49 protein-coding genes, 6 tRNA genes and 1 pseudogene (2 of these 56 running past the window's edge) are annotated in these 56526 nt (G+C 72.6%); 34 read left to right on the top strand and 22 right to left on the bottom strand.

The features are described 5' to 3' along the window. From HFV08_RS06430 to HFV08_RS06400, 7 genes are all read right to left on the bottom strand, one after another. Positions 1 to 594: the 5' portion of a response regulator gene (locus HFV08_RS06430; RefSeq protein ID WP_168537157.1), read on the bottom strand. It extends 72 nt beyond the left edge of the window; 594 of the gene's 666 nt are visible here — the first part of the coding sequence; its start codon is at positions 592 to 594; its stop codon lies off the left edge, out of view. 56 nt (positions 595 to 650) lie between these two features. Then, on the bottom strand, positions 651 to 2168 hold the full coding sequence (locus tag HFV08_RS06425) for a sensor histidine kinase (RefSeq protein WP_168536730.1): 1518 nt from the start codon (positions 2166 to 2168) through the stop codon (positions 651 to 653). A gap of 56 nt (positions 2169 to 2224) precedes the next feature. After that, a complete protein-coding gene (locus HFV08_RS06420; RefSeq protein ID WP_246341577.1) occupies positions 2225 to 2968 on the bottom strand; it encodes an ABC transporter permease in 744 nt (247 codons plus the stop codon). A gap of 110 nt (positions 2969 to 3078) precedes the next feature. After that, positions 3079 to 4215 (bottom strand): ABC transporter ATP-binding protein, encoded by a 1137-nt coding sequence (locus HFV08_RS06415; RefSeq protein WP_168536726.1) that lies wholly within the window; start codon positions 4213 to 4215, stop codon positions 3079 to 3081. A 243-nt stretch (positions 4216 to 4458) separates the two neighbouring features. Beyond that, positions 4459 to 4531 (bottom strand) — tRNA-Gly (locus tag HFV08_RS06410). Between the two features lie 80 nt (positions 4532 to 4611). After that, positions 4612 to 4683, bottom strand: a tRNA-Gly gene (locus tag HFV08_RS06405). Between the two features lie 134 nt (positions 4684 to 4817). Beyond that, on the bottom strand, positions 4818 to 5135 hold the full coding sequence (locus HFV08_RS06400) for a histone-like nucleoid-structuring protein Lsr2 (RefSeq protein ID WP_168536724.1): 318 nt from the start codon (positions 5133 to 5135) through the stop codon (positions 4818 to 4820). Between the two features lie 394 nt (positions 5136 to 5529). Between HFV08_RS06400 and purS the strand changes: the two genes are divergently transcribed. The 7 genes from purS to HFV08_RS06365 all read left to right on the top strand — a co-directional run bounded on the left by purS (position 5530) and on the right by HFV08_RS06365 (position 13501). Beyond that, complete coding sequence (gene purS, locus HFV08_RS06395) at positions 5530 to 5781, top strand: phosphoribosylformylglycinamidine synthase subunit PurS (protein ID WP_008409760.1); 252 nt, start codon at positions 5530 to 5532, stop codon at positions 5779 to 5781. Further along, positions 5778 to 6497: a phosphoribosylformylglycinamidine synthase subunit PurQ gene (gene purQ, locus HFV08_RS06390; RefSeq protein ID WP_168536722.1), complete on the top strand. Its 720-nt coding sequence runs from the start codon at positions 5778 to 5780 to the stop codon at positions 6495 to 6497. Before purS ends, purQ begins: the two co-directional genes overlap by 4 nt. Beyond that, positions 6494 to 8758, top strand: coding sequence for a phosphoribosylformylglycinamidine synthase subunit PurL (gene purL, locus HFV08_RS06385; RefSeq protein WP_168536720.1), 2265 nt, complete (start codon positions 6494 to 6496; stop codon positions 8756 to 8758). Before purQ ends, purL begins: the two co-directional genes overlap by 4 nt. A 347-nt stretch (positions 8759 to 9105) precedes the next feature. Next, positions 9106 to 10461, top strand: coding sequence for a hypothetical protein (locus HFV08_RS32070; protein WP_168536718.1), 1356 nt, complete (start codon positions 9106 to 9108; stop codon positions 10459 to 10461). Between the two features lie 138 nt (positions 10462 to 10599). Continuing rightward, on the top strand, positions 10600 to 11391 hold the full coding sequence (locus HFV08_RS06375; RefSeq protein ID WP_168536716.1) for a maleylpyruvate isomerase family mycothiol-dependent enzyme: 792 nt from the start codon (positions 10600 to 10602) through the stop codon (positions 11389 to 11391). A 231-nt stretch (positions 11392 to 11622) separates the two neighbouring features. After that, positions 11623 to 12204, top strand: a complete 582-nt coding sequence (locus HFV08_RS06370; RefSeq protein ID WP_168536714.1) for a TetR/AcrR family transcriptional regulator — start codon at positions 11623 to 11625, stop codon at positions 12202 to 12204. Between the two features lie 52 nt (positions 12205 to 12256). Then, complete coding sequence (locus HFV08_RS06365; protein WP_168536712.1) at positions 12257 to 13501, top strand: GDSL-type esterase/lipase family protein; 1245 nt, start codon at positions 12257 to 12259, stop codon at positions 13499 to 13501. Between the two features lie 39 nt (positions 13502 to 13540). On the opposite strand, the gene HFV08_RS06360 is transcribed toward HFV08_RS06365, so the two are convergent. After that, positions 13541 to 14023, bottom strand: a complete 483-nt coding sequence (locus HFV08_RS06360) for an ATP-binding protein (protein WP_168536710.1) — start codon at positions 14021 to 14023, stop codon at positions 13541 to 13543. 245 nt (positions 14024 to 14268) lie between these two features. On the opposite strand from HFV08_RS06360, the gene HFV08_RS06355 reads away from it, so the two are divergent. From HFV08_RS06355 to HFV08_RS06345, 3 genes are read left to right on the top strand one after another with little or no spacing between them, the layout of a single operon-like run. Next, on the top strand, positions 14269 to 15123 hold the full coding sequence (locus HFV08_RS06355) for a DUF5753 domain-containing protein (protein WP_168536708.1): 855 nt from the start codon (positions 14269 to 14271) through the stop codon (positions 15121 to 15123). Further along, the gene (locus HFV08_RS06350) at positions 15120 to 15332 is read left to right on the top strand and encodes a DUF397 domain-containing protein (protein ID WP_168536706.1); all 213 of its coding nucleotides are present in this window, start codon (positions 15120 to 15122) and stop codon (positions 15330 to 15332) included. The genes HFV08_RS06355 and HFV08_RS06350 overlap by 4 nt, the downstream gene beginning before the upstream one ends. A 33-nt stretch (positions 15333 to 15365) precedes the next feature. Further along, positions 15366 to 15575, top strand: a complete 210-nt coding sequence (locus tag HFV08_RS06345) for a DUF397 domain-containing protein (RefSeq protein WP_168536704.1) — start codon at positions 15366 to 15368, stop codon at positions 15573 to 15575. Positions 15576 to 15657: 82 nt separating this feature from the next. Here the strand turns inward: HFV08_RS06345 and HFV08_RS06340 are convergent, their stop codons facing one another. Beyond that, positions 15658 to 17175: a sulfatase family protein gene (locus HFV08_RS06340; RefSeq protein ID WP_168536702.1), complete on the bottom strand. Its 1518-nt coding sequence runs from the start codon at positions 17173 to 17175 to the stop codon at positions 15658 to 15660. A 267-nt stretch (positions 17176 to 17442) separates the two neighbouring features. Next, positions 17443 to 17538 carry a putative leader peptide gene (locus HFV08_RS32295; RefSeq protein WP_312885419.1) on the bottom strand — a complete coding sequence of 32 codons (96 nt, stop codon included), beginning with the start codon at positions 17536 to 17538 and terminating at the stop codon, positions 17443 to 17445. A gap of 188 nt (positions 17539 to 17726) precedes the next feature. Here HFV08_RS32295 and purF point away from each other — a divergent pair, with 188 nt between their 5' ends. Both purF and purM read left to right on the top strand, forming a co-directional pair. Next, positions 17727 to 19256 carry an amidophosphoribosyltransferase gene (purF, locus tag HFV08_RS06335; protein WP_168536700.1) on the top strand — a complete coding sequence of 510 codons (1530 nt, stop codon included), beginning with the start codon at positions 17727 to 17729 and terminating at the stop codon, positions 19254 to 19256. Between the two features lie 33 nt (positions 19257 to 19289). After that, positions 19290 to 20369 carry a phosphoribosylformylglycinamidine cyclo-ligase gene (gene purM, locus HFV08_RS06330; protein ID WP_040251771.1) on the top strand — a complete coding sequence of 360 codons (1080 nt, stop codon included), beginning with the start codon at positions 19290 to 19292 and terminating at the stop codon, positions 20367 to 20369. 115 nt (positions 20370 to 20484) lie between these two features. Here the strand turns inward: purM and HFV08_RS06325 are convergent, their stop codons facing one another. Both HFV08_RS06325 and HFV08_RS06320 read right to left on the bottom strand, forming a co-directional pair. After that, positions 20485 to 20745, bottom strand: coding sequence for a DUF3073 domain-containing protein (locus HFV08_RS06325; protein WP_040251772.1), 261 nt, complete (start codon positions 20743 to 20745; stop codon positions 20485 to 20487). 364 nt (positions 20746 to 21109) lie between these two features. After that, positions 21110 to 22201: a Leu/Phe/Val dehydrogenase gene (locus tag HFV08_RS06320; RefSeq protein ID WP_040251774.1), complete on the bottom strand. Its 1092-nt coding sequence runs from the start codon at positions 22199 to 22201 to the stop codon at positions 21110 to 21112. A 245-nt stretch (positions 22202 to 22446) separates the two neighbouring features. Here HFV08_RS06320 and HFV08_RS06315 point away from each other — a divergent pair, with 245 nt between their 5' ends. Next, complete coding sequence (locus tag HFV08_RS06315) at positions 22447 to 23289, top strand: DUF8083 family protein (RefSeq protein WP_168536698.1); 843 nt, start codon at positions 22447 to 22449, stop codon at positions 23287 to 23289. A gap of 499 nt (positions 23290 to 23788) precedes the next feature. Next, a complete protein-coding gene (gene bldC / locus HFV08_RS06310; protein WP_003949541.1) occupies positions 23789 to 23995 on the top strand; it encodes a developmental transcriptional regulator BldC in 207 nt (68 codons plus the stop codon). A gap of 708 nt (positions 23996 to 24703) precedes the next feature. Here bldC and HFV08_RS06305 read toward each other — a convergent pair. The 3 genes from HFV08_RS06305 to hrpA all read right to left on the bottom strand — a co-directional run bounded on the left by HFV08_RS06305 (position 24704) and on the right by hrpA (position 29995). After that, positions 24704 to 24778, bottom strand: a tRNA-Asp gene (locus HFV08_RS06305). Positions 24779 to 25253: 475 nt separating this feature from the next. Continuing rightward, complete coding sequence (locus tag HFV08_RS06300) at positions 25254 to 25949, bottom strand: ATP-binding protein (protein ID WP_168536696.1); 696 nt, start codon at positions 25947 to 25949, stop codon at positions 25254 to 25256. Further along, positions 25949 to 29995: an ATP-dependent RNA helicase HrpA gene (gene hrpA, locus HFV08_RS06295; protein WP_168536694.1), complete on the bottom strand. Its 4047-nt coding sequence runs from the start codon at positions 29993 to 29995 to the stop codon at positions 25949 to 25951. The genes HFV08_RS06300 and hrpA overlap by 1 nt, the downstream gene beginning before the upstream one ends. A gap of 355 nt (positions 29996 to 30350) precedes the next feature. Between hrpA and HFV08_RS06290 the strand changes: the two genes are divergently transcribed. Together HFV08_RS06290 and HFV08_RS06285 are read left to right on the top strand one after the other, a co-directional pair. Beyond that, positions 30351 to 31406, top strand: coding sequence for an ABC transporter permease (locus HFV08_RS06290; RefSeq protein WP_168536692.1), 1056 nt, complete (start codon positions 30351 to 30353; stop codon positions 31404 to 31406). Between the two features lie 259 nt (positions 31407 to 31665). Beyond that, positions 31666 to 32415, top strand: a complete 750-nt coding sequence (locus HFV08_RS06285; RefSeq protein ID WP_168536690.1) for a calcium-binding protein — start codon at positions 31666 to 31668, stop codon at positions 32413 to 32415. 448 nt (positions 32416 to 32863) lie between these two features. On the opposite strand, the gene HFV08_RS06280 is transcribed toward HFV08_RS06285, so the two are convergent. From HFV08_RS06280 to HFV08_RS06250, 7 genes are all read right to left on the bottom strand, one after another. After that, complete coding sequence (locus HFV08_RS06280) at positions 32864 to 33256, bottom strand: type II toxin-antitoxin system death-on-curing family toxin (RefSeq protein WP_168536688.1); 393 nt, start codon at positions 33254 to 33256, stop codon at positions 32864 to 32866. Further along, positions 33253 to 33447, bottom strand: coding sequence for a YlcI/YnfO family protein (locus HFV08_RS06275; protein WP_168536686.1), 195 nt, complete (start codon positions 33445 to 33447; stop codon positions 33253 to 33255). The genes HFV08_RS06280 and HFV08_RS06275 overlap by 4 nt, the downstream gene beginning before the upstream one ends. Positions 33448 to 33646: 199 nt before the next feature. Further along, positions 33647 to 33720 (bottom strand) — tRNA-Phe (locus HFV08_RS06270). 27 nt (positions 33721 to 33747) lie between these two features. Beyond that, positions 33748 to 33822: transfer RNA gene (locus HFV08_RS06265), tRNA-Asp, on the bottom strand. 45 nt (positions 33823 to 33867) lie between these two features. Then, a tRNA-Glu gene (locus HFV08_RS06260) sits at positions 33868 to 33940 on the bottom strand. Positions 33941 to 34096: 156 nt separating this feature from the next. Beyond that, positions 34097 to 35818, bottom strand: a complete 1722-nt coding sequence (locus HFV08_RS06255) for a metallophosphoesterase family protein (RefSeq protein WP_168536684.1) — start codon at positions 35816 to 35818, stop codon at positions 34097 to 34099. 117 nt (positions 35819 to 35935) lie between these two features. Beyond that, the gene (locus tag HFV08_RS06250; RefSeq protein ID WP_168536682.1) at positions 35936 to 36286 is read right to left on the bottom strand and encodes a metallopeptidase family protein; all 351 of its coding nucleotides are present in this window, start codon (positions 36284 to 36286) and stop codon (positions 35936 to 35938) included. 221 nt (positions 36287 to 36507) lie between these two features. Between HFV08_RS06250 and HFV08_RS31070 the strand changes: the two genes are divergently transcribed. The 18 genes and pseudogenes from HFV08_RS31070 to rfbC form a co-directional block, all read left to right on the top strand. Further along, positions 36508 to 37032, top strand: a complete 525-nt coding sequence (locus HFV08_RS31070) for a hypothetical protein (RefSeq protein ID WP_210429932.1) — start codon at positions 36508 to 36510, stop codon at positions 37030 to 37032. Between the two features lie 345 nt (positions 37033 to 37377). Then, positions 37378 to 39666 (top strand): DEAD/DEAH box helicase, encoded by a 2289-nt coding sequence (locus HFV08_RS06240; RefSeq protein ID WP_168536680.1) that lies wholly within the window; start codon positions 37378 to 37380, stop codon positions 39664 to 39666. 1422 nt (positions 39667 to 41088) lie between these two features. After that, on the top strand, positions 41089 to 42054 hold the full coding sequence (locus tag HFV08_RS06235) for an LLM class flavin-dependent oxidoreductase (RefSeq protein WP_210429931.1): 966 nt from the start codon (positions 41089 to 41091) through the stop codon (positions 42052 to 42054). Further along, positions 42054 to 43019, top strand: coding sequence for a daptide biosynthesis RiPP recognition protein (mpaB, locus tag HFV08_RS06230; protein WP_168536679.1), 966 nt, complete (start codon positions 42054 to 42056; stop codon positions 43017 to 43019). Before HFV08_RS06235 ends, mpaB begins: the two co-directional genes overlap by 1 nt. Beyond that, on the top strand, positions 43016 to 43840 hold the full coding sequence (gene mpaM / locus HFV08_RS06225; RefSeq protein WP_168536678.1) for a daptide-type RiPP biosynthesis methyltransferase: 825 nt from the start codon (positions 43016 to 43018) through the stop codon (positions 43838 to 43840). The genes mpaB and mpaM overlap by 4 nt, the downstream gene beginning before the upstream one ends. Beyond that, a complete protein-coding gene (mpaD, locus tag HFV08_RS06220; RefSeq protein ID WP_168536677.1) occupies positions 43837 to 45096 on the top strand; it encodes a daptide-type RiPP biosynthesis aminotransferase in 1260 nt (419 codons plus the stop codon). The genes mpaM and mpaD overlap by 4 nt, the downstream gene beginning before the upstream one ends. Next, positions 45093 to 46331 carry a daptide-type RiPP biosynthesis dehydogenase gene (gene mpaC / locus HFV08_RS06215; protein WP_168536676.1) on the top strand — a complete coding sequence of 413 codons (1239 nt, stop codon included), beginning with the start codon at positions 45093 to 45095 and terminating at the stop codon, positions 46329 to 46331. Before mpaD ends, mpaC begins: the two co-directional genes overlap by 4 nt. Then, entirely contained in the window at positions 46328 to 46516 is a 189-nt protein-coding gene (locus HFV08_RS06210; protein ID WP_040251805.1) for a daptide-type RiPP, read from the top strand. The genes mpaC and HFV08_RS06210 overlap by 4 nt, the downstream gene beginning before the upstream one ends. Positions 46517 to 46559: 43 nt before the next feature. Beyond that, positions 46560 to 46748, top strand: coding sequence for a hypothetical protein (locus tag HFV08_RS06205; protein ID WP_040251808.1), 189 nt, complete (start codon positions 46560 to 46562; stop codon positions 46746 to 46748). Between the two features lie 75 nt (positions 46749 to 46823). Then, the gene (locus HFV08_RS06200; RefSeq protein ID WP_168536674.1) at positions 46824 to 47024 is read left to right on the top strand and encodes a hypothetical protein; all 201 of its coding nucleotides are present in this window, start codon (positions 46824 to 46826) and stop codon (positions 47022 to 47024) included. Then, positions 47014 to 47757: an ABC transporter ATP-binding protein gene (locus tag HFV08_RS06195; RefSeq protein WP_168536672.1), complete on the top strand. Its 744-nt coding sequence runs from the start codon at positions 47014 to 47016 to the stop codon at positions 47755 to 47757. Before HFV08_RS06200 ends, HFV08_RS06195 begins: the two co-directional genes overlap by 11 nt. Further along, a complete protein-coding gene (locus HFV08_RS06190) occupies positions 47754 to 48500 on the top strand; it encodes an ABC transporter permease (protein ID WP_168536666.1) in 747 nt (248 codons plus the stop codon). The genes HFV08_RS06195 and HFV08_RS06190 overlap by 4 nt, the downstream gene beginning before the upstream one ends. Continuing rightward, positions 48497 to 50167 carry a daptide biosynthesis intramembrane metalloprotease gene (gene mpaP, locus HFV08_RS06185; protein WP_168536664.1) on the top strand — a complete coding sequence of 557 codons (1671 nt, stop codon included), beginning with the start codon at positions 48497 to 48499 and terminating at the stop codon, positions 50165 to 50167. Before HFV08_RS06190 ends, mpaP begins: the two co-directional genes overlap by 4 nt. Positions 50168 to 50179: 12 nt before the next feature. After that, positions 50180 to 53032 carry a class III lanthionine synthetase LanKC N-terminal domain-containing protein gene (locus HFV08_RS06180; protein WP_168536662.1) on the top strand — a complete coding sequence of 951 codons (2853 nt, stop codon included), beginning with the start codon at positions 50180 to 50182 and terminating at the stop codon, positions 53030 to 53032. Beyond that, positions 53029 to 54180: a glycosyltransferase family 2 protein gene (locus HFV08_RS06175; RefSeq protein ID WP_168536660.1), complete on the top strand. Its 1152-nt coding sequence runs from the start codon at positions 53029 to 53031 to the stop codon at positions 54178 to 54180. Before HFV08_RS06180 ends, HFV08_RS06175 begins: the two co-directional genes overlap by 4 nt. Then, entirely contained in the window at positions 54177 to 55238 is a 1062-nt protein-coding gene (locus HFV08_RS06170; protein ID WP_168536658.1) for a glucose-1-phosphate thymidylyltransferase, read from the top strand. Before HFV08_RS06175 ends, HFV08_RS06170 begins: the two co-directional genes overlap by 4 nt. Beyond that, positions 55235 to 56203: pseudogene (gene rfbB / locus HFV08_RS31415) on the top strand (dTDP-glucose 4,6-dehydratase); the annotation flags it as partial. The gene HFV08_RS06170 and the pseudogene rfbB, both read left to right, overlap by 4 nt. 314 nt (positions 56204 to 56517) lie before the next feature. Further along, positions 56518 to 56526 carry the beginning of a dTDP-4-dehydrorhamnose 3,5-epimerase gene (gene rfbC / locus HFV08_RS06160; protein WP_168536654.1) on the top strand. Its footprint extends 552 nt past the window's final position, so 9 of the gene's 561 nt are visible here — the first part of the coding sequence; its start codon is at positions 56518 to 56520; its stop codon lies beyond the right edge, outside the window.

Raw genomic sequence — 56526 nt, 5'->3', positions numbered from 1 at the left:
CGAGGAGAGGTAGTTGCGCACGGTTCCCTGGGAGAGCCCGGCGCGGTCGGCGATCTCGGTGACCGGTGCCCCGTCCGCCGCGAGTTCGAGGACCTCGGCCTCCCGCGCGGTCAGCGGGGAGTCCCCGGCGGAGATCGCGTCGGCCGCCAAGTCCGGGTCGACATAACGGTTTCCGGCGTGCACGGTACGGATGATCTCGGCCAGCCGCTGGGCGCTGACGGTCTTCGGCACGAAGCCGCGCACCCCCGCCGCGAGCGCCCGCTTCAGGTGGCCGGGGCGCCCGTGGCTGGTCACGATCAGCGAACGGCAGCCCGGGAGTTCGTCCCGCAGCCGTGTGGCCACTGTCACACCGTCCGCGCCGGGCATCTGCAGATCGAGTACCGCCACATCCGGCACATGCGCCCGGGCCATCGCCAGCGCCTCGGGCCCGGAGGCCGCCTCGGCGACCACCGTCAGATCCTCCTCCAGCGCGAGCAGCGCGGCGAGCGCACCCCGGATCAGGTGCTCGTCGTCGGCGAGGAGGACTCGGACCTTGCCGGTGCCGGTGCCGGTGCCGCCAGGCCGGGCGCCCGCGCGCTCGACTGGCGTCCCCAGCCCGTCCGGCGTCCCCTGCCCGCCCGGCACCCCATCTCCCGGCACCCCGTCGTCCCTCACGCCGCCGCCCCGTTCTCTCCGCCCCGGACCGCCTTGCCCGGCCCCGCTTCCCTGCCGCTCTGCTGCACGTCGCCCTGCTCCCGCTGCTCCGGCTGCTCCCGCGGTTCCCGCCGCTCCTCGCGCTCCTCCGGCTCCCCGTGCCGACCGGGCGCACCGGGTACCTGCCGTTCCCCACGTACGTCCCCATGTACGCCCGCATACGAGTCCTCGTGCCCGTCCGCACGTACGTCCGCATACGAGCCCTCGTGCACGTCTCCACGCCCGCCCGCATACGAGTCCCCGCGTACCGGCACCTCCGCGACCACCCGGAACCTGCCGTCCCCGACCGGACCGGCGGTCAGCGAGCCCTCCACCGGGGCGAGGCGTTCGCGCAGGCCCGCGAGGCCGGAGCCGCCGGTGCTCCCCGTGCCTCCGAGCGCCCCCGGGAGGCCGCCCGGCTGGGGCTCCGGCACCCCGTCGTTCTCGACCGTGAGGGTGGCCAGGCCCCCGGTGACGGTGAGCGCGATGGTGCAGCGGGTGGCGTCGCCGTGGCGCAGGGCGTTGGTGGCCGCCTCGCGCACCACCCAGCCGAGGGCGCCCTGCACGGTGGTCGGCAGCCGGGTGGAGGCCGCCGCCCCGGTGACCGCGCAGTCGATGCCCGCGGCGGTCAACACGCCCTGGGCACCGGCGAGTTCGGTGTCCACGGCGACTCCGCGGTAGCCCCGTACCACCTCGCGGACCTCGCGCTGGGACTCCTGGGCGATGCGCTGGACCTCGATCATCTGGTCCACCGACTCGGGGCGCTCGCGGCGGGCGAGCTGGACGGCGAGTTCGCTCTTGAGGGCGATGACGGCGAGGTTGCGGCCGAGCACGTCGTGCAGATCGCGGCCGAAGCGCAGCCGCTCCTCGGCGACCGCGAGCCGGGCCCGCGTCTCCCGGGCCTCGTCGAGCGCGTACACCGCCTTGAGCAGCCAGACCGAGAAGCCGGAGGTGAAGGCGAGGAAGCCGCTGCCGATCAGGATGCCGAGGCCGAGCACGGGGGCGCCCAGCGGCGCCATGCCGAGCGGAACGGCGAGCAGCGCCCCGCCCACCGCGCCCCCGGCCACCAGCCAGACCAGGCGCTTCGTGCTGCCCAGGCCGAGCCCGAAGAGGCCGATGCCGAAGACCAGGATCCCGGTGTAGAGGGTGGCGCCCGCGGCGGCGCTGTGCTCGCCGGGCCCGTGCTGGGCCAGGGCGAGGGCCGTGGCGGCGATGAGCACGGTGGCGGCGGCCACCGCGGCGAGGTGGCGGCGCGGCCGGGGCCGCCGGTCGAGCACCCACTCCAGGGTGGGGCCGACGGCCGCCGCGCCCACCGCGGCGTGCACGGCGACCGCGAGGAAGAGCCCCGCGGCGAGGCCGGGGGAGAGCTTCCCGAATCCGGCCACGCCGACCGCGAGGATCTCGCTGGCGGCGATGAACCAGTAGCACCAGCGGGTGTACGCCTCGACCTTCGCCGGTGTGCTCTTGCGCCGCCACCAGTTGCCCGGCCTTCGCATCTCGCTCTCCCTGCCGTCCGCCGTCCCGGCCACCGCGCCGGCCGGCCCGGCCGCGGTCACCGCCGGGGTTCCCAGCGCATCCACCGTCGCACAGCGAAGCAGCCGAGCACGATCCACGCCAGCGCGGTGAGGAGGTGGCCGAGCGTCTCGGCGGCGGACAGCTCGCCGGTCCAGGCGCCGCGGATCAGCGCCATCACCGGGGAGAGCGGCAGCAGCTCGCAGACGGTGCGCAGCCGGTCCGGGAAGACCTCCAGCGGGACCGTGATCCCCGAGGCGATCAGCGAGAGCATCATGAAGGGCATCACGGTCACACCCGCGGACTCCACGGTCCGGGTCACGGCGGAGGTCAGCGTCGCGAACACGGCGCTGAGCACCAGGCCGAGCAGCACCCCGGCCACCGCGAGGTGCGGGGCGCCGGGCAGCTCCACGTCCAGTACGGCCGTGCTGGCGACCGCGACGAGCAGGCACTGCGCCAGGCCGATCGCGACCGCGGGCACCGCGCCCCCGACCAGGATCTCGCCGTCGCCCGCCTCCCCGGTGCGCAGCCGCTTGAGCACCAGCTCCTCGCGCCGCGCGACCAGCGTGCTGACCAGCGCCGTGTACACCGCGAAGAGCAGCGCGAAGCCCATGGCGGCGGGCAGCAGCACCTCGGCGAGGTTCAGCCCGTGCTTCGCCAGGTCCATGTCCTTGACCGTGGTGCGCAGGCTCGCGGGCAGCGCCAGCGGCACGAAGAGCGCCACGAAGAGGGTGCCGGGGCTGCGGCCGAGCAGTGTCAGCTCGGCCCGGGCGAGCGCCCGCATCCGGCCGAGGGGTGTGGTCCGCGGTCCGTCGGCGCCGCCTCCGGTATAGGTCCGGTCGCCGCCGCCCGGCGCGGGCCCGGCGGCGGGCGCGTAGTCCTGGGTGCTGCCGCTCATGCGCTGTGCTCCTTCGCTCCGTCGGCCCGGGGTCCCCGCACCTGCTGGTGGGGGCTCGACTGCTGCTGCGGTACGGAGGCCCGGGGTGCCCGCGCCTTGCGGCCGCGCAGCCCGCCGAGTCCCCGCAGTCCGCCGAGTCCCCGGGGCCCGCCGGGGCCCTTGCCGCCGCGGCCGCCGGTGTCCCGCTCGTCCCGTCCGCTCCCGGCGCCCTCGCCCGCCTCCCGGGCTATCCGCAGGAAGGCCTCCTCCAGCGAGGCGGCGCGTACGTTCAGGCCGCGCAGCTCGACCCCGGTCCGCTCCGCCCAGCCGAGGACCGCGGTCGCCGTGCGCTGGAGCTCCCGGGTGTGCAGCCGCAGGAGCCGGCCCTCGACCTCGTGCCGGGTGACGCCGAGCGGGGCCAGCGGCGGGAGGTCGCCCGGGTGGTAGCCCTCGGGCAGCTGGAAGGACATCTGCGAGGGCTGCTCGGCGACCACCTCGGCGACGGTGCCCGAGGCGGCGATCCGCCCCTCGTGCAGCACCGCGAGCCGGTCGGCGAGTTCCTCGGCCTCCTCCAGGTAGTGCGTGGTCAGCAGCACGGTGGTGCCCTCCGCGCGCAGCCTGCGCACCAACTCCCAGGTGTCGCGGCGCCCTTCGGCGTCCAGGCCGGTGGTCGGCTCGTCGAGGAAGAGCACCTCGGGGCGGCCGAGGAGGGCGAGCGCGAGGTCGAGCCTGCGCCGCTCGCCACCGGAGAGCTGCTTGATCCGCACCCCGGCGCGGTCCGCGAGGCCCACCATCTCCAGCGCCTCGTCCACCGGCCGCGGCCCGCTCGTGCACCCGGCCCACATCCGGACCGTCTCCGCCGTGGTGAGGCCCGAGGGGAAGCCGCCCTCCTGGAGCATCACCCCGGTGCGCGGCCGCACCCGGGACCGTTCGCCGAAGGGGTCGTGCCCCAGCACCCGTACCCGGCCTCCGGCGGGCTCGGCCAGTCCTTCGAGCAGTTCCACCGTGGAGGTCTTGCCCGCGCCGTTGGTGCCCAGCAGCGCGAACAGCTCGCCCCGCCGCACGGCGAAGCTCACCCCGCGTACCGCCTCGAAGCCGCCCTGGTAGACCCGGCGTACCTCGTCCGCCCTGATCACGTACTCCTCGCTGTCCATGTATCGAGCCTCGCCGCGCGTCCGGCGGCCCGGCAGTGCGAGGTGTCATCGGCCCGCATGACAAATGTCAGAAGCGGCCGGAGCGAGAACGGGCGGGACCGGCGGAAAAGGGAACGCCCGGCAGAAATCAGGAAGCGGGCGGCGGGAAGCGCGCCGGGGAGGCGCGAGGGGCGGTAACGCGAGCGGCGGTAAAACGAAAGAAACCCCGTCCACCAGGAACGGGGTTTCTCTCTTCTGCTTCAGAGCGAACGACGAGGTTCGAACTCGCGACCTCAACCTTGGCAAGGTTGCGCTCTACCAACTGAGCTACGTTCGCATTGCCTCCGACCGGCTCTCACAGATCGGCGCGAGCACCAGCCTACCGTATCCACAAGAGTGGCTGGAACGGCGGTGCAGAGCGGGTGACAGGAATTGCACACTGCGCCTCCCCCTTGGAAAGGGGGTGTTCTACTACTGAACTACACCCGCACGACTTCGGGGACTTGCCGTTTCCGGCCTCGCCCCTCGGCGTGCTCCAGACTTTAGCCGACCGGCGGGGGTACTGCGCAAGTCGGCTGCCCCGAGGGGCCGTCGGCCCCGGTCCGGGGCCCGGCGGACGCCGGTCAGCGGGCGGCGTCGAAGGCCTCGTAGACCTTCTTGGGGATGCGGCCGCGCGGGGGCACGTCCATCCGGTGCGAGCGGGCCCAGGCGCGGACGGCGGCCGGGTCCGGGGTGACCGAGGTGTGCGTGAAGGTCTTGCCGGACCTGGCCTTCTTGCGGCCCGCCTCCACGTAGGGTTCGAGCGCCTTGCGCAGCTTCGAGGCGTTCGTCTTGCTGAGGTCGATCTCGTACGACGTGCCGTCCAGGCCGAAGACGATGGTTTCCGTCGCTTCCCCGCCGTCGATGTCGTCAAAGAGTGTGACCACGACACGCTGCGCCACGAATATCGGTCCCTTCGCGCGGCATCCGGTGCTCTTGACGTGCCCGTTTGCCGACTGTCCGGCTGGTTGCGGGGAAAATCCCCGTGAGATATTCCCTTTGTACAGGGCGCGGCATTGCACTGGGAAGCCCTTCGAAATACCTCAGCGTGTCTGCACACAATCTGCGCCTAGCGCTTTTCGCCGCTTCTCGGGTCCGGTTCGGGCTTCCCTGGGGTACTTCCCGGGTGCTTGCGGGGTGCCTCCGGGGTTTCTTGCGGAGTATTTGTGCCCGGAGGCTCTTCGTCCCGTCCGCGAAGTGATCGGTGTCTCGTCGGAACCTACGAATCTACCCGCGTAGAAATTCTGTACGGGTAGTCTGAACGAACCTGCTCAGCACCACACACCGGGAGTGCCAGTGGCACGCGTCGTAGTCGACGTCATGCTCAAGCCGGAGATCCTCGACCCCCAGGGCCAGGCCGTTCAGCGGGCGCTGCCGCGCCTCGGCTTCGAGGGCATCTCCGATGTACGTCAGGGAAAGCGGTTCGAACTCGAAGTGGACGGTCCGGTCGACGACGCCGCGCTCGCCCGAATCCACGAGCTCGCCGAAACCTTCCTCGCCAACACCGTGATCGAAAACTTCACCGTGAAGGTCGAGGAGGAAAAGTGACCTCGCGTATTGGAGTTGTCACCTTCCCCGGCAGTCTCGACGACCGCGACACCCAGCGCGCCATCCGCCTCGCCGGCGCCGAACCGGTCGCCCTGTGGCACAAGGACAAAGACCTGAAGCAGGTCGACGCGGTGGTCCTGCCCGGCGGATTCTCCTACGGCGACTACCTGCGGGCCGGCGCCATCTCGCGTTTCTCGCCCGTGATGGAAACGATCATCGCCGAGGCGAAGTCGGGCCTGCCGGTCCTCGGCATCTGCAATGGATTCCAGGTCCTCACCGAGGCCCACCTGCTGCCCGGCGCCATGCTCGGCAACAACCACCTGCACTTCATCTGCCGCGACCAGAAGCTGCGCGTGGAGAACAGCGCGACCGCCTGGACGGCCGATTTCGCGGCGGGCCAGGAGATCCACATCCCGCTGAAGAACATGGACGGGCGGTACGTCGCCGACGCGCGCACCCTCGACATGCTGGAGGCGGAGGGCCGCGTCGTCTTCCGCTACGTGGCCGGTGCCGACGAGGAGGCCGGCGCCGTCCCCGGGGTGGGCCACAACCCCAACGGCTCGCTGCGCGACATCGCGGGCATCACCAACGAGACCGGCAGCGTCGTCGGCCTCATGCCGCACCCCGAGCACGCCGTCGAATCCCTGGTCGGCAACGGCCGCACCGACGGGCTGCCGTTCTTCACCTCGATCCTCAAGAGGCTGGTCTCCGCATGACTCTCGACACGGTCGACAACGCGACCCGCACCCCCGACGTCGAGCTGCCCTGGGCCGAACTCGGCCTGAAGAAGGACGAGTACGAGCGCGTCGTCGAGATCCTCGGCCGCCGCCCGACCGGCGCCGAACTCGCCATGTACTCCGTGATGTGGTCCGAGCACTGCTCGTACAAGTCCTCCAAGGTGCACCTGCGCCAGTTCGGCGAGAAGGCCCCGCGGTCGGACGCGCTGCTCGTCGGCATCGGCGAGAACGCCGGTGTGGTCGACGTCGGCCAGGGTTACGCGGTCACCTTCAAGGTGGAGAGCCACAACCACCCCTCGTACGTGGAGCCCTACCAGGGCGCCGCGACCGGCGTCGGCGGCATCGTGCGCGACATCATCGCGATGGGCGCCCGCCCGGTGGCCGTGGTCGACCCGCTGCGCTTCGGCGCCGCGGACCACCCCGACACCAAGCGCGTGCTGCCCGGAGTGGTCGCCGGAATCGGCGGCTACGGCAACTGCCTCGGCCTGCCCAACATCGGCGGCGAGGTCGTCTTCGACGCCTGCTACCAGGGAAACCCGCTGGTCAACGCCGGGGCGATCGGCGTGATGCGGCACGAGGACATCCACCTCGCCAAGGCCTCCGGCGCGGGCAACAAGGTCATCCTCTACGGGGCCCGCACCGGCGGCGACGGCATCGGCGGCGCCTCCATCCTGGCCTCCGAGACCTTCGACGACGCGAAGCCCTCGAAGCGCCCCGCCGTCCAGGTCGGCGACCCCTTCCAGGAGAAGCTGCTCATCGAGTGCACCCTGGAGGCCTTCGCCGAGAAGCTGGTGGTCGGCATCCAGGACCTCGGCGCGGCCGGACTCTCCTGCGCCACCAGCGAGTTGGCCTCCAACGGCTCCGGCGGCATGCACGTCGTCCTGGACGACGTCCCGCTGCGCGACTCCACGCTCTCGCCCGAGGAGATCCTCATGAGCGAGTCGCAGGAGCGCATGTGCGCGGTGGTCGAGCCGGAGAAGGTCGAGCGCTTCCTCGCGATCTGCGAGAAGTGGGACGTCATCGCCACCGTCATCGGCGAGGTGACCGACGGCGACCGCCTGGAGATCTACTGGCACGGCGAGAAGATCGTCGACGTCGACCCGCGCACCGTCGCCCACGACGGCCCGGTCTACGAGCGCCCCTACGCCCGCCCCGACTGGCAGGACGCCCTCCAGGCCGACGACGCGAACAAGCTCCCGCGCCCGGCCGGCGGCGACCAACTCCGTGACCAGGTACTGCGGTTGGTCGGCTCCCCGAACCAGGCCTCCAAGGCGTGGATCACCAGCCAGTACGACCACCTGGTGCAGGGCAACACGGTGCTCGCCCAGCCGCAGGACTCCGGCATGATCCGTATCGACGAGGAGTCCGGCCTCGGCGTCGCCCTCGCCACCGACGGCAACGGCCGCTACGCCAAGCTCGACCCGTACCACGGCGCCCAGTTGGCGCTGGCGGAGGCGTACCGCAATGTCGCCACCACCGGTGCCAGGCCGCTCGCCGTCTCCGACTGCCTGAACTTCGGCTCGCCCGAGGACCCGGCCGTCATGTGGCAGTTCGCCGAGGCCGTCCGCGGACTCGCCGACGCCTGCCAGGAGTTGGGCACCCCGGTCACCGGCGGCAATGTCTCCCTCTACAACCAGACCGGCGAGGCGGCGATCCACCCGACGCCCGTCGTCGCGGTGCTCGGCGTCATCGACGACGTGGCCCGCCGCACCCCGGTCGCCTTCCAGGAGGAGGGCCAGCTGCTCTACCTCCTCGGCGACACCCGCGAGGAGTTCGGCGGCTCGGCCTGGTCGCAGGTGGTGCACGACCACCTCGGCGGGCTGCCGCCCCAAGTCGACCTGGAGCGCGAGCGGTTGCTCGCCGAGATCCTCATCGCGGCCTCCCGCGACGGCATGGCCGACTCCGCGCACGACCTCTCCGACGGCGGTCTCGTGCAGGCCGTCACCGAGTCGGCCCTGCTCGGCGGCAAGGGCGCCCGCCTGGTCGTCCCCGACGGCCTGGACGCCTTCACCTTCCTCTTCTCGGAGTCGGCGGGCCGCGCCCTCGTCGCCGTCCCCCGCTCGGAGGAGCTCCGCTTCACCGACATGTGCGGCGCCCGCGGCCTGCCCGCCACCCGTATCGGCGTGGTCGACGGCCGCGAGGAGGACGGCGCGGTCGTCGAGGTCCAGGGCGAGTTCAGCCTCCCGCTGACCGAACTCCGTACGGCCCACGAGACGACGATCCCGGCGGTGCTGGCCTAGTCGACCGTCGCGGAACGGCAGGTACGAGCGGAACGGCAGGCACGAGACGCGGGTCCTGTCTTTCGGCGGGGCCCGCGTTCCGCTGCCGCGCTCCCGCACCCGTCCCGTGCTCGCGTCCCGTGCTCGCTGTTCCGCGCTCGCGCCGCTTGGCGGGGGCCGTCGCCGGACGGGCAGACTGGCACGCGTCCGGCGGTACGTACGGGCCGGGACATGGGCGGCCGCGGGGCAGGGGAGTGCGTACCGCAGGCGGCCGACCGGACGGGTCGTGTCGGGGCGCGGGGGGCCACGGGAGGGGAGTCGTGTCGATCCGGGGTGGCGGAGAACGGCCGGGCGAGGAGAGCCGGGGCGTGGCGGCAGAGGCCGGGGCGCGGGGGACGGGCTCGGGCGCCGGTGGCGGTTTCTCCGGGGAGCAGCTGGACGCGATCGGAAGTTATACGGCGCGCTACCGGGAGGGAATCGGGGAGCCGCTCCGACTGGGCCCGCGCGGGGGCCTGTTCAGGCCGGGCCTCCGCTCGCGCCGGCTGAGCCTGGTCAACGCGTTCTGCGTGCTCGTCGCCGCGTTCGGCGCGGTCGGCGGCGGCTGGCTTCTGGCCACCAACCTCCTGGGCCGCTACGAGATCGACGCGGCCTGCGACGGGCTCGTGCCCGCCGGGCTGGTGCTCGCCCTGCCCGAATCGGAGGGGCGGATCAGCGCGCCCGGGGACACGCTCGAAGTCGACGGATCGGGCTGCGGCCTCTTCTCCGATCTGGCCGGAGACGGATCGGGCCGCCGGTACTTCTTCCGCGCCGCGGCGGGCACCGCGCGCACCGCGCGGCCGAGTCCCGAGGATCCCGAGGCCTACCTCGTCGCCCGGGATCTCAGCTCCGGCCGCCCCGGCGAGGCGGACACCCCGGGGCCCCAGCCCCTCGGCGGTCCCGTGGACGGCGTGGTCACCGACGCCGCGGTGACGGTCCGTCTCCCCTGCCGCGAGGGCCGTTTGAAGGGTTCGCCGGTCAAGTCGCTCTGGGCCAAGGCCGAAATCCCGCGCCTCAGGAGCGACGGCCCGCTGACCGCCCGCGATCGGCATCTGCTGGCCCGGACAGCGGTCGGCACGGTCAACAACCTGGCCGAGCGGGCGCATTGCGGGCGAGGCTGGGAGGAACCCGCCGAGGGGCTGCCCGCCGATCCGCCCCGCAGCCCCCAGCCGGCCGCCCGGGCCGAGGGCACCTGCGCCTTCGCCCGCCCCTTCGCCCGCCGCGCGGACTTCCCCGAACGCGCCTTCCCCGCCCACGCCGACAAAGCGGTCAGCGAGGAGCGGTGCCTGCTCGGCATGGGCCCGGAACGCGCCGGAGACCTCCGCTACGAGGCCGTCCACAGGGGGGACTACGACAGGGACTTCCCCGCGGGGCCGTTCTGGGCGGCGCTGCACACCTACTACGGCGACTTGGCGGACAGCGTCGAATTCTGGGACGGCGACGGGTCGGCAAGCGCCCCCCGCGGCACGGCGGGGCGCGGCAGGACCGCTGTCTGGTGGGCCTCCTCCGAGTGCCGTGACGGCGGCCACGCCGTGCACACCCTCTCCCTGGACCACCTGTACGCGAAGTCCGTGACGCCCGCCTGGGCCCGCTATTTCCGCGCCTACGTCAAGGACGTGGCGCAGCGGCGGGGCTGCGACCACCTCGTCTTTCCCGGAGCCGAGGACTTCCGGCCCCCGAAGCGGTGAGGCCGGGCCCGGCGGCCGGGCGGCTCCCCCGTCCTGCGGCCCGCGGTCCCAAGGCACCTGTGTGGCAGGGCTGTTGTGCACAGATGGCCGCATCCCGAACCCCGCCCGGCCCCTTCCGCCCCGTCATAAGCTGACCCCATGCCGCCCCGGAAGCGCCTCCGCAGCTACGACTCCGCCAAGATCCGCAGCGCCGTCCTCGGCCAGTACGCGCAGGTGCGAGAGGCGGTGGCCGGGCTCAGCGAGGAGCAGCTCGACGCGCCGACGCACCTCGACGGCTGGGCAGTTCGCGATCTCGCGGCCCATGTGTCCATCGCGGTACGGGCGGTGAGCGCCGCGATCGACCTCCCCGAACCGCCGAAGGCCGAACTCGCCCTGCTGGACGCCCCGTTCGTCACGGCGAGCCTGGCCGAGGCGGTCGCCGAGGGCAGCCGGGCGCTGGCCGCCGCCGAGCGCGATCTGGCCTCCTTCGGGGCGAAGGTCGCCGCGAAGCTCGCCGAGGACCTCGCCGCCACCCCGGACGACCGCCGCCTCACCACCCGCCTCGGCACCATCGAACTCCTCCCCTTCCTGGTGACCCGTACGGTCGAACTCACCGTCCACACCGACGACTTGAACCGCGCCACCGGACTCGACATCCCGGTCGACCGGGAGGCCCTGGCCGCCTGCACCCGGATGCTCGCCGACGCCCTCGCGGTCAAGGCGCCCGGCGGCTCCACCGAGGTGCGGGTGCCGCCCTTCGCCGTGGTGCAGTGCGTGGAGGGGCCCCGGCACACCCGCGGCACCCCGCCCAATGTCGTCGAGACCGACCCGCTGACCTGGGTCCGCCTGGCGACCGGCCGCACGACCTGGGCCGAGGCGCACTCCGCCGCGAAGATCAGCGCGAGCGGCGAACGCTCCGACCTCTCCGCCCTCCTCCCGCTGATGTCCTGACCGGACGAGACCTGCCGGATCACCCTCCTCAGTCCCACTCTCCTGCCTAATCTCACCCCACATTTGCCTAAACCCTTTAGGCAAATGCATACTCGAAGCTGCCCACCTGGGCGTTCGCGGCCTCGCCGGCTCACGCTGCCGCCGAAGCGCGAAGGCGGACGCAGGCGCGGACGCATAAGAAGAGGCACCCGAGGCAGAGGAACCGGAAGGCAGCGGAACGGAGGGCGGCGCATGCCACGCGCGGGACTGACCACGGAACGCCTGATCCAGGCGGGGGCGGAGCTGGCCGACGAGGAGGGCTTCGACCAGGTCACCGTCTCGGCGCTGGCCCGGCGCTTCGACGTCCGCGTCGCGAGCCTGTACTCGCACGTCAAGAACTCCGGGGCGCTCAGGACCGGCATCGCCCTGCTCGCCCTCAGGGAACTCGCCGACCGGGGCAGCGCCGCCCTGGCCGGCCGCTCGGGCAAGGACGCCCTGACCGCCCTCGGCGACGTCTACCGCGACTACGCCCGGCAGCACCCGGGCCGGTACGCCGCCGCCCAGTTGCGGCTGGCCCCCGAGGACGCGGCGGCCAGCGCCGGGCCCCGGCACTCCCGGATGATCCGCGCCATCTTGCGCGGCTACGACCTGACCGAACCGGACCAGACGCACGCCGTCCGGCTTCTGGGCAGCGTCTTCCACGGCTTCGTGACCATGGAGGGCGGCGGGTCCTTCGACCACAGCAGCCCCGCCGCCGCGGAGACCTGGCCCCGGATCCTGGACGCCCTCGACGCCCTGCTGCGGAACTGGCCCGCCGCCCCCACCACCCCCTGAGCCGGGCCCGGCGCGCCCCGGCCCCTCCCCTCCGACCCGACAGGCGGACCCCATGCAGCACCCCGAGCCCGTACCGCACCCCGAGCCCGTACCGCGTCCCGAGTCGGCACCGCGCCCGGGGCCGCGCTGGACCACCACCCCTCTCACCCCCGAACTGCTGCGCGGCGCCCTCGACTTGGAGACCACCGAGCGCGGCGGCCTCCAGCCGCACCGGCTGCCCGCCCGGGCCCGCGCCCAGTACACCGACAGCCAGCTCTCGGTGGCGGAGACCCAGCCCTCCGGCGTACGGCTCGTCTTCCGCACCCGGGCCACCGCCGTCGAACTGGACACCCTGCGCACCAAGCGCGCGTACGTGGGCGCCCCGCCCCGCCCGGATGGGGTGTACGACCTCCTCGTGGACGGGCGCCTGGTCCGGCAGGCCTCCGTCTCCGGCGGCAACACCCTCACCATCGACATGACCACCGGCACCACCACCACCGAGTCGGGCCCGCCCGGCACCGTCCGCTTCACCGAACTGCCGCGCGAGGCGAAGGACGTGGAGATCTGGCTGCCGCACAACGAGGCCACCGAACTCCTCGCCCTGCGCACCGACGCCCCCGTCGAACCCCTCCCCGACCGGGGCCGCAAGGTCTGGCTGCACCACGGCAGTTCGATCAGCCACGGCTCGGACGCGGCGAGCCCCACCACGACCTGGCCGGCGCTCGCCGCCTCCCTCGCCGGGGTGGAGCTGATCAACCTGGGCCTGAGCGGCAGCGCCCTGCTCGACCCCTTCCTCGCCCGCGCCCTGCGGGACACCCCGGCCGAGCTGATCAGCCTCAAGCTCGGCATCAACGTGGTCAACGCCGATCTGATGCGGCTGCGCGCCTTCGCCCCCGCCGTGCACGGCTTCCTCGACACGATCCGCGAGGGGCACCCGGAGACTCCGCTCCTGGTCGTCTCGCCGATCCTGTGCCCGATCCACGAGGACACCCCGGGCCCCTGCGCCCCGGACCTCGGCAATCTGGTCAACGGCCAGATCCAGTTCAAGGCGCTGGGCGACCCCGCGGAGAAGGCGGCCGGGAAGCTGACCCTGGGCATCATCCGCGAGGAACTCTCCCGGATCGTGACCCAGCGTGCCGCCGAGGACCCGCACCTGCACTACCTCGACGGCCGCGAACTCTACGGCGCCGCCGACCTCACCGAACTCCCGCTGCCCGACGCCCTCCACCCCGACGCCGCCACCCACCGCCGCATCGGCGAACGCTTCGCCAAGCTGGCCTTCACCGGGGGCGGCGCCTTCGCGGCGGGCGGGGCTTGAGAGGGCAGGGCCTGAGAGGGGGGGCCGCGGGGGAGCGGTTCACTCCCGCCGGGCCTCCCGCGGCCAGGCCAGCTCCGCCCACACGTACTTCCCGAACGGCCGTTCCCCGACGCCCCAGTCGGCGGCCAGCTCCGCCACGATGAACAGCCCGCGCCCGCGCTGCTCGGTGGCGGAGTCCGCCGCCGAGTGCCGCAGCCGCGGGCGCCGCCGCCCGGCGTCGTGCACCTCGATGCGCAGGTAACTCGCCTTCAGCACAAGGGAGACGAGGACGAAGTCCTCCCGCGCCGAGCCGTACCGCACCGCGTTGGTGACCAGCTCCGACAGCACGAGAACCGCCTCGTCGACGCGTTCCTCCGGCACCTCCGGCGCATACGACCCGGCGAACTTCCGTACGTATTCCCGGGCTTGACGTACGGACTCGGGAGCGCTCGGGAGTTTCAGTTCGGCGGGCGACCGGCCGGAGGGCGGGCGCTCCGCTGTCGCATTTGCCGGAGATAAGCGATTCGGTCGCCTACACGTCATGCAAGCCTCCTCAGCAGCATCTGCCAGGTGAGCAGGGTCAGTTGCCACACCCGTAGCGATGCGGTAGCTCTTCGTCACATCAGAGTGCCTGCTGATCCCTCTCCTGTGCAAGCTATCGGAAGAGTGAATGCAAAATTGCATGCACGTCTGTGAGTGTCAGGATGGCGGAGCGGAAGGCGAGGTGGCATCCGGTGCACGAGCGCGGCAGACTGTCGGCTACTGGATCACTACGGGGAGGGAAGTACGTGAGCGCACCCACCGTGCGCAGGCGCCGCCTCGGGGTGAAGCTGCGCGGCCTGCGGGGAAGCAGCACCCTCGACGAGGTGGCCGCCAAGTCTGCCGGCGCGATCAACCCCGCCAAGCTCTCCCGCATCGAAACGGCCCGAACCGCCGCCAAGGCCAAGGACGTCGAACTCCTCCTCGATCTCTACGGGATCAAGGACAAGGAACTGCGCCGAGCTCTGCTCTCCCTCACGCGGGAAGGTGCGCGGCGGGGGTGGTGGCAGTCGTATCGGGGGATCCTGTCTCCGGTCTACGAGGACTTGATCAGCCTGGAGGCCGAGGCGACCAGCGTGCGGACATGGCAGATGGGCGTGATCCCCGGGCTGTTACAGACCGGTGAGTACGCGCGCGAGATCGTCACCGCAACAGCGATGTCGGAGGCACTGGAAGCCAAGGTGGACGCCTTGGCGGAGATCCGGCTGGCTCGGCAGGCGGTGCTGACCCGTGAAAAGCCCCTCAACCTCTGGGCGATCGTCTCGGAGACCGCCTTGCGTACCCAGTGCGTGGGCGAAGGTGTGATGCGGGAACAACTCGGTCGGCTTCAGTCCTTGGGACGGCGGCCCAACATCACCATCCAGGTGCTGCCTGCCGACTCCCCACCCCACGCAGGGAAGATGGGTTCGTACGCGGTTCTCGGCTTCGATGAGCACGCCGATCTCGACGTGGTGCACGTGGAGAGCCTCACTTCCGCCCTGTACGTCGAAGAACGTGACCAGGTCGCTGTCTACCGTGACGCGTTCGAGCGGCTACGCGCTGCGGCGCTCCCGGTCGAACGGTCAGCCGAACTGATCGCAGAGATAAGGAAAAAGCACTCATGAGCCACGTTGAAGACTCCGCCACCCTGCCCGTCACCTGGTGGAAGTCGTCGGCCTCCGGCGCCCAGTCGGACTGCGTCGAGTTCGGCCTCGTCGACGCGGGGACGGTCGCGGTCCGCGACAGCAAGGCGCCGCATGGTCCGGCGCTGCTTTTTGGCCGTGGTTCGGTGAGCGGCCTCGTAGCAGCGCTCAAGGACGGCACACTCGGCTAGACAGTGCTTGTCTTCACCCGTAAAGGAGTGCGCATGAGCCACGTTGAAGACGCCGCCACCCTGCCCGTCACCTGGTGGAAGTCCTCTGCTTCCGGCGCGCAGGGCGACTGCGTCGAGTTCGGCCTCGTCGACCCGGAGATGGTCGCCGTCCGCGACAGCAAGTCCCCGCACGGCCCGGCCCTTCTGCTCCCCCGTGGCCCGGTGACCGAGCTGATCACCGCCCTGAAGGAGGGCGTGCTCTAGCAGCGCGCCATCCAGCTCCGTACGCTCGCGGCCCGCCCCCGGAAGCTCAAGGGGCGGGCCGCAGGCGTCCGTTGACGGCCAATCAGCTCTTCTTCGCGTCCGGGTACGGCAGCAGCCTCTTGTCGATGCGCTCCCAGGCCTGCCGCAGCTCCTTCACCAACTCAGGTTCCGCCGCGGCCCGGTCGGCCTGTTCGCGGGCGTCCGCGTGGAGGTCGTACAGGTGGTCCTTGCCGTCCTGGCCCCGGTAGTACTTCCACTTGCCGCGGCGCAGGGCGCGTTCGCCGCGGACCCGCCAGAAGAGTTCGCGCTCCGCCAACTCCTCGCCGCGCAGCAGGTATCCGGCGAGGCTGCTGCCGTCCAGGGGGTACGCGGGGTGCGGGCGGGCGCCGCCGAGTTCGAGGAGGGTGGCGGTCCAGTCGGGGGTGAAGACCGGCTCCTCGCTGACCTGGCCGCCGTCGAGGCGGGCGGGCCAGCGGACGACGGACGGGACCCGGATGCCGCCCTCCTGGAGGCCGAACTTGCCGCCGGTCAGCGGCCAGTTGTAGGAGAAGCGCTCGCCGCCGTTGTCGCTGCCGAAGAAGACCAGGGTGTTCTCCTCCTGGCCGGAGCGGTGCAGGGCGGCGAGCACCTTGCCGACGGAGCGGTCCAGGTCCTCGACCATCTCGCGGTACTTCTCGACCGAGCCGCCGTCCCGGTGGTTGAGCGCGCCCTTGACCCCCGCGCGTATCCGGCGGGTGATCTCGGCGCTCTCCTCCTCGTCACCCTCGGCGATCCAAGGCCAGTGCGGGGTGGTGAAGTTGAGGTTCAGCAGCCAGGGCCGCTCGTGCTCGCGGGAGACGTACTCGCTCGCCCGCTCGGTCAGTACCCGGGTGTAGTAGCGCAGGTCCTTGTACTCGGCGTCGCCCTCGTAGAGGTCGTACTCGCCGAGCAGGCCGAGCTTGGAGTAGTACTCCAGGGCGCCGCCGAGGTTGCCGAAGAACTCGTCGTAGCCGGACTTGGTGGGGGAGTAGTCCGGGAGGTAGCCGCAGTGCCACTTGCCGATGAGGGCGGTGGCGTAGCCGGCGTCCCGCAGCAGCGAGGCCAGCGTGGGGTGGGTGGGTTCGAGGCCGACCGTGCGGTCCGCGATGGGCTCGGCGAGACCGCCCTTCGTACGGCCCGGGTAGCGGCCGGTGTAGAGGCTGAAGCGGGTGGGGGAGCAGGTGGCGGAGCCGGAGTAGGCGTCGGTGAAGCGGACGCCCTGGCGGGCCAGGCGGTCAAGGTTCGGGGTGTGGATGTGCGGGGCGCCGTAGCTGGAAAGGTCGGCCCAGCCGAGGTCGTCGCCGAGGATGAAGAGGATGTTCGGGCGCCGGGAGTGGCGGCCGGGGGCGGCCCGGAAGGGGCGCTCGCGGTGCTCGGCGGCGGCCCCGGCCGAGTCGGCGGTGGCGGCGGCCGCGGGCAGGCCCACGGCGGCGGCCGCGGTTCCGGCGCCGACGGCGGTGTGGAAGGCGCGCCGGGAGAGGGAGCGGCGCGAGCCGCCCTCGGCCTCCCCGGCGGGGGAGGCGGCCGGTTCGGTGCGGGAGGCGGGCGTACGGGAGGCGGGCGTACGGGAGGAAGAGGGCACAGGAAGGCTCCGGGTAGGGCGCGCACGGGGCCGGCGCGGGCGGCGGCGGTGGCATGAGCACGGCCGGGCCCGCGCGGGAGGGACCGGCGCGGTGGGAGAGGTGGTGACAGAGGGTGAGGAGGGGCGCCTGTGGCGGTGGTGGCGAACCCCGGGCGGAGGCCCGTGCGGCTGGGTACGGCCTCTGCGGGCAGGCGGCCCGTCAGGGTCCGGGAGCTGTCGGCGCCGAGGGGCGAATTCGAGACAGCGGGAGTGGGCCCGAGGCCGCGCTCAGCGGATGCGGCGACAGATCGCGCTCGCCACCCGGACCAGGTCGACGTGGCGGCGCTCCACGAGAACGGCGCCGGGGCCGCTGGGCAGCTGCATGGCCGGAAGCGTGACCGAAGACACCTTTGGCTGTCAACGGGCATCCGGTAATCGGACATCCGCGTCTCATTGCCGCCCTGCGCTGGGCTTTCCCGGGACCGCCGGTCCCTGGGAGCGCGGGTCCCGGGGACCAGGAGTCCCCCCACCCCAATTCGGACCAGTGGTCGATCTCGCCTACACTCGGTGGCGTGCCACGTGGTGACGGTCGACTCAATCACGATCTGCTCCCCGGCGAGAAAGGCCCCCAGGACGCTTGTGGCGTCTTCGGAGTCTGGGCTCCGGGCGAAGAGGTCGCAAAGCTCACGTACTTCGGGCTCTACGCCCTCCAGCATCGAGGTCAGGAATCCGCGGGAATCGCGGTGAGCAACGGCTCCCAGATCCTCGTCTTCAAGGACATGGGCCTGGTCTCCCAGGTCTTCGACGAAACCTCCCTCGGCTCCCTCCAGGGCCACATCGCCGTGGGCCATGCCCGCTACTCCACGACCGGTGCCTCGGTCTGGGAGAACGCGCAGCCCACCTTCCGTGCCACCGCGGAGGGCTCCGTCGCCCTCGGGCACAACGGCAACCTGGTCAACACGGCCCAGCTCGCCGAGCTGGTCGCCGAGCTCCCCCGGGAGAACGGCAGCCGCAACGCCAAGGTCGCCGCGACCAACGACACCGACCTCGTCACCGCGCTGCTCGCCGGGCAGAAGGACGAGGACGGCAAGCCGCTCAGCCTCGAAGAGGCCGCGATGACGGTGCTGCCCGAGGTCAAGGGCGCCTTCTCGCTGGTCTTCATGGACGAGCACACGCTGTACGCGGCCCGCGACCCGCAGGGCATCCGCCCGCTGGTCCTCGGCCGCCTCGAACGCGGCTGGGTGGTCGCCTCGGAGAGCGCCGCCCTCGACATCTGCGGGGCGGCCTTCGTCCGCGAGATAGAGCCGGGCGAGTTCGTCGCGGTCGACGAGAACGGCTTCCGCAGCACCCGCTTCGCCGAGGCCCGCCCCAAGGGCTGCGTCTTCGAGTACGTCTACCTGGCCCGCCCCGACACCGACATCGCGGGCCGCAACGTCTACCTCTCCCGCGTGGAGATGGGCCGCAAGCTCGCCAAGGAAGCCCCGGTCGAGGCCGACCTGGTGATAGCCACCCCGGAGTCCGGCACCCCCGCCGCCATCGGGTACGCCGAGGCCTCCGGGATCCCCTTCGGTGCCGGTCTGGTGAAGAACGCCTACGTGGGCCGCACCTTCATCCAGCCCTCGCAGACCATCCGCCAGCTCGGCATCCGCCTCAAGCTGAACCCGCTGAAGGAAGTCATCGCGGGCAAGCGCCTGGTCGTCGTCGACGACTCCATCGTGCGCGGCAACACCCAGCGCGCCCTGGTGCGCATGCTCCGCGAGGCGGGCGCCGCCGAGGTGCACATCCGGATCTCCTCGCCGCCGGTGAAGTGGCCCTGCTTCTTCGGCATCGACTTCGCCACCCGCGCCGAGCTGATCGCCAACGGCATGACGGTCGAGGAGATCGGCAAGTCGATGGGCGCCGACTCCCTCTCGTACATCTCCATCGACGGCATGATCGAGGCGACCACCATCGCCAAGCCGAACCTCTGCCGCGCCTGCTTCGACGGCGAGTACCCGATGGACCTGCCCGACCCCGAGCTGCTCGGCAAGCAGCTCCTGGAGACCGAGCTGGCCGCAGGACCGGCCTCCACGGCCGCGGCCGAAGCGCTCCGTCGCCCGTAACTCCCTCTCGCCTCCCAAGGAGACGTGTCACTTATGTCTGATTCCTCCGGCGCGCCCGCCGGCGCCTCGTACGCCGCCGCAGGTGTCGACATCGAAGCGGGCGACCGTGCCGTCGAGCTGATGAAGGAGTGGGTGAAGAAGACCCGCCGCCCCGAGGTCCTCGGCGGCATCGGCGGCTTCGCCGGACTCTTCGACGCCTCCGCCCTCAAGCGGTACGAGCGCCCGCTGCTCGCCTCGGCCACCGACGGCGTCGGCACCAAGGTCGACCTGGCCCGGCAGCTCGGCGTCTACGACAGCATCGGGCACGACCTGGTCGCCATGGTCATGGACGACATCGTGGTCTGCGGCGCGGAACCGCTGTTCATGACGGACTACATCTGCGTCGGCAAGGTCCACCCGGAGCGGGTCGCCGCGATCGTCAAGGGCATCGCCGAGGGCTGTGTGCTCGCCGGGTGCGCGCTGATCGGCGGCGAGACCGCGGAGCACCCGGGACTGCTCGGGCCCGACGACTTCGATGTGGCCGGTGCCGGTACGGGCGTGGTCGAGGCGGACCGGGTGCTCGGCGCCGACCGCATCCAGGAGGGCGACGCGGTGATCGCGATGGCCTCCTCCGGACTGCACTCCAACGGCTACTCGCTGGTGCGGCACGTGGTCTTCGAGCGGGCGAAACTCCGGCTCGACCAGGAGATCGCGGAGTTCGGCCGCAGCCTCGGCGAGGAACTCCTCGAACCCACCAAGATCTACTCGCTGGACTGCCTCGCCCTGATGCGGACCACCGAGGTGCACGCCTTCTCGCACATCACCGGCGGCGGCCTCGCGGCCAACCTCGCCCGGGTGATCCCGGACGGACTGCACGCCACTCTCGACCGCGGGACCTGGACGCCGGCCCCGGTCTTCGACCTGGTCGGCCGCGAGGGCCGGGTCGAGCGGCTCGAACTGGAGAAGACCCTCAACATGGGCGTCGGCATGATCGCGATCGTCCCCGGCGACTCGGCGGACGCGGCCCTGACCACCCTCGCCGACCGCGGGGTCGAGGCCTGGGTGGCCGGTGAGATCACCGCCCGCGGCGAGCACTCCACGGGCGCGGCACTCCATGGCGACTACGCCGCCTGACGCAGGCCCCGGGTGGCAGCACGAAACCCGGTCCGGTGCTGAAGCCCCGGACCGGGTGACATGCGATTGTCGCGAGAGCGGTAGCCGGAGCTACGAAACCACCGGTGTCGCGTGGTCAAGCGCCGCGGCGGCGCGACGAGGGGCCGGACTCGTCCGAGTCCTCCGCATCGTCGTCGTCGCCGTTGTAGCGATCCGCGTACTGGGCGTACGGGTCGTCTTCCTCCTCGTCGTCCTCGAACGGCTCGCCGTTCGGAGGCTGACTCGAAGTGGAAGCGCCCAGCTCATTGGCCAGACGCGACAGGTCAGTCCCGCCGCTGTTGTACTTCAGCTGGCGGGCGACCTTTGTCTGCTTGGCCTTGGCCCGGCCGCGCCCCATGGCTCGACCCCCTCGATATCGGGGCTCGACGGCCCCAGAGTCTTGACACGCGTTCATGTTCGGGAACGGGCCCTCCGTGGAGAGTCCGGTCCGTAGGGCTTCCACGGTACCTGCTGTTGCGGCCATACGGTACGCCGCCCGCAGGACGCGCCTGTCAGCAGAACCCGCGAGGAGCCCTGTCCTCGCTGGTCAGCCGCCATATTAACCTCTTCGGGGCGGCCGACCCGCCGACGGGGGTGAGTCTTGTCTCTCACCCCCGCCGAGCGCTCTGGTCCTGCTGGTCAAGCACTTTCCGGCCAGATCCCGCACGGGCGGGGCCGGGGGTCGCCCGGCCGCCGACCGGCCGCGGCCGGTGGTACGGCGCTCAGGCGCGGCGGGCCTGGGCCATCAGTCCCTCCGCGATCCGGTCCGCCGCCGCGGCCGGGGGGATCCCGTCGTCGTTCGCACGCGCGAATATCGTCAGGGTGGTGTCGTAGATCTCCGAGGCCTTCGCCTTGCAGCGCTCGAAGTCGAAGCCGTGCAGCTCGTCGGCGACCTGGATCACCCCGCCCGCGTTCACCACGTAGTCGGGGGCGTAGAGGATGCCGCGGTCGGCGAGGTCCTTCTCGACGCCGGGGTGGGCGAGCTGGTTGTTGGCCGCGCCGCAGACCACCGAGGCGGTCAGGGCGGGCACGCTCTCGTCGTTGAGGGCGCCGCCGAGCGCGCACGGGGCGTAGATGTCCAGGCCCTCGGTGCGGATCAGCTCGCTGGTGTGGGCGGCGACCCGTACCTCCGGGTGCTGCTCGGTGATCTGCCGCACCGACTCGGCGCGCACATCGGTGATCACGACCTCGGCGCCCTCCTCCAGGAGGTGCCCCACCAGGTGGCGCCCGACCTTGCCGACCCCGGCGATGCCGACCTTGCGACCGCGAAGGGCCGGGCTGTCCCACAGGTGCTGGGCGCTGGCCCGCATGCCCTGGTACACACCGAAGGCGGTGAGCACCGAGGAGTCGCCGGCGCCGCCGTTCTCGGGCGAACGCCCCGTGGTCCATTGGCACTCGCGCGCCACCACGTCCATGTCGGCGACATAGGTGCCGACATCGCAGGCGGTGATGTAGCGCCCGCCGAGCGAGGCCACGAACCGGCCGTAGGCGCGCAGCAGTTCGTCGCTCTTGAGGTAGTCCGGGTCGCCGATGATGACGGCCTTGCCGCCGCCGTGGCCGATTCCGGCCATCGCGTTCTTGTAGGACATCCCGCGGGAGAGGTTCAGCGCGTCGGCGACGGCCTCCTGCTCGCTCGCGTACGGGTAGAAGCGGGTGCCTCCGAGGGCGGGGCCGAGCGCGGAGTTGTGGATGGCGATGACGGCCTTGAGGCCACTGGCGCGGTCCTGGCAGAGCACGACTTGCTCATGGCCGCCCTGGTCCGAGTGGAACAGGGTGTGCAGAACCTCGGCAGGAGCGCCGGTTACGTCGGTCACTGTGGTGACTCCTGGGTAAGAAGCGGCGGAGGGTTGGGTGCTCCGCGTCCTGGGTGCCGCTTGTGGCGGGCTGCCCGGTCAGCGGCTTCATGCGGACGGCCTTGCGGGCCGATGGGCATGAGATTAGGGCCTGCGGGGCAGTGTGTGCGCACAGTCGGACCGATCACCTTCTGACGGCGCGGGAGCATGGCACGATTTGCAGTGTTTTCCCGGGTCTCCGGGCTGTGGACGGGTGAGGAGTCGCTGTGCCCAAGGTGCCCTCGGTGATCGTGCCGTACGCCGCGTATCTGCGCGTCTACGAGCCGCTGGCCGCCTTCCCCGAGCCGGAGCGCGGACACTGGGAGCGGTACGCCAAACGCCCCGAGCACCCCTCCCACCAGGACGAACTGCGCCGTTCGCTGGCCGATCTGCTGCCGGTGCCGCCGGTGGTGGTGCCGGTGCACGAGAGCGACGACGCCTTCGTGGCCGAGCTGGACGGCGTGCTGTGCGTCTGCCCCTGGCGGACCCGGCTGCGCGGCTGGCAGTCGCTCGGCAGGCTGGGCGGGCAGTGGCCGGCGCCGGTCCTGGACGCGGTGCTGCCGAAGGTGGTGCGCGAGCAGGCCGCCGCCGACTACGAGGCCTGGCTGGCCGAGCACCCGGACGCCCGCCCCTGGATCCGCACCTCGACCTGGCAGGTCCCGCTCAGCTGGTTCGTGCTCTTCGCCGACGAGGAGCGGGAGTACGAGAAGGCGGACGGCGGGCATCCGGCGCGGCTGCGGTACCGCACGCCGATGGTGCAGGCCCGGCGGCGGGTGGCCCGCGGCTTCAAGACGATGAAGGACACCCTCGACGAGGGTCCGCTGCTCGACGGGCTTGTAGAAGTGGGCCGATGGCTGGAAGAGTTCCATCCGCGTTCACTCGTGGAGCTGGACTACGGCGGCCTGGCGCACGCCCTGTCCGCGGACGATCTGGACGGCGACCACTCGGCGGCCGATGTGGCGCAGGGCATCAAGTCCCTGCGCGAGGGCGACGGGGTGGCCGCGGGCGAGGCGTACCGGAAGCTGGTGGAGCGCTGGCGGGCGGTACGGGCGCTGCAGTCCGCGAACTGATCGCGGCGGGCTCGCGGGGTGAGCGCGAACTGCTCGCGCGGTGCGCGCGGTTACGGGGACGTAGGTCCCGATCCGGGGCCAAACTCCCAAGCGTGACGGACCGCACTTACGGCCCTCTTGCGCCCATCACCCCTCCTCGTGCCAAAATAGGACAAGGAGTCCGGTGAGGCCTCCTTCTGCTCAACTATGGGTGGAATGCTCGACATTGCACGTTATCGGGGGTCCCCGCGACGCCTGAGCGCCGCCGTAACTGATCGTTACTGGGGTGTAACTGTCCGCTATGGCATGGTCCATCGGCTTCCGTCGCCGATGGATACCTGAAGGGGCAATTCCATCGGTTTGGCCGACGCGGCTGGACAGATGGTGTAGTTGTAGTGCCGAGGACAAGCCGTTCGTCCTATAACCGACTCGACCCGCGTCGACCATTTCGGGCAACGCGGGTCAAGGTGCAGAATTTAGAGGAAAGAACCGAAGGTTCGGTTCTCCGAGGAGGCCGCTCATGACCGCTCGCACCCCTGATGCAGAGCCGTTGCTGACCCCTGCTGAGGTTGCCACCATGTTCCGCGTCGACCCTAAGACGGTCACACGCTGGGCAAAGGCGGGCAAGCTCACATCGATCCGCACGCTCGGCGGGCATCGCCGCTACCGCGAGGCGGAGGTCCGCGCACTGCTCGCGGGCATTCCGCAGCAGCGCAGCGAGGCCTGAGAAACCGCAGATAGCCGGACGTTGAGTACCAGCCGGACCCCCATCCGGCGAAACGTCCGCTGACAGCTCCAACGACGCGGGCCCTGCCCCAACAGGCCCTGTTCCCTCGCGACTTCACATGGGTGCGTCGTCGATCGCGCTGGACTCCGCCGGGTCCAGCGCGATCTTTTTATGCCCTGGTCCCGGGCCTGCCAGTCCGGGGAGCCGGTGTACAGGCGGCGCGCCGGGGCGCCTGGGCGCGCGCTGGAGCGCGCCAAAAGCCCTCGGGTGGCGAAGTCCCGTACGGGTCACCCGCGGTGCCGCGTGCGCCCCACTGTGGGGTTCCTCCAAGAGGCCGTACGGAGGGTGAGGCTGACGCCCGGGCTCCCTCCTCGTACGTGCAATTGCACATATTAAATTGATCAGTTGTAGGCGAGGGGTAAGTAACGGTCCCACCAAAAGATATTGAGTGACACCTGTCACATGTCAAAGGTCTTGTTGTGCGACGGTGCCTGCACTAGGGAAAGGGCCCTCTCGCAGGGGGAGATGGCCGAGGGGGTCCTGAGGTTGCCCGGCGGGAGGTGTCAGTTGTGACATCCGCCGGCCACGGGAGGCGGCGCGGGAGTACGGGTGCGGGGCGCGCCAAACGGGGCGCCCGGTTCGTTCGCGTACCGCCGGGCATGCAGAAGGCCCCGCAACCACGGGTGGGTTGCGGGGCCTTCGGGAAAGCGGTCCTGACGGGATTTGAACCCGCGGCCTCCACCTTGACAGGGTGGCGAGCACTCCAAACTGCTCCACAGGACCTTGCTTCGCAGCGGAACTTTCCTTCGCTGCGGAAGAGACTGTACCCCAGGTCAGGGGCGCCGGTCGAACTGGCGGCGGACCGTGGCCCCGGGGCCTCCCCTTCCCGCTCCCGGCGGCGCTCCGGAGCCTCATCGGGCCAGGCCGGGAGGGGTCAGCCCGGGTGCGGGGCGAGGAAGCGGAATCCGTGCGCGGCGCGCATGCCGGGGTGCGGCGCCCCGGCGCGAGGAAGTGCGAGCGGGAGTGAGAAGGGCGGTCAACTCGCCCTCCGCTCCGGCCCGTTGATGTTTCAGCCAGGGCCGCAGAGCAGGCACGGACCCCGGAGAGGTCCGGGGCCCGTCCGGAGTCCGTCCGGGTGCGGACCAGGTAAGGAGCCGCCCGTGCGAGATCCCCGGCACCCGCCGCCCACAGCGCGGGTGCTGCTCCGCGGAAGTTCGTGGAGGGGGTGCGAAAGGCAGGTCTGGGCACCTCGGATGTGTCAGACGAAGGAGAAGTACGCGGCGGCTTCGGCAGGCGTGGTCGCTTGGCGGCGCCCGGGGACGTCGTGCACGGCGGTCGCGCCCTCGGAGCGGAGCTGGTCGGCAGTGGCGTCTCGGGCCATGGCCGCGGCGTAGGCGTGGACGTCCGCGGCGGTGAGGTCGGTGCGGCCCCGCTCGGTGTACTGCCGGAGGAGGTCGGTGACCTCCGGGTCGAACCGCAGCATGGTCACCGGGGCGTCGAAGCGGCCGGCGATGGCGATGAGTCGTTCGCGTGCCCGCGGGGTGACATTGGTCGACTCGGCGACTGCGCCGCGTCCGGTGGCGAGCCTGGCGACGATCCTGCGGTCACGTTCCTCGAAGATCCGTGCGTCCGCCGCGTCGGACTCCGCTTGCGCGGGTGAGGTGCCGTAGAGCTCCGCGCGGATCCCGTCGCTGGACACCACGGCTTCCGCGTCGATCTGCCCGCTCTCGATCAGCGCCCGGACGAAGCTGGTCTTGCCGGAGGCCGGCGGGCCGACGAGGACGACAAGTCCGGCCGGCACCCGGATGGCCGACGCGGGAGCGTGGGGACAGCGGCCGCCCGCGCAGTCGTGGGCTTCCTCCGGGGAGCCGGCCGGCGGTCCGCTGGGCAGGACGTCGTCCCGGTGGCTGTCGCCGCCGGCCGGACAGCGGGCGAAGCTCCAGGTGTGCGGCACTAGGCGTACTTGTCGATCACCTTGAGGATGCGCTTGTCGGAGACCGGATAGGCCGTGCCGAGGGCGTGTGCGAAGTAGCTGACCCGCAGCTCCTCCAGCATCCAGCGGATGTCGAGGACCTCCCGCGGCACCGGCCGCCCCTGCGGCAGCTGCTCGCGCAACCAGGCGTACTCGTCCTGGAGTTCGTGGACCTTCTCCATCCGCGCGGTGTCCCGCTGGGCGTTCGCGGGCATCTGCGTCAGGCGCCGGTCGGCGGCGACCAGGTAGCGCATCAGGTGCCCGAGCCGCCCGACCCCGGCCTCGGTGACGAAGCCCGGCCTGATCAGCGCGTCCAACTGGGCCCGTACGTCCGCGAGGTTGGCGAGCAGTGCCGGGCTGCGGACGGACTTCAGGCGCCGCTCGCAGGAACCCCAGGCGGCGAGGACCTGCTGGACCTGGCCGACGGTGGCCACCGTGGCGTCGACGATCTCGGCGCGGACCTTCTCGTACAGCTTCCGGTAGGACTCCTCGTCCCAGGCCGGGCCGCCGAAGTCGGTGATCAGCTTGTCCGCGGCGGCCTGCGCGCAGTCCGAGAAGAGCGCCGGGATCGAGCCGTGCGGATTGGCCGAAAGGGCCAGCTTCTGGGCGTTGTTGAGCTTGTCGGAGGCGAACTTGGCCGGGTTGACCGGGATGTTGCGCAGGATCAGCCGCCGGGTGCCGCGCCACATCGCCTGCTGCTGCTCGGCCTCGGTGTCGAAGAGCCGCACCGAGACGGTGTCCCCGTCGTCCACCAGGGCGGGGTAGGCCTTCACCGGCTGCCCGGCCCGCCGGGTCTCGAAGACGCGGCTGAGGGTGCCGAGACTCCAGTCGGTCAGGCCCCTGCGCTCCACGGACTCGCCGCCGGTGCGCTCCGCGGTGGCCGCGGCCGCCTGGGAGATCGCCTTCTGCGCCTTGGGCTTCAGGCGCAGCCTCAGCGCCTGGAGGTCCTTGTCCTCGGCGAGCTTGCGGCGCCGCTCGTCCACGATCCGGAAAGTGATCTTGAGGTGCTCGGGCACCCGCCCCAGGTCGAAGTCCTCGGCGGTGACCGGCACTCCGACCCGCCGCTTCAACTCCCGGGCCAGAGTGACCGGCAGGGCTTCCTGGAGCGGCTCGGCGTGCTCCAAAAAGGCCCGGGCGAAGTTGGGCGCCGGGACGTAGTGCCGCCGGATGGGCTTGGGCAGCGAGCGGATCAGCTCGGTGACGACCTCCTCGCGCAGGCCCGGGATCTGCCAGTCGAAGCCCTCCTCCGAGACCTGGTTGAGCACCTGGAGCGGGATGTGCACGGTCACCCCGTCGGCGTCCGCGCCCGGCTCGAACTGGTACGTCACGCGGAACTTCAGTCCGCCCTGCCGCCAGGAGTCCGGGTAGTCGGCCTTGGTGACCGCCTGCGCCCGCTCGTTGATGAGCATCGAGCGCTCGAAGTCGAGGAGTTCGGGGTCCTCCTTCGCCTTGTGCTTCCACCAGGAGTCGAAGTGGGCGCCGGAGACGACGTGTTCGGGCACCCGCTGGTCGTAGAAGTCGAAGAGGGTCTCGTCGTCCACCAGGATGTCGCGGCGCCGGGCCCGGTGCTCCAGCTCCTCCACCTCGGTGAGCAGCCGGCGGTTGGCGGCGAAGAACTTGTGGTGGGTGCGCCAGTCGCCCTCGACCAGGGCGTGCCGCAGGAAGAGCTCGCGGCTCACCTCCGGGTCGATACGCCCGTAGTTGACCTTGCGCTGCGCCACGATCGGCACGCCGTACAGCGTCACCTTCTCGTAGGCCATCACCGCGGACTGGTCCTTCTCCCAGTGCGGTTCGGAGTACGTCCGCTTGAGCAGATGCTCGGCGAGCGGCTCGATCCACTCCGGCTCGATACGGGCGTTGACCCGCGCCCACAGCCGCGAGGTCTCCACCAGCTCTGCCGACATCACGAACCGCGGCGGCTTCTTGAACAGCGCCGACCCCGGGAAGACCGCGAACTTCGCGCCGCGCGCGCCGAGATACTCGTTGCGCCCGCCGCGCTCGCGTTCGCTGGTCTGGGTGCCGCTGCCGTTGGTCTTCACGTCCTTCATGCCGACGTGCGAGAGCAGACCGGCCAGCAGCGAGATGTGGATCTGCTGGTCGGGCGCCTGGTCCGCGCCCTCGGAGCCGCCGGTCTTCAGGCCCATCTGCTTGGCCACGGTGCGCAGTTGGGAGTAGATGTCCTGCCACTCGCGGATCCGCAGGTAGTTCAGGTACTCGCCCTTGCACATCCGGCGGAACGCCGAGGAGGACAGCGCCTTCTGCTGCTCGCGCAGATACCGCCACAGGTTCAGATAGGCGAGGAAGTCGCTGGTCTCGTCCTTGAAGCGGGCGTGCTGCTGGTCGGCCTGCGCCTGCTTCTCCACCGGGCGTTCGCGCGGGTCCTGGATGGAGAGCGCCGCGGCGACCACCATCACCTCACGGACGCAGCCGTTGCGGTCGGCCTCCAGGACCATCCGGGCCAGTCGCGGGTCCACCGGCAACTGGGCCAGTTTGCGCCCGACTTGGGTGAGCCGCTTACGGGACTCCTTCTGCTCGGGGTCCAAGGCGCCCAGTTCCTGGAGGAGTTGGACGCCGTCGCGGATGTTGCGGTGGTCCGGCGGGTCGATGAAGGGAAACTTCTCGATGTCGCCGAGACCGGCCGCGGTCATCTGCAGGATGACGGAGGCGAGGTTGGTGCGCAGGATCTCCGCGTCGGTGAACTCGGGCCGCGCGAGGAAGTCGTCCTCGGAGTAGAGCCGGATGCAGATACCGTCCGAGGTACGGCCGCAACGCCCCTTGCGCTGATTGGCACTTGCCTGGCTGACCGCCTCGATCGGCAGCCGCTGCACCTTGGTGCGGTGGCTGTAGCGCGAGATGCGCGCGGTGCCCGGGTCGATCACGTACTTGATGCCCGGCACCGTCAGCGAGGTCTCGGCGACATTGGTGGCGAGCACGATCCGCCTGCCCTGGTGCGGCTGGAAGACCCGGTGCTGCTCGGCGTGCGAGAGCCGCGCGTACAGCGGCAGGACCTCGGTCGCCCCCGGCATGCCCTGGGTGTGCCGGTACTTCTTCTCCAGCGCGTCCGCGGTGTCGCGGATCTCCCGCTCCCCGGAGAGGAAGACCAGGATGTCCCCGCGCGGCTCCCGGCTCAACTCGTCCACCGCGTCCACGATCGCGGTGATCTGGTCCCGGTCCGCCTCCTCGGAGTCCTCTTCGAGCAGCGGGCGGTAGCGGACCTCCACCGGATACGTACGCCCGCTGACCTCGACGATCGGGGCGTCGCCGAAGTGCCGCGAGAACCGCTCGGGGTCGATGGTCGCGGAGGTGATGACCACCTTCAAGTCGGGTCGCTTGGGCAGCAGTTGGGCGAGATAGCCGAGCAGGAAGTCGATGTTGAGGGAGCGCTCGTGCGCCTCGTCGATGATCAGGGTGTCGTAGGCGCGCAGCTCGCGGTCGGTCTGGATCTCGGCGAGCAGGATGCCGTCCGTCATCAGCTTCACGAAGGTGTCCGCGCCCACCTGGTCGGTGAAGCGGACCTTCCAGCCGACCGCCTCGCCCAGCGGCGTGTCCAGCTCCTGTGCCACCCGCTCCGCGACGGTACGGGCGGCGAGCCGGCGCGGCTGGGTGTGGCCGATCATGCCGCGCACCCCGCGCCCCAGCTCCATGCAGATCTTCGGGATCTGGGTGGTCTTGCCGGACCCGGTCTCACCCGCGACGATCACGACCTGGTGGTCCCGGATCGCCGCCAGGATCGCGTCCTTCTTCTGGCTGACCGGAAGCTGCTCGGGATAGCTGACGGCCGGAACCCGTGCCGCCCGCTCCGCGAGCCGCGCCTCACCCGACGCGATCTCGGCCTCGATCTCCCCGAGCACGGCGGTGCGCGCCTCGGGTTTGCGTATCCGCCGGGCGCCCTCCAGCCTGCGGCCGAGCCGGTGCGCGTCGCGCAGCGAGAGGCCGGAGAGGCGGTCGCCGAGCGGACCGAGGGGGCTGGGGCGGGGGCCCTGCGGGGCGGTGCCCGAGGCGGAGGCGGGGGCGGGCTGCGTAGACATACGGACTCCAGGATCTCATCCCGGGGAAATCCGTGGCGAACCCTTTTGCTGCGGCGCCCGTCACGACAGCCGTGGGGCGGTGTCCTAGCGTGACCTTATGTCTGAAATGCCGGAGGGGCGGGAGTCGGAGGACGAAGGCCCGGAGAGTGAAGGGCCGAGGAGCGAAGGCCCGGAGAGCAAAGGGCCGAGCAGCGAAGGGTCGAAGGGCGGAGGCCCGGGGAGCGAGGGGCCTGGCGGCGAGAGGCCGGACGTCGAGGGGTCCGACGACGAGGGGCCGGGCGTCGCGAGGCCGGACGGAGAGGGACCGGACGGAGGGGGACCGGACGAGACCGGTGGCGGCTCCTCCGCGCACCCCGTGTCCCGGGCGCACGCCCGCGCCCCGGAGCGCGGCGCGGGCTGGGACTGGTTCCGGGGCACGCCCTTCTGGCCGGCGACCGTCATCGTGCTGATCCTCGCCGCGGCGGCCGGAGTCTTCGCGGGCTCGTACACGTACTCCATGGCGAAGCCCACCCCGCACCGCATCCCCATCGGCATCACCGGCGACTACGAGGCGCTGCGCGGCGAGGCCTACGTCGACCGCCTGGAGAAGGAACTCGGCACCTCGCTGCGGCTGCACCCCTACGACCGCCCGGCCGAGGCGCGGCACCAGGTGCAGGAGCAGAACATCTTCGCCGTCGTGGACGTCCGCCCCGGTGGCCGCGAGGTCGCGCTCGCGGTCTCCAGCGCCTCCGGGGCCTCGGTCGCGGACGTGATCGCCGAGGCCGCCCCGAAGGTCGCCAAGGAGGCCGGGGTCCGGGTGCGCGTCAGCGACCTCAACCCGCTCCAGGAGGGCGACCCGCGCGGACTCGCGATCTTCTACATCACCCTCGCCTCGGTGATCATCGGCTTCGTCGGCTCGATCCAGTTGTCCGTGCACGGCAAGGACCTCGGCCCGGTGGCCCGGATCGTCTTCACCGCCGCGTACGCGATGCTCGGCGCGCTGGCCATCGTGGCGGTGGTCGACTGGTGGATCGGCGCCCTCGACCTGCCGGAGGGGGAGTCCTGGGCGATCCTCGCGCTCACCATGTTCACCGCGGGCATGGTCAGCACGATGTTCACCACCCTCTTCGGCCGCTGGGCGATGCTGCCCACCTGGGGCCTGATGATCATCCTCGGCAACCCCTCCTCCGGCGGCGCCGTCTCCGGCCCCCTGCTGCCCCCCGTCCTGCGCGCCATCGGCCGCTGGCTGCCGCCGGGCGCCTCGGTCAACGCCCAGCACACCGCCGTCTACTTCCAGGGCCACCAGCACCCCCTGCCCTTCCTCGTCCTCGGCGGCTGGGCCCTGCTCGGCACGACCGTCTTCTGGCTCTGGCGCCACCGCCACCCGGGCGCCTCGGTCTCCCTGCCGAAGGGGGAGCACGCGGCGGGGTGAGGGGCGGCGCGAGTACGGGAGGGGTGGGGTGAACGGTGGGTTGAGGGGAGCTGGACACCTGGCGGCCAGGGGCTTTCGGGGAGATTTCGGCCCTTTTTCACCCCGGAAGGGCGCAACCCTTCGGCGATTCGGCGGGTCAATGACTGCGGCAGGGCGAGAGCGACCGTGCACTCCCTCTCCTCCTCTTCCTCTCCTTTCTCTCCTTCTCTTCTTTCTCTCCTTCTCTTCGCGACTCTTCGCTCTGGACCCTGGGGGACTCATGTCTCGTACGACCCGTTCCGCTCACTCCGCCCGTACGTTGCGTTCACTGGCCGCCGCCGCGCTGATCGCCGCTCCGGCCGGGCTGGCCCTCGGCACCGCTCCGGCGGGTGCCGCCGCGCCGACCGAGGCAAGCGCGGTCGCCGACGACGGCGGCCATGCGATCACGTACACCGCGGGCTCCGCGCAGGAGAACCGGGTGGTGATCACCGAGGCCAAGGGCACGGAGTTCACCATCGACGACGTGGTGCCGATCAAGGCCGGTACCGACTGCGTGCACCCCGACGCGGCCGACCGGACCAAGGTGGTCTGCACCCTCACCGAGTTCGGCGACTACTGGGTACGCATCCGGGTCGAGCTGGGCGACGGTGACGACACCCTCTCCATGCACGCGGGCAACGAGAACTCCCTGCACGGCGGCTCCGGCAACGACGAGATCACCGGCGGCGGCAACAACTTCATCTTCGGCGAGGACGGCGACGACACCCTCACCGGCGGCACCCAGGACGGCGGCAACGGCGCCGACCTGCTCAGCGCCCCGGACTACGGCGCCGTCGGCGGCGCGGGCAACGACACCCTGGTCGGCACCGACGGCCCCGACGACCTCCGCGGCGGCGCCGACCACGACATGATCATCGGCCGCGCCGGCGACGACACCCTCTACGGCAACAGCGGCAACGACACCATCCACGGGGGCGGCGGCAACGACTTCATCTCGGGCGGCACCGGCAAGAACACGATCTATCAGTAGGACTGGCGACCGAGAGGACTGGCGACCGAGCTGTCCGTACCGACCTGTCAGTAGGACCGCGACGCCCGGGGGCGCTCCGGCTCCCCGGGCGCGGTCTGCGCGTGGGTACGGGGGCGACCGCCCGGCCGGCGACATCGAGTACCGGGCGGTCGGTACGTATCGCGGGGTCGCCGTCGCCTTGCCGCCGGGTGTTGACGCAGGGGCGAGGCGACGGCGCAGGCGCGTGGCCGACGCGTCCACGCGACCCGGCCAGGGGAGGGTCACGCGCTGGGTCATGGCGCGCGTCGCCGTCCACGGCACCCACGCCCGGTATCCCGGCACACTGCGTGAGGTGCTCGTCCGCCTGGCACAGCTCGGTCTGGTATAGGCCAAAGGAAGTGAACCGGACCCTCGGCGAGACGTCCCGCCGTGCGCGGCTGCGCCTTGCGCGGGTCTTGCCCCGGGGCGGCTAAGGGACCGGGAACCACTCCGCGAGTCGCTTGGCGATGACGGGTACGTCGAGATGGTCCTGGGCGACGGCCTCGACGAAGGGGCCCGCCTCCTCGACCGGCGGGACCGGCCGTCCGGTGGGCAGGCCGTTGACGCGCAGGAAGAAGCGCATGGCGAGCCAGGCGGTGCGCTTGTTGCCGTCGATCAGCGCGTGGTTGCGGGCGAGGGCATGCAGCAGCGCTGCCGCCTTCTCGTGGAGCGTGGGGTACAGCACGGCGCCGAACACGTTGGTGCGTGGCCGCTCGGTGGCCGAGACGAGCAGGCCGAGGTCGCGCACGCTGTGTTCGGTGCCGTTGACCTTGGCCGCGATGGCCAGGATCTCGTCGAGCTGGACGTAGCGGACTTCGCTCACTTCAGGTAGTCCAGGATTTCCGCGTCGGTGTCCGTCAGCTCGGCCAGAATGTCGTGCACATTGAGTTCGGCGCGGGCCTCGGCTTCGCGGATCGCTTCGATGGCGAGCGTCTGCTTACTGCGGCCGGTGCGTTCGGCGCGTGCGGTGAGCTTCGCGTCGAGATCGTCGGGGAGTCGGAGTGTCATCGCCATAAGTGAACGATACCGCGCTGGTATCAGATGCCGCCATGATGCCGGGCTCGGATCGGTGCGGCTGCGAGTAGTGGCACCGAGGACGTCGAGGATGTGGGCTGCGGGCGTGTAGGGAGGTTGCTCTCAGGAGACTGTCGCCGCCCGGGCGGGCAACGAGAACGTCCCGTACGGGATGCCGTACGGGACGTTCTCCTACAGGTGGCTGGGGCCGGGATCGAACCGGCGACCTATCGCTTTTCAGGCGATCGCTCGTACCAACTGAGCTACCCAGCCACGCAGTTCACCGAGGTGAGCTGCAAGCGGTCCTGACGGGATTTGAACCCGCGGCCTCCACCTTGACAGGGTGGCGAGCACTCCAAACTGCTCCACAGGACCAGGCATTGTGTGAGGTGCGGGACAAGTCTCGCACATCGAACTGCGTGCCCCCAACGGGATTCGAACCCGTGCTACCGCCTTGAAAGGGCGGCGTCCTAGGCCGCTAGACGATGAGGGCTATCGGCCCGCCTGGGCGCCGCGGTGAGGCGGCGCGTCGGGGACGTGAGAAGCATATGGGATGCGGCGAGGTATCGCCAAAACGATTGTCGGAGGCCCGAGCGGGTACGCGAAGGCGCCGCTCCGCCCGCTCGGCCGCCCGGCTGCCGGAGCCCGCTCAGCCCCTGTCCGGCCCGGCCTCGGGATCCCCGTCCGCGCCCGAGCGCGTGGCAGGCGGCGGTGGCGGAACCAGAGGGGTGGACAAGGACGGGGACGAAGAGGGGGAGGCAGAGGCAGAAGGGGAGGAAGAGGGGGGCGGGGTCGGGGGGAGGAGGCCGGCGCCGGGCTGGTTCTCCTTGGGGAGGTGGCGGCTGACCTCGGCGGTGGAGAGGCCGAGGCCGCCGAGTTTGATGGCGTCCCAGGCCTGGAGGCGTTTGGTGGAGCGGTCCAGGTAGAGGATCGAGGCCTCGATCGGGTCGGGGTAGGTGCCCTCGACGGCGCGCAGGCCGCTGCCGCCGGTGGAGCCCTCGATGCGCAGCCGGGTGCCGTCCCGCAGCACCTCCATCTCGTTGTGGTGGATGTGCCCGGCGAGGACGAGCGGGACGTGGCCGTCGGTCTGGCGGGCGGCCTCCGGGTTGTGCGCGACCGCGATGTCGACGGGCTTGCCGTCGTCCGCGAGCCGGGCGAGGGCCGCGGCGAGCTGCCTGCCCGCGGTGACCTCCGAGGCGAGGGCCGCGGGGGAGTCGCCCTCGCCCCCGGCGGAGCGGTCCGGGGTGAACTGGGGGTCCCCGATGCCCGCGAAGCGCAGCCCCGCCACCGTCACCGGCCGGCCCTCGTCGAGGATCCGGACGTTCTTCATCTGGCGCAGGTACTCCTGGGTGAGCCGGGAGTCGTGGTTGCCGCGCACCCAGACGTACGGGGCGCCCAGGTCGCGTACCGGGTCGAGGAAGCCGTTCTCCGCCGCGCTGCCGTGGTCCATGGTGTCGCCGGAGTCGACGATCACATCGATGTCGTACTGCTTCACCAGCGAGCCCACGATGTGCCAGGAGGCCGGGTTCAGATGGATGTCGGAGACGTGCAGGACGCGCAGGGTGGTGGGGTCGGGCTGGTAGGCGGGGAGGGTGGAGGTGACGTCGTAGAGCTTGGTGACATTGGTGACCAGGCGCGCCAACTCCTTCTGGTAGACGTCGAATTCGCTGACGATGCTGCGGGCGTCGCCGACCACGTTCGGCGCGGAGGAGAGCAGGCCCGAATACTTCGGTTCCAGTACGGAGTTGGGGTTCCAGGTGGTGGCGGCGAGGGCGCCGGAGCCCGCCAGGAGCACCAGGGAGAGGCCGCCCGCGGCGAGGGCGGGGCGCGGGCGGCGGTAGACGACGAGGGCGAGCACGCCCGCGCCCAGGACGACGGCGGCGCCGGAGCGCACGGCCAGCTCGCGGGTGCCGTCCTCGACGTCGCGGGAGACCTCCTCCTGGAGGCCGGAGAGCCGTTCGGGGTGGTTCACCAGGGCCTCGGAGCGCACCGGGTCGAGGCGGTCCACGTCGACGTCGAGACGGAGCGGGGCCGTGTGGGAGCGCAGGTCGAGGGCGCCGAGCGGGGAGACGTTGATACGGGTGCCGCCGCTGAGCGAGGGCCGCAGGGCCATCCGGGTGTCCATCGGGCCGACCGGCACCGAGGCGCTGCCCGCCGCGAGCAGCCCGAGCCAGGCGCCGAGGACGACGACGGCGCACAGGCCGAGGGCGCGCAGATAGGTGGGGGGTTCGCGCCGGTCGGGCGGGCGCAGTTCCAGGGCGGGGGCGCGGTGGCGGGTGCGGAGCCGTCCGGGGAGTGCGCCGCCGGGGCCGCGAGCGGCGTCCCGCAGACGCCGCGCGAGGTGCTGCAGGCGGGCCGGGGCGCGGACCATTCATCCGATATGCCCGTACGGGGGCCGGGGTATGCGGGGCCAAGGGGGTGCGCCGGAGCGCGCGGCGGCGCACGGGTGTGTGCGGGGGTGTGTGCCGCCGCCCAGGCGCGGGAGCGGTCAGCCCCAGCCGAGTTCGTGCAGGCGGTCGTCCTCGATGCCGAAGTGGTGGGCGATCTCGTGGACGACGGTCACGGCGACCTCCTCCACGACCTCCTCGGCGGTCGCGCAGTAGCGCAGCGTCGGGCCCATGTAGAGGGAGATGCGGTCGGGCAGGACCCCGGCGTACCACTCGCCGCGCTCGGTCAGCGGGGTGCCCTCGTAGAGGCCGAGGAGTTCGGGGTCCTCGGCGGCGGGTTCGTCCTCCACGAAGACGGCCACGTTGTCCATGACCCGGGTCAGCTCGGGCGGGATCCGGTCCAGGGCCTGGGCCACCAGCTCTTCGAAGGCGTCGCGTGTCATCTCCAGCACACCGCCATTGTCCGGGACGCCGAGCGGTACGGGGCCGTCCGGGCGCGGGAATCCGCGCGGCGGGCCGCCGTCCTCGCGCCCCGTGGCGCTCCGGCGGGTGCTACGGGGCGGGCGCGGGGGCGTGTGCGCCGGTGTGTGCGCGGTGCGTGTCCTCTTGTGCGCCAAGTGAGTTGGGCAGGGCCGGAACCTTCCCGTGTCCCCGTCTCCCGGAGGTGGCCGCCGTGCGCCCCTTGCCCCTGACCTTCCGGTTGCCCCACCCCGTACGGCTGACCGCGGCCGCGCTGACCGTGCTCGCCGCCGCGGGCTGCGTGAAAGTCGGCGGGGGCGGCGAGGACCGCCCCGCGGTGCCGGACGGACAGGGCGGCGCCGTCGCCGGGGTGGACGCGGGGGACACGGTCGGGGGCGAGGGCGACCGGGACCGGCGGGGCGGGGACGGCCGCCACGGCGGGCTCGGCAGGCCGAGCCCCGGCGCCTCCGGGGACGCGGCGGAGGACGGGGCCTCGCCGACCGCCGCCGAGCCGGACGGCGACGGGGCCACGGACCGCCCGGGCGGGGGCTCCGGCGGCTCCGCGGGCCGGCCCGGCGGCGGCAACGGCGGTGGCCAGGGCGGGAGTTCGGGCGGGCAGGCGCCCGGACCGGGGCCGGGACCCGAGTCGCCGGGCGGTACGACACCGCCGCCCACCGAGCCCTCGCCGGACCCGAGCGGGGAGCCGCCGGGTACGGAGTCGCCGGTGCCGGCGGGGTGAGCCGGGTCACGGATTCCGCTCGGGTCGGGGAACGTCCCGGGGGCCTCGTTCCGCCCCGGCCAAGGGGCGCTCCGGGAGGCCTCTTTCCGTTGCGGTCGGAGGGTGTCCAGGGCCCTCGTCGCGGCGCTCACCAGCCGGTTTGCTCCTCGGGGGAGGGGGTGCGTATGGTGGTAGATCGTTTGATCCCCTGTGCCCGGCGCACTCCTCACCGTACGAGGACACGAAGCGCGCCGCGTGTGGCGCGTACTCCCCCTAGCCGTGGCTGGACCGCATTGAGGCGGTCGATTGCGAGAACACGGAGTTTTGGGCGCGCGTGCCGAGACTCCGGAAGGTTTCGCATTTCGCATGTCTGTTTCCAGTACTGACCACATCGTCGTGCCCGAGTCCGTCGAGGCCGAAGCGGTCGAGGCGCTCGAGACGGTGGAGGCCGCCGAGGCCGCCGCGCCCGAGACCACCTTCGCCGACCTCGGTCTTCCCGAGGGCGTGGTGCGCAAGCTCGCGCAGAACGGTGTGACCGTCCCGTTCCCGATCCAGGCCGCCACCATCCCGGACGCCCTGGCCGGCAAGGACATCCTCGGCCGCGGCCGCACCGGCTCCGGCAAGACCCTCTCCTTCGGCCTGCCGCTGCTCGCCACCCTGTCCGGCGGCTACACCGAGAAGAAGCGCCCGCGCGGACTGATCCTCACCCCGACCCGCGAGCTGGCCATGCAGGTCGCCGACGCCCTCCAGCCCTACGGCGACGTACTGGGCCTGAAGATGAAGGTCGTCTGCGGCGGCACCTCGATGGGCAACCAGATCTACGCCCTGGAGCGCGGCGTCGACATCCTGGTCGCCACCCCGGGCCGGCTGCGCGACATCATCAACCGCGGCGCCTGCTCCCTGGAGCAGGTCCAGGTCGCCGTCCTCGACGAGGCCGACCAGATGTCCGACCTGGGCTTCCTGCCCGAGGTCACCGAGCTGCTCGACCAGATCCCCGGCGGCGGCCAGCGCATGCTGTTCTCCGCGACCATGGAGAACGAGATCTCCACCCTGGTCAAGCGCTACCTGAACAGCCCGGTCACGCACGAGGTGGACGCCGCCCAGGGCGCCGTCACCACGATGACCCACCACATCCTGGTGGTGAAGCCGCGCGACAAGGCGCCGGTGACCGCCGCGATCGCCGCCCGCAAGGGCCGCACCATCATCTTCGTCCGCACCCAGCTGGGCGCCGACCGCATCGCCGAGCAGCTGCGCGACGCCGGGGTGAAGGCCGACGCGCTGCACGGCGGCATGACCCAGGGCGCGCGCACCCGCACCCTCGCCGACTTCAAGGACGGCTACGTCAACGCGCTCGTCGCGACCGACGTCGCCGCCCGCGGCATCCACGTCGACGGCATCGACCTGGTGCTCAACGTCGACCCCGCCGGTGACCACAAGGACTATCTGCACCGCTCCGGCCGTACGGCCCGCGCGGGGCGCTCGGGCACCGTCGTCTCGCTCTCGCTGCCGCACCAGCGCCGCCAGATCTTCCGGCTGATGGAGGACGCGGGCGTGGACGCCTCGCGCCACATCGTCGGCGGCGGCGGGGTCTTCGACCCGGAGGTCGCCGAGATCACCGGCGCCCGTTCGATGACCGAGGTGCAGGCCGAGGCCGCGGGCAACTCCGCCAAGCAGGCCGAGCGCGAGGTCGCCGAGCTGACCCGTGAGCTGGAGCGCGCCCAGCGCCGCGCCGCCGAACTCCGCGAGGAGGCCGACCGGTTGACCGTCCGGGCGGCCCGCGAGCGCGGCGAGGACCCGGCCGAGGCCGTGGCCGTCGCGGCGCGGCCGGAGGGTGCCGAGAGCACCGAGGGCGCGGTGGCCGAGGCCGCCGTGTCGGTGCCGGAGCAGCCCGCCGCCGAGGCCGTGGACCGTTCCGCGGAGGCCGAGCGGCCCGCCGCGCGCACGGTCCGCGAGGAGCGCTCCTCCTACGACCGCCGGGACGACCGTCGCGACGACCGCGGCGGCTTCCGCCGGGACGACCGCCGGGACGGTGACCGTGGTGGCTTCAACCGCGACCGCGGTGGCGACCGTGGTGGCTTCCGCCGCGATGACCGTCGTGACGGTGACCGTGGCGGGTTCCGCCGGGACAACGACCGGGGTGGCTTCAACCGTGACCGCGGCAACGACCGCGGCAACGACCGTGGCGGCTTCCGTCGCGACGACCGCCGGGACGACCGCGGTGGCTTCCGCCGGGACGACCGCCGTGACGACCGGGGCGGCCGCTCCTTCGACCGCCGCGAGGACCGCGACCGCGGTGACCGGGGCGGCTTCAACCGCGACCGCGGCAACGACCGCGGCGGCTTCCGCCGGGACGACCGTCGTGACGGTGACCGTGGCGGGTTCCGCCGGGACGACGAGCGGGGTGGCTTCAACCGTGACCGCGGTGGCGACCGTGGCGGCTTCCGCCGGGACGACCGCGGCGGCCACCGCGCCGGGGACCGCCCGTACAACCGCGACCGCCGCGACGACCGCCCCGCGGGCGGCCACCGCTCCGGCGGCCACGACCGCCCCTTCGGCCGCCGTGACGACCACCGGGGCGGCAACGCCCCCTCCTCCTCGACGTCCTCCTTCGGCCGCCGCGAGGACAAGCCGCGCTGGAAGCGCAACGGCAGCTGAGGACGTGAGCCGCGGCGACGGCCGCAGCCGCAGCCGCCGCTGAGACCCTCCGGGGTCCTCAGGGGCGGGGCGGCGCACAGCACAGCACCGCAGCAGCGCGGAGCACACAGCAGAGCAGCACAGCACGGGCGGGGCCCGGTGCCAGGACCAACCTCCTGGCACCGGGCCCCGCCCGTTCGCGTCCCCGTCCGGTCCCGCCTTGCCGCGTCCTCGTCCGGTCCCGCCTTGCCGCGTCCTCGCGCGCCCGCGTCCGTACGTCCGTCTGCACCATCTGTACGCGCGGTTCTACGGGACACGACGCGGCGCGGCAGGACGTGACGCGGCAGGACGTGACGCGGCAGGACGTGACGCGGCGGGAAGCGACGCGGCGGGAAGCGAGGCGACGACGGCGGGACAGGACGGCATGTGCCCCGTCCCCGAGGCCCCAACTCCCGTGCCAGGCCGCCACGGTCACTGACCGTACTCGCCGGAAGCATCACCTTCGGTGAGAGATGCCGGTGGTAGGGGACCGCGAGAAGAATTCCGAAACCGAAATCCGCGCCGCGGAACCGGAATGAGTTGAGGGCCCTCTTCCCTCGAAGTCCGTCTCCCTGGCGGGGACTTGGCGATCGTCACGCGGGTAAAGCGTGAGTAATGCACTACGCAGTGCAATCGATCCGACCTGCTGTTCCGTGTGGGTTGAGCGAGAACGAGTGACCTGCGTCACTCTCTCTCCGGAAAATTGAATCCTGCGTTCCCGTGTGAGAAGTTTTGTGCGTCGCGCCGGATCCCCGCGGAGGGGGCGGCGTGGGATCGCCGATTTTTTCCGGTGATCGTGCTCGACTTCCGAATGACCGCGGAAAGTCGGAGCTTCGGATGGTGCGCCGTGTGCGCAGGGGGAATTCCTGCCCGTGGCCGCGCTGCCGATCGGATGCTCCCTCGGGAGCCTGGCAAGTCGTGTGTGGGGGATCTCGTGAGTGCTGGTGACCGATGCCGTCGTCGTCGATGTATGCCCTGGCAGAGCCGCACCTGGGCCTAGTGCCGCAAGGTGGGGCCAGTGGGCCGGCCCACCGGGCGGACCACGGCTGATGCCGGGTCCTCGCGGTGCCAAGTCCGCTGTGGGGTACGGGAGTTGAGGGTGGACCGCAGGGCGGTTCGGCCGTCCGCCGGGGGCTTTCCCCGGTGTTCGGGAATACCGGTCTCCCCGGTGGACCGCTGACGCTGCGCCCTCTCCGTGCCGCCCTTTGCCGCGGTGGTTTTCTCTGTGGTGGTTTCCCTGAGGGGAGTTCCTTCGGCATGCCGGGGAGCTGCCTTTTCCGGTGCTGCCTTTCCGCGCTGTTTCTCCGTGGGTGCTGTTGTGCTCCGCATGCTTCAACAGCCTTCTGTGCAAAGGGAATTGGTGTCCGTCGAGCCCTTTCGGGCCTGCTCCAGGAAATCGGGTTCATGAAGACTTCGGTGATGCTGCCGTTCGTTCCGAAACGGCCCGAACAGGCGCTGCCCTTCGCCGGGTTGGTGTCCTGGTCCTCCGCCGCCCGGCTGTGGCAGGGGCAGGGACTGCTCACCGAGGGTCACCATGTCTACAGCTACCTCGCGGGCGCGGGCTTCCGCTTCCCGGTCGGCTTCGGCGTCTCCCTGATGCCCTTCCGGCACCCCTACGACGCCGCCGTGCAGGCCCGGTCCCTCGCGCTGACCACCGGGCAGCCGGTCGTCGCCGGGTTCGGGCCGGGGGCGCTGCAACTCCAGCGCTCGGTGCTCGGCAGGGAGTACGCCAGCCAGCTGGGCGCCTGCCGCGAGTACCTCGGTGCCGTACGCAGGCTGCTGGACGGCGAGGTGCTCGACTTCTCGGGGGACCACTTCGAGGTGCACGGGCAGCTCCAGCCCTACCCCTCGCCGCCGGTGGAGGTCGGCCTCGGGGTGCTGCGCAAGGGCGCCGCGAAGGTCGCCGGGGAGGTCGCCGACGCGGCGATCACCTGGCTGACCCCGGCGCCCTACCTCGCCGGGACGCTGGCCCCCGCGCTCGCGGAGGGCGCGGCCCGGGCCGAGCGCCCCGCGCCCCGGGTCGTGGCGATCGTCCCGGTGGCGCTGGCCGCCGGGGACCGCGACCCGGTGCGGCTCGCGCTCGCCAGCAACAAGCCGCACCTCTCGCTGCCGCACTACCAGAGCATGCTGCGCGCCGGCGGCCTGGAGATCACCGGCGACCCGGCGCTCGACGCCCGGGAGCTGGTCGCCCACGACGGCTTCCTCTACGGCGGCGAGGAGGAGCTGACCGAGAAGCTCCTCGCCTACCGGGACGCCGGAGCCGACGAGGTGGTCCTCAACGTCACCGGCGTCTCCGCGGTGTACGGCCCGGAGGTCGCCGTACGCGAACTCGCCGCGATCCTGCGGCACTTCGAGAAGGCGAGCGCCTGATGAACCCCTATAAGCAGCATCTGATGTCCTGGGTCACGGGCCGCGCCTTCGGGCTGCGTCCCGGCGGGCAGGGTGCGGCCACCGTGGTCGCCGAGGACGCGGCCGCGCTCCACCGGGCCCTGGGCGAGGGCCTGGTGGGCGCCGGGAGCCTGGTGTTCGCGCCGCCGGGGGCCGAGGCGCCGGGTGCCGCCGCCGTGGTGCCCTACCGGGGTTCCCTCGTGGAGGCGGGCGCCGAGGCGCAGTTCGGGGAGGACTTCTTCCTCCAGGTGCAGGCGTACAGCATCGCGGGCTTCCTCGCCCTGCTGGGCCCGACCGCGCTGCGGATCACCGAGGACGAGGACGCCGAGGCCTTCCTCGCGGACGCCGACTCCGCGCTGAACGAGGGCAGTTGGCCCGAGGTGCTCACCAACCCGGCGGTGCAGCTCGCGGAGGTGCGCACCCTCGGCGGCGCCGCGCCCCTGGACGGCCCCGGCCTCCGGCTCTACCTGGACCGGGCGGGGGAGGCCCGAACCGGCGCCCTGGGCACGCCACTCGGGCACGCCGGGGAGACCGGCGCCTTGGGCCCCGAGCAGCTGCCGGTCGCCGCCGAGCTGCGGCGCGAGGTGGCCGGGCGCCCCTGGCTCGGCCGCTTCCACGCGGCGGTGCAGGCGCTCCAGTCGCTGCGCGCCCGCGGCCACGAGGGCGCCGAGGTCTCCGGCTTCGGACTGCGCTTCAACAGCCACCTGGACACCGGCCCCGAGGCCCCGGACCTGGCGCTGCCGGGAGCGCCCGTACTGCTGCGCTCCGGTGCGGAGTTCTTCGTCTACGAGCCGGACGGCGGGCGGACCTTCCAGGCGGGCGCCGAGGCCGCGCTGACCCTCGAACGCGCCCTGGTGCGGCCCGAGGAGGCCGAGGACGGCACGGCCTGGGCGCAGGCCCGCAGCTTCCTGGACCGCGGATCCGCCCCCGCCGGGGCCGCCGTATGAGCGCCCCCGCCGAGGCGCTGCCCGCCCAGCTCGCCGGCAGTGCCGCCGCCCGGGCGGTGGCCGCGCTGCCCGCCGACACCCTGGTCTGCGACATGTACGAGCCGCGCGGGGCGGAGATCTACCACGACTTCACCCTGGGGGACACCTCCGAGGTGCGGGACATCCTGCGCGAGGTGCGGGCCTCCACCGGCACCGTCCTCGAACTCGCCGCGGGCTCCGGCCGGTTGACCTTCCCGCTGCTCGGCCTGCGCCGCGAACTGCTCGCCGTGGACCTGTCCGAGTCCATGCTCGCCCTGCTGCGCGAGCGCCTGGCCCTGCTGCCCGCCGCCGCGGCCGCCCGGTGCACCGCCGTGCGGGGCGACATCACCACCTACGCGGCACCCGAGCCGGTCGGCGCCGCCGTGCTCGGCACCACCTCGGTCTCACTGCTCGGCCGCGCGCGGCGGCAGGCGATGCTGCGGCGCACCTGGCAGAACCTCGCCCCCGGCGGCATCTTCGTCCTGACGACCGCTCAGATCAGCGCGGACGCGGGCGACCTGGCCGAGCGGGCGCTCCAGGTGCGGGGCGCCTCCGGCAGCTCCTACCAGGTGCACGATCTCGTCGCCCCCGACCGCGCCGGGCGCTACACCGTGGTGCTCGGCCCCGACGGCGGGCCCGGGGTGCCGCGCACCGTCTGTCACTCGTACATCCGGGTCGTCCCGCTCGCCGAACTCACCGCGGACCTCACCGCCGCCGGGTTCACCGTCGAGCACACCGCCACCCTGCCCGGCGAGCGCTACGCCGCCGCGCTGGTCCGCGCACGGAAGGAGGGAGCACGATGACCGGCAGCCTGTGGCCGATGATGATGCCGCTCGCCGAGGCGGACGACGACAGCATCTGCGTGGTCGGCGCCGAGGGCCACCGGGTCCGCTACGCCGACGGCAACGAGGTGCTCTGCGGCACCAGCGGACTGTGGAACGCCAACCTCGGCTACGGCAACGAGGCGATCGCCCGGGCGGTCGCACAGGCGCTGCGCACCCACTCGTACGCGGGCGTCTTCCGCTACGAGAACGGGCCCGCCCGGAAGGCCGCCGGTGAACTGCTCGCCGCGCACCCGCACGACTTCGCCCGGGTGGTCTTCTCGGTCTCCGGCGGCAGCGCCAACGACCTGGTGATGAAGCTGGCCCGGCAGTACCACGAACTCGGCGGCGAGGGCGGCCGCAAGCTGGTGGTCGGCCTGAAGGACGGCTACCACGGGCTGACCTTCGGGGCGCACGCCCTCACCGGCGAGGACCTCGGCCAGCGCGCCTACGGGGTGGACACCCGCCTGGTGCGCCATCTGCCCGCCAACGACGAGGCCGCCCTCGACAAGCTCTTCGCCGCCCTCGGCCGCCAGATCGCCGCGGTGGTGGTGGAGCCGGTGCTCGGCAACGGCGCCGTCGAACTCTCCGCGTCCTTCCTGGCCCGGCTCGGCGCCCTCGCCGAGGAGAGCGGCGCCCTGCTCGTCGCCGACGAGGTCGCCACCGGCTTCGGCCGCACCGGCGAGATGTTCGCCTCCGGCACCTGGGGCCGCCCGCCGGACGTGGTGCTCGCCTCCAAGGGCCTGACCAACGGCACCATGGCGGCCTCCGCGCTGCTGGTCAACTCCCGTGTCGCGGACCGCTTCTCGTCCACCGGGGCGCTGCTCCTGCACGGCGAGACCCAGGGCGGCACCGCGGTCACCGCCGCCGCGGTGAGCGCCACCCTCGCCGAGTTCGAGCGGCTGAAGGCGGTGGAGTCGGGGCGCGCGGTCGCCGCCGCCCTGGACACCGCGCTCGCCGACTGGCAGCGCACCGACGCCCGGGTACGGGGCTTCCGCGGCCGGGGCTGCTTCCGCGCCGTCGAGCTCGCCGACCCGCGCGAGCCCGGCGCCCCCCTCGACCCGCGGCAGGTGCCCGCGCTGATCCGGCACATCCGGCGGGCGGGCGCCGCGGTGCACGGCGGACCGCACGGCATCCAGCTGATCCCGGCGCTCACCTACAGCGCCGCCGAGGTCGGGGAGCTGCTCGCCGCCGTTCGCGCCGGGCTGGACGCGCACAGCGGGGCAGCGGCGGCATGACCCTCGTCAACAGGTGCCGGGTGCACCGGGGACTCGACGCGCTGCCGCGGCTCGCGGCAGGCGGCACCGGACCCGTGCTCCTCGTGCACGACGCGGCCCTGGACGGCAACCCGGGCCTGGCCGCCTGCCACCGGCTGCTCGCACAGAGCGGGGCGCCGGTGCGGGTGGTGCCGGTGCCGGGCGCCTGTTCGCTGGACGACGCGCGGGCGCTGGCGCCGCGGCTCACCGGCGGCCGCCTGGTGGTGGCCGTCGGCGGCGGCTCGCTGCTCGACACCGCCAAGCTCGCCCTCGCGGTGGCCGATCCGCTGGTGGCCCGGATCCTCGCGGCGCCGCAGCGCAGCGGCTGGGTGCTCGGCCCGGACCGCCCGCGCCCGGTGCCGCTGGCCGCCGTCCCCACCACGCTGGGCACCGCCGCCGAGGTCAGCGGCATCGTCAGCTACGTACACCAAGAGCAGAAACGTGCCTTCACCAGTCTCGCCCTGCAACCCGAGGCGGCGCTGCTCGACGCCCGCTGCACCGAGGGCCTGCCCGGGCACCTGCTGGTCGAGGGCGCCCTGGAGCTGATCCTGCGCGGCGTCGGCCCGGTCGCCGGGAGCACCGGGCCCTGGACGGCGGCCGACGAGGCGGCGCTCGGGCTCGGCGCCGAGGCCGCCGCCCTGCTGACCGGCATCGGCGCCACCGGGGCGGCCACGGCGGCCGAGCGCACCGCGCTCGCCGAGCTGAGCGTGGCCACCCAGGAGGCCCAACTCCTCCAGGACCGGCTGCCGTTCACGGTGAAGGTCTGGTTCCTGGCCAACAACCTCGCGCACCGCCTCGGCCTGCGGAAGATGACCGCCCTCGCCAACCTGGTCCCCGGCTACTGGCGCCACCTCGCCGCCCGGGACGCGGCCGGGGCCGACCGCGTCGCCCGGACCTGGGCCGCCCTGCGCGGCGCGGTCCTCGCGGCCTCGCCCACCGCGCCCGCCCCGCTGCCCGCCGACCCCGCCGAGGGCTTCGCCGCCTGGCTCGCGCTGCTCGGCGTCACCCCGGCGCCCGCGCCCGCCCCCGCCGACACCGAGGCGGTCGTCGCCTCCTGCCTGCGGATGTGGGGCGGCGGACTGCCGATGCTCGCCGGGCTCGGCGCCGCCGAACTGCGCCTGCTCCTCGGCGACTTGCGCGTACTGCGCCCACCGACTCCCGCGTACCGCGCGGGTGCACTGATCACATCTCACCGCGGGGGGAGGAAAACACCATGAACGACATCCTCGAACTGGACAAGGCCGCGCACGAGAGCGCCGCCCTGGAGCTGGGTCTGCAGGAGCTGGAGACCCTGGAGGCTCCGGGTCTGTGGACGAACGTCGGCATCTCGGTCGGCGTCGTCTCGGCGAGCGCCGCCGCGTACGGCAGCTACGCGCTGACCGCCGCCACGATCGCCACCTGAGCCCGCTGACCGACAGTCCGCCTTGTACAGCAAGGAGAACAACATGAAGAGCACCGAAGGGGCCTTCCAGGAGTCCGGCCTCGAGCTGGCGCTCCAGGAGCTGGAGACCCTGGAGGCCCCCGGCTTCTGGACCGGCGTCTCCACCGGCTTCAAGGCGACCGCCGCCGTGGTCTCGGTGGCGGGCGCCAGCGCCGCCGCCTACACGGCGATCAGCGCGGTCGTCACCACCTGATCATCAGGTCGTAGCGGCTGGGGCAACGCGCGGTGCCCCAGCCGGCACGGCCCTCGTACGACAGCTTGGAGAATCATGAACGAGCAAGGCACGGCGACGCCCCGGGCGGCCGGACCGGCTCTGCTCGCCCTCGTCGCGGCAGTCGGCGTCATCGCCGTACTCCTGCTCGGGGACGCGTGGAGCGGCTGGGCCGTCTACCCGTTGCTGACGGTCGGCGTCCTCGTCGTCGCGGGCTCCCTGGGAGCCCTGGTGAAGGTGTTGCGCCATGACGGCTGACCGGGGATCCGCACCGGCCGGGCCGCCGGTCATCAGCGTGCGCGGCCTGTCGAAGTCCTACGGCGACCGGCAGGTGCTCGGCGACGTCTCCTTCGACGTGCCGCGGGGCCGCGTGGTCGGACTGCTCGGCCGCAACGGCGCCGGCAAGACCACGCTGATGAAGTCGCTGCTCGGCACCGCCACCGTGGACAGCGGCAGCGTCGAGATCTTCGGTGCCGCCCCGGGACCCGGCCACGCCCAGCGGGTCGGCGTCGCCATGGACGGCATCGGCTTCTACCCGGCGGCCACCGTCCGCAGGGAACTCGCCCTCTGGGCAACGGCCCTGGGCGTGCCCAAGCGCCGCATCCGCGACGTGATCGACCTGGTCGAGCTGACCGGCCACGAGCGCCAGCGCTGCGCCAAGCTGTCCACCGGGCAGCGCCAGCGGCTGCGCCTGGCCACCGCCCTGCTCGTCCCGGGCGTCGAGCTGCTCATGCTCGACGAGCCCGCCAACGGCCTGGACCCGGACGGCATCCGCTGGGTCCGCCGCTTCATCAAGGACATGGCCGCCTCCGGCAAGACCGTCCTGGTCTCCAGCCACCAGCTCTCCGAGATGGAGAACACCGTGGACGACGTCCTGCTGCTCGACAAGGGCCGCCTGGTGCACACCGGTTCACTGCACGAGTTCACCGCGGGCGGCCGATTCGCCCTGGAGGACCGCTTCTTCGAGGTCGTGGGAGGGATACGGGCATGAGCGGACCGGCACAGCACTTCCGCGCCGAACTGATGAAGACCGGCACCGGCCGGGCCACCCTCGGCTCGCTGCTCGGCGGCGCCCTGTGGTGCGCCCTGACCGGCTACGGCTACTACGCGCAGGGCCGCGACGACGCCGCCGCCCTCGCCTCCGGCGCCGTCACCGGCGACATCATCCGCGGCTGGATGATGATGCTGCTCTTCTCGGCGATCACCTGCGCCCTGATCGTCACCCGCGACGTCTCCGGCGGCACCCTCGCCCGCGCCGTGCTCAGCTACGGCGGCCGGGGCCGGGTCTTCCTCGCCAAGCTGCTCGCCGCGCTCGCCACCTCGGCGCTCTTCGCGGTGGTCGCGGTCGGCGGCGCGCTCGCCAACTGGGCGCTCGCGGCCCGCTCCACCGAGACCGACCTGGTCTGGAACGCCGAGTCCACCAAGACCCTGCTCGGCGTCGCCGCCTGCGTCCTGCTCTCCGGGCTCTGGGGCCTGATGACGGGCTGGCTGGTGCGCAACCAGACCCTCGCCGTGCTCAGCGTCCTGGTCCTGATGGTCGGCATCGAACCGGCGGTGCAGCGCTTCGCGCCCGAGGCCGCGCAGTTCCTCTTCACCATCGCGCTGAGCAGCCTGTACCGCGACCCCAAGCCGGACCTGCTGCCGGTCGCCGCGGCCGCGCTCGTCTCGGTGGTCTGGGTGGCCGCGCTCACCGCCGCCGCCCGCGTCTCGCTGCTGCGCAGGGACATCGGATGAGCCTCACCCAGGTGCTCCGCCGCCGCCCCGGGCCCCCGCGGCAGGAGCCGGGCACCGCCCACCTGCGGCGCCCGCGCCTGACCACGGGCGTACGGGTGCACCCGCCGGTGGCGGACGGCGAGCCCTGGGTGATGCAGCGCGGCGAGCACCAGTACTTCCGGATCGGCGCCGACCTCGCGCGGCTGGCCCGCGCCCTCGACGGCACCGGCGACGCGGAGTCCCTCGCCGCCCGCCTCGGCCCGCCCTGGAGCGCGGCCGCCGTCCGGCAGGCGGTCACCACCCTGGACCGGGCGCAGCTGCTCGCCCCCACCGTCCGCGCGCCCGGGCGGCACCGCAGGATCCGCCGCTGGAAGTACGTGCCGCCGCTCACCTTCCAGCTGGCCGTGGTCCGCTCCGGGGACGCCGCCGCCCGCCGGATCAACTCGCTGCGGCTCGCCCCGCCCCGGGTGCTCGGCTGGCTGGTGGCCGCCCTCGCGGCGCTCGGCACCGCGGTGCTCCTGGCCCGGCACGCGCAGGTGGCGCACGTCCTCGGCAGCCCGGTGTCGATGGGCACCCTCGGCACCGTCCTCGCCGGGGTCTTCGTGACCACCGTCGCCCACGAGTTCGGCCACGCCTGCCTGCTCGCCCACTACGGCGGCAGGCCGGGCCGGATGGGCGTCATGCTCTTCTACTTCTCGCCCGCGATGTTCTGCGACGTCTCCGACTCCTGGCGGCTCAACCACCTCCGGCGCGCCAAGGTCTCCCTCGCGGGCATCGCCGTCCAGGCCGGGGTCAGCGGCGCCGCGGCCTCGGCGGCCGGCCTGGTCGGGCACGGCACCGCCGGGGACACCCTGCTGCTGTTCTCCCTGGTCAACGCGGCGGCCGCGGTCGTCAACCTGGTGCCCTTCGTCAAGCTCGACGGCTATATCGCCCTGATGAGCTACCTCAACCGCCCCAACCTCCGGGACGCCGCGCTCGGTTCACTGCGCGAGGGCTTCGTGGCGCTGCTCGCCGCCAAGCCGTACCGGGTCAAGGGCCCCGGCTGGCTGCCGCTGTTCGGCCTCGGCTGCCTGCTCACCCCGATGGTGCTCGTGGTGCGCGGACTCGGGCAGTGGCTGGACGCGCTGATGTCGCTCGGCACCTTCGGCGCGATGCTCTCCAGCTGCGTCGCGGGCATGCTGCTCCTGGTCGCGGTCAAGACCGTCCGCGGACTCCTGAAGTCCTTCCGCGGCAACCGCCCGCGCCCGCTGCGCCTCGCCCTGCTCGCCGTGCTGCTCGCCGCCCTCGCCCTCGGCAGCACCCAACTGCGCCTGTCCAGCAGCCAGGTGGCCTCCTACGAAGTCACCCGCGACGGCGCCGTCCACCTCTACGTACCCTCCGGCGCCGAACTCCAGCCGGTGCGGCCCGGCGACCGGGTCGAGCTGCAGCGGGCCGGGATGATGCTGCGCCGCACCCTCGGCACCGGCACCGTCGGCACCGCCGCCGCCCGCGAGGCCTCCGTACCGCTCGGCGGTCTGATCCCGGTCACCGCCGACAACCTCCGCATCCGGGGCAAGCGCTACCCGCTGCGGCTCGACCACCCGCTGCCCCCCGGACGCGGCAGCGCCCGGCTGCACGCCCGCTCGATGCCGCTCCCGCGCTGGGCCTACGAGCGCCTCCTGGTGCCGTTCGCGGCGCCGTTCCACTGACAGGGCCAGGACATGTACCTCACCTATCTCCAGTTCTGCCACCCCGGTTCGCCGTTCTACGAGCAGCGCGACACCGAGGGCCCCGACGTCCTCTTCCCGCTGCACCGCGCCGAGCTCCCCGAGGGCTGGGCCCGGGAGATCCGCTCGGAGTGGATCATGTACTCCCGGGCGGACGTGCTGCTGCCCTGGCAGGGCTGGAAGATCCACGTCAGCGCCACCACCGCCAACGCCGAGGAACTCCTCACCGCGGTCTCCGCCCACTGCTTCGCCGCGCGCCTGCCCTTCAAGGCGCTGTCCGGCATGCCGACGCTGCGCCAGCGCAACAGCAAGTACGCGGACCGCGGCGGCAGCGGCAAGTTCCTCACCCTCTACCCGCCCACCGAGGAGGCCCTCGCCACCGCGCTGGACGCCCTCGACGCGCTCATCGGCGGCCACCAGGGCCCGACCATCCTCTCCGACCTGCGCTTTCGCGAGGGTCCGCTCTATGTCCGCTACGGCGCCTTCGTCTCCCGCCACCGCACCGACGAGAGCGGCCGCCGGATCGAGTGCATCGAGGACCCGGACGGCAACCTGGTCCCCGACGAGCGCCGCCCCGGCTTCCACCCGCCGAGCTGGGCGGCCGTCCCCGAGGTGCTCCAGGAGTCCCTGCGGGCCCGCTCCGAGCGCCGCCTCGGCGACTTCCCGTACCGCGTCTCGCGCGCCCTGCACTTCTCCAACGGCGGCGGCGTCTACCTCGCCACCCGCCCCGAGGCCCCCGGGCGCACCCTGCTGCTCAAGGAGGCCCGCCCGCACTGCGGCCTCGACGAGAGCGGCCGGGACGCCCTCGTCCGCCTGGAGACCGAGCGCGCCGCCCTCACCGACCTGGCCGGCCTCCCCGGGGTGCCCGCCGTCGACGCCTACGTGGACGGCGTCGAGCACAAGTTCCTCGGCCGCGCCTACGTCGAGGGCCGCTCCCTGATGGACCTCGCCCTGGAGCGCAACCCCTTCGTCAGCCCCGGCAGCCCGCTGACCCCCGGCGCCTACGCCGAGTGGGCCCGGGCCCTGGTCGACCAGGTCGCCGACACCGTCAGGCGGATGCACGCCCGCGGCTGGGTCTTCGGCGACCTGCACCCCGGCAACGTCATCGTGGACGAGGAGGACCGCGTCCACCTCATCGACTTCGAGTCCGCCTCCCGCGACCTGGACGGCTACGCCCAGACCATGGGCGTCTTCGGCTACCGCGCCCCGCACGGCCACCTCGGCCGCGCGGTCGACCACTACGCCCTGGCCTGCATGCGCATCGGCCTCCTCCTCCCCATGACCCGCCTCCTGGCCCTCGGCCCCGACCGCGCGGAGGACCTGTGCCGGGTGGCGGGGGAGCGGTTCGGGGTGGGGGCGGAGTATTTCGCGGGAGTACGGGGCCAGTTGGCGCCGCCGGAGACGGGCGCGGCTTCGACTCCGGGGGCTGAGGGCGCAGTTGGGGTTGAGGAGAGGACGGCCCGCTCCGAAGCCTTCGCTGCTGCTTCAACTTCCGTACCTGAGCGGGTAGTCGGGGCCGAGGAGGTGGAGGCTCGTCCCGAGGTCTCTGCCGCTGCTTCGGCTTCCGTGGTTGAGCGGGTAGGCGGGGCCGAGGGGGCGGAGGCTCGCCCCGAGACCACTGCCGCTGCTGCGACTCCCGTAGCTGAATGTGCAGTTGAGCCGGAGGAGAGGGCAGCCCATCCCGAGATCCTTGCCGCTGCTGCAACTCCCGTAGCTGAGCGTGCAGTTCAGCCCGAGGAGAGGGCGGCCCGCCCCGAGGACCCGGCCGCTGCCGTGGTGGTCCCCGCCCCGCCCGCCGCCGACGCCCTCCTCGTCGAGCGGCTCGCCGAGTCCCTGCGGGCCTGGCGTTCCCCGGAGCGCGCGGACCGGCTCTTCCCCGGTGACGTACGGCAGTTCCTCCAGCCCGGCGGGGGCCTGGGGCTCGCGTACGGGGCCGCGGGCGTCCTGTGGGCGCTGCACCGCTGCGGCGGCGAGGTGGACCCGGCCGACCTGGACTGGCTGCGGCGGCGGGTGCACGCCGAGCCGGAGATCCCGGTCGGCTTCCACAGCGGCCTCGCGGGCATCGCGCACGCCATGGCCGCACTGGACCCCGAGCTGGCCGCGTACTGCCGCAGGCGCGCCCTGGATGCCGCCGAGTCCGCCCCCGACCTCTCCCTCGGCTCCGGGATCAGCGGACTCGGCGCCCACCTCCTGGCCACCGGCGACCTCGCGGGCGCGGACCGGCTCGCCGCCCGGCTGCGCGCCGCGCTGCCCGCCGAGCGGGAGCAGATCGCCGCCGGGCTCCTCGACGGGGCCGCGGGCCTCGCCGTCTTCGCCCGGCGCGCCGCCACCGCCCTCGGCGACCCCGCGTACGCCCGACTCGCCGTGGAACTCCTGGACATGGAGGTGACCCGGTTCGGCTTCGGCCCCGGCGCCACCCCGGTCGCCGCGGCCCTGCCCGCCTTCGGCACCGGGCTCGGCTCCGGCGCCCTCGGCCTCGGCCTCGCCCTCCACGACGAGGTGCGGCTGAGCGGCGAGGACCGCTTCGCCGAGCCGCTCTGCCGGATCACCGACCTCGCGCAGCACACCACCGCCGCGCACAACGGACTGCTCAACGGCCGCCTCGGACTGGTGCAGTTCCTGCTCGCCGCGGCCCCCGGGGCCCCCGCCTCGCAGCAGGCCGTGGCGCGCGCCCTGGAGGAGGCCGCCTGGTACACGGCCCCGCTCGGCCCGCACCGGATCGCCCTCGGCGACGAGGCGCTGAAGCTCTCCCTGGATCTCGGCACCGGCCTCGCCGGACTCGTCCTCACCGCCCGCTCCGCCGCGCACGGCGGCTGCGAGCTGCCGCTCTGGGAGGAGGCCCGATGAGCCGCCGCCCAGGGGCAGTCGAGGACCGCCCGGCGGGCGACGCCCCGCTGTTCTCGGTCCTGTGCCCCACCTACAACCGCTCCGCCCGGCTGCTCCCCACCCTGCGCTCGGTCCTCGCCCAGCGCCTGGCCGACTTCGAACTCCTCGTCCTCGACGACGGCAGTACGGACGACACCGTGCGGGTGGCGGAGAGCACCGGCGACCCCCGGGTACGGGTCGTCCGCGCCCGGCGCACCGGCCACCCGAGCGGCCCCCGGCAGCAGGGACTCGCCCTCGCCCGAGGCCGCTGGATCGCCTATCTCGACCACGACGACAGCTGGCGCCCCGACCACCTGGACGCCCTGCACCAGCTGCTCGACCAAGGCGCCCCGCTCGCCGTCACCGGCTACCGGGCCGTGGACGAGGAGGGCCGCACCACCCGTGAGAGCGGCTGGTGGGACCTGTGCTGGCACCCCGAACTCCAGTACCTGGACCCGCTGTTCGAGCCCAGCCGGTTCGCGCACCGGCGCGGTCTCGCCGAGTCGGTCGGCGGCTGGCGGGTCACCCCGGGCCTGGAGGACTGGGACCTGCTGGTCCGCCTGACCGAGGCGGGCCACCACCCCCGGACCACGACCGCCCGTACCGTCTCCGTCTTCGAGAGCACCGCCACCCGCCGCCACCGCCTGGCCCCCGGCCACTTCGCGCCCCTGCTGCACACCACCGACGCCCGCCTGGCCCGCCGGGTCCGGGACGCCCTCGACGCCCCGGACACCCGGCGCCTGCTGGACGCCGCCGCGCGGCAGGACAGCCGCGCCCGCATCCAACGCCTGGGCGCCACACCGGATTTCGTACGGCCGCTGGCGACGCCCGAGGTGCCCGAGCCCGGCGAGATCCCGCCCGAGTCGGGCCGCGGCCCCGAACCGCTGATCGTCCCCCGCGGCGGCGGCTACCTCCTCGCGGTGCCCGTCTTCCTCTCCACCCCGGAGCACGCGGCCCGCTTCGACGCCCTGCTCACCGAGCACGCCGCCGCCCAACTCGCCCTGCTGCGAAGGCTGGAGAGCGAACTGGCGGGGCAGCCCCGCACCCGGCACCGGGAGCCGGAGCGCACGGCGGGGGAAGCGGCCGTACGGCACGAGCCCGTGGCCCCGCGGCGGGAGCCGGCCCCGTGAAGGCCCTGGTCCTCGCCGGCGGCAGCGGCACCCGGCTGCGCCCGCTCACCCACAGCTCGGCCAAGCAACTCGTCCCGGTCGCCAACAAACCGGTCCTCTTCTACGGCCTGGAGGCGATCGCGGAGGCCGGGATCACCGAGGTCGGGCTGATCGTCAACCCGCGGGCCCGGGAGATCCGGGAGGCCGTCGGCGACGGCTCCCGCTTCGGCGTCGAGGTGACCTATCTGGTGCAGGAGGCCCCGCTCGGCCTCGCGCACGCGGTCCTGGTCGCCCGGGACTACCTCGGCGAGGACGACTTCGTGATGTACCTCGGCGACAACTTCGTGGTCGGCGGCATCCGCGACCTGGTCACCGCCTTCCGCGCCGAACGCCCCGACGCCTCCCTGCTGTTGACCGAGGTCCCCGACCCCACCGCCTTCGGGGTCGCCGAACTCGACGCCGAGGGACGGGTCGTCACCCTGGAGGAGAAGCCCGCCCGCCCGCGCAGCGACCTCGCCCTGGTCGGCGTCTACCTCTTCACCCCGGCGGTCCACGAGGCCGTCGCCGCCCTGAAGCCCTCCGCCCGCGGCGAGTTGGAGATCACCGACGCCCTGCAGTGGCTCGTCGACCGCGGCCGCACGGTCCGCTCCACCCGTATCACCGGCTACTGGAAGGACACCGGCGACGCCGAGGCCATGCTGGAGGTCAACCGCCAGGTCCTGGAGAGCCTTCGGCCCCGCGTCGAGGGCAGCGTGGACGCCGCCAGCGAGCTGCGCGGCCCGGTCGTCGTGGAGGACGGGGCCACCGTGGTCCGCTCCCGCCTCGAAGGCCCGCTGATCGTCGGCGCGGGCACCGCGGTCCGCGACAGCCGCCTCGGCCCGTACACCTCCATCGGCCCGGACTGCGTCCTGGCGGACACCTCCCTGGCGTACTCCATCGTCCTGAACGGCGCCCGTATCGAGGGCACCGGCCCGCTGGAAGGCTGCCTGATCGGACGGCACGCCACCGTCGCCCCGGCCGCCCCGGCACCCCACCGCCTGATACTCGGCGACCACAGCGAGGTACGGATCCGCTCGTGAGAATCCTCGTCACCGGCGGCGCCGGCTTCATCGGCTCGGCCTACGTACGCCGCCTCCTGCACCGCACACCCGCCCCCTCCGCCCCGGCCGCCGGCCCCCTGGAGGTCACCGTCCTGGACGCCCTCACCTACGCGGGCCGCCGGGACAACCTCACCGGACTCCTCGGCGACCCCCGCCTGACCTTCGTCGAGGGCGACATCGGCGACGCGGCCTTGGTCCGCCGCCTGCTCCCGGGCCACGACCACCTGGTGCACTTCGCCGCCGAGAGCCATGTCGACCGCTCCATCGAGGACGCGGGCGCCTTCGTCCGCACCAACGTCCTCGGCACCCAGGTCCTGCTGGACGCCGCCGTGCGCGCCGGGACCGCCGTCTTCGTCCAGGTCTCCACCGACGAGGTGTACGGCTCGATCGCCGAGGGCGCCTGGACCGAGGACCAGCCGCTGGCCCCCAACTCCCCCTACGCCGCCTCCAAGGCCGCCGCCGACCTGCTCGCCCTCGCCCACCACCGCACCCACGGCCTCGACGTCCGCGTCACCCGCTGCCCCAACAACTACGGCCCCCGCCAGTATCCCGAGAAGATCATCCCGCTCTTCGTCAGCCGCCTCCTCGCGGGCCGCACCGTCCCCCTCTACGGCGAGGGCGCCCAGATCCGCGAATGGCTGCACGTGGACGACCACTGCCTCGGCGTCGACCTGGCCCGCACCAAGGGCCGCCCCGGCCGCGTCTACCACCTCGGCGGCGGCACCGAACTCTCCAACCGCGAACTCACCCTCCGCCTCCTCGCCGCCTGCGGCGCCCCCGAGGACCGCATCACCCTCGTCCCCGACCGCAAGGGCCACGACCACCGCTACGCCCTCGACTGGACCCGCTCCCGCACCGAACTCGGCTACCGGCCCGTACACGCCTTCCCGCAGGGGCTCGCGGCGACGGTGGAGTGGTACCGGGGGCATCCGGGGTGGCGGGAGCAGGGTGCGGGGGACCGGCGGTCCCAGGATCGGCGGTCCTCGGATCGGCGGTCCTTGGAGCCGCAGTCTTTGGAGCGGCAGTCCTCGGAGCAGCAATCCTTTGATCGGCAGTCCTCGGAGGGGCAGTCCTCGGAGCGGCGGGCCTGGGATCGCCGGTCCTCTGAGCCGCGGTCCTCGGAGAGGGAGCCCTCGGAGCGGCGGTCCTGGGATCGGCTGTCCGCGGAGCAGCAGTCCCTGGACCCGCGATCCGGGGAACCGGAGGAGCCGGAGGCCCAGCAGGAGGATTCACCCCGGCCGGGAAGGACTGACTCCCCGTGAAGGAA

This window comes from Streptomyces physcomitrii (genome assembly GCF_012273655.1).
GTDB lineage: Bacteria > Actinomycetota > Actinomycetes > Streptomycetales > Streptomycetaceae > Streptomyces > Streptomyces physcomitrii.
The sequence above is the reverse complement of the archived record's forward strand: the minus strand, read 5'-3'. Positions and strand labels throughout refer to the sequence as shown.

What these genes read in the sequence shown, in the direction of transcription:
- HFV08_RS06425 (WP_168536730.1), bottom strand. Translation starts at nt 2,168, where the DNA reads ATGCGAAGGCCGGGCAACTGGTGGCGGCGCAAGAGCACACCGGCGAAG.
- HFV08_RS06420 (WP_246341577.1), bottom strand. Translation starts at nt 2,968, where the DNA reads ATGCGGGCGCTCGCCCGGGCCGAGCTGACACTGCTCGGCCGCAGCCCC.
- HFV08_RS06415 (WP_168536726.1), bottom strand. Translation starts at nt 4,215, where the DNA reads ATGGACAGCGAGGAGTACGTGATCAGGGCGGACGAGGTACGCCGGGTC.
- purL (WP_168536720.1), top strand. Translation starts at nt 6,494, where the DNA reads ATGACTCTCGACACGGTCGACAACGCGACCCGCACCCCCGACGTCGAG.
- HFV08_RS06375 (WP_168536716.1), top strand. Translation starts at nt 10,600, where the DNA reads ATGCCGCCCCGGAAGCGCCTCCGCAGCTACGACTCCGCCAAGATCCGC.
- HFV08_RS06370 (WP_168536714.1), top strand. Translation starts at nt 11,623, where the DNA reads ATGCCACGCGCGGGACTGACCACGGAACGCCTGATCCAGGCGGGGGCG.
- HFV08_RS06365 (WP_168536712.1), top strand. Translation starts at nt 12,257, where the DNA reads ATGCAGCACCCCGAGCCCGTACCGCACCCCGAGCCCGTACCGCGTCCC.
- HFV08_RS06360 (WP_168536710.1), bottom strand. Translation starts at nt 14,023, where the DNA reads ATGACGTGTAGGCGACCGAATCGCTTATCTCCGGCAAATGCGACAGCG.
- HFV08_RS06350 (WP_168536706.1), top strand. Translation starts at nt 15,120, where the DNA reads ATGAGCCACGTTGAAGACTCCGCCACCCTGCCCGTCACCTGGTGGAAG.
- HFV08_RS06345 (WP_168536704.1), top strand. Translation starts at nt 15,366, where the DNA reads ATGAGCCACGTTGAAGACGCCGCCACCCTGCCCGTCACCTGGTGGAAG.
- HFV08_RS32295 (WP_312885419.1), bottom strand. Translation starts at nt 17,538, where the DNA reads ATGCAGCTGCCCAGCGGCCCCGGCGCCGTTCTCGTGGAGCGCCGCCAC.
- purM (WP_040251771.1), top strand. Translation starts at nt 19,290, where the DNA reads ATGTCTGATTCCTCCGGCGCGCCCGCCGGCGCCTCGTACGCCGCCGCA.
- HFV08_RS06325 (WP_040251772.1), bottom strand. Translation starts at nt 20,745, where the DNA reads ATGGGGCGCGGCCGGGCCAAGGCCAAGCAGACAAAGGTCGCCCGCCAG.
- bldC (WP_003949541.1), top strand. Translation starts at nt 23,789, where the DNA reads ATGACCGCTCGCACCCCTGATGCAGAGCCGTTGCTGACCCCTGCTGAG.
- hrpA (WP_168536694.1), bottom strand. Translation starts at nt 29,995, where the DNA reads ATGTCTACGCAGCCCGCCCCCGCCTCCGCCTCGGGCACCGCCCCGCAG.
- HFV08_RS06285 (WP_168536690.1), top strand. Translation starts at nt 31,666, where the DNA reads ATGTCTCGTACGACCCGTTCCGCTCACTCCGCCCGTACGTTGCGTTCA.
- HFV08_RS06275 (WP_168536686.1), bottom strand. Translation starts at nt 33,447, where the DNA reads ATGGCGATGACACTCCGACTCCCCGACGATCTCGACGCGAAGCTCACC.
- HFV08_RS06255 (WP_168536684.1), bottom strand. Translation starts at nt 35,818, where the DNA reads ATGGTCCGCGCCCCGGCCCGCCTGCAGCACCTCGCGCGGCGTCTGCGG.
- HFV08_RS06240 (WP_168536680.1), top strand. Translation starts at nt 37,378, where the DNA reads ATGTCTGTTTCCAGTACTGACCACATCGTCGTGCCCGAGTCCGTCGAG.
- HFV08_RS06235 (WP_210429931.1), top strand. Translation starts at nt 41,089, where the DNA reads ATGAAGACTTCGGTGATGCTGCCGTTCGTTCCGAAACGGCCCGAACAG.
- mpaB (WP_168536679.1), top strand. Translation starts at nt 42,054, where the DNA reads ATGAACCCCTATAAGCAGCATCTGATGTCCTGGGTCACGGGCCGCGCC.
- mpaM (WP_168536678.1), top strand. Translation starts at nt 43,016, where the DNA reads ATGAGCGCCCCCGCCGAGGCGCTGCCCGCCCAGCTCGCCGGCAGTGCC.
- mpaD (WP_168536677.1), top strand. Translation starts at nt 43,837, where the DNA reads ATGACCGGCAGCCTGTGGCCGATGATGATGCCGCTCGCCGAGGCGGAC.
- mpaC (WP_168536676.1), top strand. Translation starts at nt 45,093, where the DNA reads ATGACCCTCGTCAACAGGTGCCGGGTGCACCGGGGACTCGACGCGCTG.
- HFV08_RS06210 (WP_040251805.1), top strand. Translation starts at nt 46,328, where the DNA reads ATGAACGACATCCTCGAACTGGACAAGGCCGCGCACGAGAGCGCCGCC.
- HFV08_RS06205 (WP_040251808.1), top strand. Translation starts at nt 46,560, where the DNA reads ATGAAGAGCACCGAAGGGGCCTTCCAGGAGTCCGGCCTCGAGCTGGCG.
- HFV08_RS06200 (WP_168536674.1), top strand. Translation starts at nt 46,824, where the DNA reads ATGAACGAGCAAGGCACGGCGACGCCCCGGGCGGCCGGACCGGCTCTG.
- HFV08_RS06195 (WP_168536672.1), top strand. Translation starts at nt 47,014, where the DNA reads ATGACGGCTGACCGGGGATCCGCACCGGCCGGGCCGCCGGTCATCAGC.
- HFV08_RS06190 (WP_168536666.1), top strand. Translation starts at nt 47,754, where the DNA reads ATGAGCGGACCGGCACAGCACTTCCGCGCCGAACTGATGAAGACCGGC.
- mpaP (WP_168536664.1), top strand. Translation starts at nt 48,497, where the DNA reads ATGAGCCTCACCCAGGTGCTCCGCCGCCGCCCCGGGCCCCCGCGGCAG.
- HFV08_RS06180 (WP_168536662.1), top strand. Translation starts at nt 50,180, where the DNA reads ATGTACCTCACCTATCTCCAGTTCTGCCACCCCGGTTCGCCGTTCTAC.
- HFV08_RS06175 (WP_168536660.1), top strand. Translation starts at nt 53,029, where the DNA reads ATGAGCCGCCGCCCAGGGGCAGTCGAGGACCGCCCGGCGGGCGACGCC.